Source organism: Legionella sp. D16C41 (genome assembly GCF_048541585.1).
In the GTDB taxonomy this organism is placed as follows: Bacteria; Pseudomonadota; Gammaproteobacteria; order Legionellales; family Legionellaceae; genus Legionella_C.
The window spans coordinates 2,400,826-2,458,496 of the sequence record NZ_CP183303.1 but is presented as its reverse complement, the minus strand read 5'-3'; the positions used below and the strand labels follow the sequence as shown (position 1 = coordinate 2,458,496).

Here is a 57,671-nt window from a genome sequence, read left to right as displayed (position 1 = left end):
GCTATGGAGCACCTTGCCAAAAGCCCGGAAATTGTAGCCAGTAGCTTTCGCGGGGAGTATCAGGCTATAGGGGCTGGCAGTTATAAGTGGTTTCTAGAAAAACAAGAAAAAAATGCTGCTTGGGGAACTTATATAGAAGCAGTAGCTTTGGCCGAAAAGTATAAGGTTCACTTAGTTGTTACACCGGTAAAACGAGGCGTACCTCAAAATCCTATTTGTCTATACCGTTCAGATGCTGCTCAGGCTAAAACGGCACATCTATACAATAGCGACAATACACACTGGTATTTTGATTCGGAGACAAAAGGAGACGGAAATTGTTTATATAATGCCTATGCACAAGCGCTTTTTAATTTAGATATTATTAATGCAGATAAAGCCCCTGTTATGGAGACAGTGGAGAGCTCACTAGTAGACTTAAGTATTTTTAGCAATAATTATCAAGCCGATATTAGAGCACGGCAAGAAGCAATTGAGGCAGCAATTAATGAAGCGCCTACTGTAGCAGAAAGACAACAGGACTTTGAACGAGAGAAGGAACGTATTAGCAAGCTTCCACCTAACGAGCAAAAACAGATTGCAGATGATCATGCCTATGCCTTGCGTTTAGCACAAGAAGAATGTTTTCAACCACCTGTTATGCACGCACACCCTAGCTTAAAGCTTACGCCTTAATCTATTTTATATAAGTTAAAAAAAGCAGCTGTAAGAAGTATTAATAGGTCTATAGTGCATAGTATTTAGTGGCTTCTATGATAAAAAATTATTTTTTGATCATCAAATATTAAGTCAACGCAGTAAGCCTATTGTTTAATCTTCCTGCTTTAATCTCTTAATTTAATTAGTTTTTAAAGATATTTTTTGTAATAAATATGTACTCTTTATTCTAAATTAAACCTTATTGTGCTAAAATAGAACAAATATTCTACAAGCTTTATTTAAGTTTTAAGGTTTATATGCAAGAAATCAAAATATTAGCTGATAGTATACCTTCTTTAAGGCAATTGAATAAGTTAATAGCAGAATATAATAATGCTGCTAACGAGACAAATGAGAAAACCAAAGATCGTAAAAAAATTAATGGCCCAATTTATCTTCTAACGTTATTAAAACGAATAGAAAGACAAGCAAAAGAAATTACTAATGATTATGAAAAAAATCCTGTAGTTGACAATGAAGACTGTCGAAATTTTTATATATGGTGGGGACAAAACCGAGATTTATTAACTAAGGAAATTAAAGAAATAACAGCAATTATTGAATCAAAAAATTTATTTAATGAAATTTCATCTCCTCCTATGGTTAGAAATTGGAAACAAAAAACTACATCTATGTTATTTCGTGATCGTTCCGCACAATATGAGCAAGTTGACGACTCACTTAAAAAAGTTAATCAAGCTAAAGCAAATGCTGCTAAAGAAAGCTACTTAAATAGTGAATTAAATTTCAACTTAAGGCAGCTACTCTTGCAATTAGAAGATCAGGTTCTTGTTACTTTAAATAATGAGGCTTTAGCTCATAAAGATAAGATGACTAAACGATTTTATAAACTTCTTTGTCAAATAGATGCTTCATTAAGTAGACTAAATTCTAAAATGAGTATTGATGATTTAGATTTAATTAGTGAGAAAATTCCAGAACCATTTATCTCCCCGTCTAGAGATAAGCCAGAAGAGTTTAATGAAGTATTAAAACATCTATATTTACCTCCTGATACTCCCCATCCAGACTACAATCATAATGGATTTAATCTTCATTTTCTGGGTGGGAATAATAATCAAAATTGGTCTGCGTCAAATATGGAGGGAGAACGCTATGTAGTGCGAATAGAAAAAGCTGATGCCCCTAACACAGAGTATTTACTAGTAGATATAGTTAAAAACAATGATCTTGCCAAACAATTTATTGCAGAAGACAGTCTTTATTATCCACACTGGATATATCGTCCCGATGATAATCCTGAGAATGCTAGGCCTATAAATTTCGCATTATCAGAATTTTTCCCTTGCGGAAATATTATGCAATATCGTAAGGATATTGATAAAGAAAGTTTAGAATTTGTTTCTTATGAAATTCTTGTAATAACTAAACAAATAGCGTCAATGGCTTTAGCTTTCACCCAAAGTAAAATTGCTTACATGGATATTAAAGCTGAGAATTTTCTAATTCGCGAAGACGGTAGTGTAGTTACAGCTGATTTAAAATCGTTGGCTTTAATAGAAGAGGGTATGGTACCTAATTACTTAATTACAGTTAGTCCTTATATTTCAGCGCCTGAACAAAGAATTCAAAAGTCAGCATTAATTGAGCCTAAGAAATTTATGGTTTATCAAATTGGGCTTTTATTGTATGACTTAGCAGCTAATCTTAATCCGGAAGATAAAAATAAATTAGTTGATGTCTTACTTGCGGATGAGGACAAAGCGGAAACAGTAAAACTTAATTTTTCAGCCCCTATTTTTCAAACTGATATCGGACAAGAAATAAAGCAATTAATTAACGATATGATTAATAAAGATCCTGAAGCGAGGTTAACCTTAGAAAATGTAATAGAAAGATGTAAAAATCTTAATTTAAATGTTGAAGAAGAAAAAGAGCGTTCTGAAACATCAGCCACTTCTAAGGCAACAGTTAAAGAGAATTTAGAAGGATCAAAGCAGGAAATCTCTTCCGGGCCTGGAGTACCTCTTAATTTTTAATGTTAAACTATAGGATAAGAATTGCCATGAATAAAACTTTACCTGTTAAATCCTGGGCCTCTTTATTAGAGCAACTAAACATTGATGAAGCTGAAAAAATTACTCAAGAACAACAAGAGGCTATAGCCGGGTGGTGTAGACAGTATATTAAAAGTGATTTTGAATTTGATTCATTGGCAGCTACAAAAGCTTTAGTGGAAGGGTGTATTAAGTTAGATAATGATTATTCCTCTTTATCTGCTGTGGTTGATAGCATTACAAACTGTACAGTGCTTCATAAAGCGGCTATGTTAGGATTAGATCAATTTTTAAAGGTTGCTTTAGAAGCTAATTCTTGTAATATAAATCTAATTAATAACAATTTAAATACAGCGCTTCACTATGCTGTGTACGGTGCACATTTTAAAACTGTAGAATTTTTATTTGAATATGGTGCTAATGCTAATGCTATTAATAAAGATAACAAATTACCCCTTAATTTGGTGACTAGAAATTACCTTTCCGAACCGCTGACTCAAAGAAAAAAAATTTTTTTGTATTTATTAGAACGTACCGATAAGAAATTATTGAACTTATCCGACACAGAATTAAAAAGGACTCTAATTTTAGACTTAGTCGCTTTAAATGATTTTGATTTTATTGACCCCGTTCTAAAAATAAACTCCAATCTTCGCTATGCGTTAGATAAGCGCGACCAAAATATTTTACATCTGGCCATTATAGAAGGCTCAAATAATATTGTTGAAAAATTTATGACCGATAAAAAACTATTAGGACAAAAAACTGACAATAATTCAACTGTCTTGCATTTAGCTGCTCGTTATAATCGAGTAATACTTCCAGCTCTTTTAAAGGAATTAGGTTCGATGACTACTAAATTAATAAATGTACAAGATGAGCGAGGCAATACAGCATTACACTACTTAACTGAAAATGATACAGCAATTGATGACAATCTTATTAAGCAGTTAATTGATGCGGGTGCTAAAGAAGATATTCCTAACCACGACGGTAGGTTGCCAATACAAAGTCAACATTCTTTTTTTATTTAGAGCAAGGTTGCTCGATATAAACAATTAAGATAGGCGTCTTTGAAATTTAAATAAAGCAATCTAGCTTTATCTAGAATGTCACAGCGTTATTATCTAAAGTAATTCATAATCTCTACTAAATAATAAGTTAGTGTAGGTTCAACTTGACAGTTTTGCTAAAATCATAGACTTTTCACCTCACATCAGTGCTGGTAGGAGTATTTGATTATGTCTAAACTCAATTTATCTAAATTAATTAGTTATGCTGAAAGCCAAAAAAATGCTAATAAGACAAAATTTAATTTAAGTAATAAGTTATTAAACTTTTTACAAGAACAAGATTGGTCTATTTCTATTTTGAAAGCCTCTTTACTAAAGGCCTATCATGAAAATAGCTTTATTGAAGAAAAAGCAGAGCAATTAACTTTGCAAGAGAAAAGATATTGGAGTTTAGGAAAGCTATGGCACTCTTCAATTGATAAGAATTTTTCTTTCACCATTGATACCATTAATGCATTTATAAGTGATGCTAACTATAAGAATCTTCTAGCCGATGGTATCCCCTCTTCATTGCTAAAAAAATCTTGGTATCAATCACAAACATTACACAATATTATTTACGATCTTTATCAACAAGCACTTGATTATGAAGAAAAGCTAAAAGTGGAAAATGATATATTTACTTCTTGGACATTAAGTCATACTAATTAGAGGCCTATTGAAAAATAGTTTTACAAAAAGTGTAGAATTGATTAATTATATTAAGCTGAAAATGTAGAAAACATTTAGTAAATCTAAAATTAAAGAGTAGGGTTTAAATCTTGTTTAACTATTATTGTTCTAAATTATGACAAACAAGGTGACTTATATTATAATTACTTTCTTTTAAAAATGATCCGTTGTATTTATGATTATTGCAGTTTTCTCCTTAGGACAATTTGTCTCTTCAAAACTTGATGTTTTAAAACTTGGTTTCCAAAACTGGTTTGCAGGGCAAAAGAAAGAAGTTTCAGGGGAAGATGTTTGGCAATGGATGGCGAGTAATCTTACTCCATTACGATTGGGTGATATAACAGTCAAACAATTTTGTGACCAATTTAATAAGCATTTTCAGGTAGAAATGTCTTTTATTGAATTTAACAAAATTTTTAACTCTATGTGTGAGCTTGATACAAACTCTTTAGAGCGGATAACTAAATTTAAACAATTTTTAGATACCCATGAAAATGTGCAATTTCTGCTCGTTTCCCATACAAATTTTTCGCATTTAAACTATATTTTATCGCAACTGCAAAATATCATGCCGGAATCTCAATCATTATTTATTAGTGATGAGGTAGAATGGTTAAAAGATGGAAAAATCTTATTTGCGCCTTCCATGACTTCAAAATGCACTGATCATATCGATACATTTAAATATGCAGCAAATAAACTTAACTTAAATGATAATGACTCTATTGTTTCTTTTTTAAATACTATCAAAAAGTTTGATCACCCTAATTTTAGTTATGTTGATCCTGGTAAAGATCTAGAAAAAGTACTAGAAACTATAGAGAGCTTAGCTGCTAAAAAAGAATTAACCTATTCAATCTAGGACATAGGCTAAATAACCGCATTCTCTTTTGCTGGCTGTTTTAAATTCGCTGCGCCAATATGTAAAGCTATTGCATCATTTGGCTGTATATCAGCTGTAAAACGGCCATTATTGTCTATGGTATATTGAAAATCAGGACAAATATTATCTTTTGTAACGGTTGTATGTAAAATATCACAATAAATTCCAGGAGGTAGCGCTGTTTGGAAGGTCATCTTTAAGCTTGTTGCTTCATGATTAATAACTATATAACCCTTACTGCCTCGCCCAAAAGCTATTGCTTGATAATCATTTGACCACCAGTAGGTTAAAGGTGTGCCAGCGACAAGATTATGAAAGGCGACCATATTGGCAATTTGGCGTCTTTTATGCAAGCAAGTCCAACCATCTTGAAAGCATTCAATAACCTTTCCATTATTAGGTGGACCACTATTAAAATCAGAAAATTCATAACCTGAGAAAATATTAGGAGAGCCGTAGGGATGCGCTAACATAAATATATTAGCGAGGATATAATTAGTGCTACTTTTATAATTTAATGTTGAGCCATTACGTTCAGTGTCCCAATTATCAGTAAATGTACGAGCTTTATCACTTGGCAAGTAACCCCACGCTTCACCAAAGTTACTGAGATAACTTAATCTTTCTTGCTCAAACATTCTTTTTAAATCGCGACCATAACGAAATTCATCTACTTGACCAAGGTGAATATATTCAATAGGGCTAATCGCTTCTCCATCACCATAAATAACTTCTTGAATCCAATGCTTGTCGGGATGGGTAAGTTTTAATTTAATTTGCTCTAAATCTTCTGCCGCAATGTGCTTGGCTGCATCAATACGAAAACCATCAGCACCATATGCAATTAATTTGTTTAGATACTCAGCAATTTTGGTTTGTACATACGGGTTTGCGGTATCTAAATCAGCAAGGCCACCTAGCTCACAGTTTTGAACATCATAGCGGTTAGTGTAATCCTTAATATCAGCATGACAGCTATGAAAATCTTGTATTTGATAATAGCCAGGATAATTATATTTATTAAATTTTGTACCACCGGTCCCCACACCTTCATTTAACATTGACATGTGATTGATAACAGTATCGACAATCACTTTAACGCCAGCCGCATGACACTGTTTAATCATTGCTTTAAATGAGGCTTCATTGCCTAGTCGACTGCTTAATTGATAGCTAACAGGCTGATAAGATGTCCACCACTGAGAACCTTGAATATGCTCTTGTGGCGGTGAAATTTCAACATAACCATAGCCTAGCGAACCTAAAGATTGACATTCTTTAGCAATAGAATCAAATGACCACTGAAAAAGTGTCACTGTTACTTCTTTCTCTTTAGTTATTGCTGCAGCAGGTGTTGCTAAAAGAATAATTATTAAGCATAAAAAGTGATTGAATTTTTTGCAAAGAATTGTAAATCCGTTTAAAGCATACTGCATGCAATCCACCAATTATATTGAGCTATTTATCAAGGGCTTAAGTTAAGTTAATAAATAATAAATAGAATTTATAAATGAACATACTATACTAATTTAAGACATATAAGGCTAATATTAATTTATACTTTAATTAAAAGTACCCAGTCTTACTCAGCCAGTTTTTTAATATCTTATAAGAAAAATACTCATATTGTCATATTTAACTTAAACCTATGGAAGAGTCCAGCTTAAAAGGAGCTTTTTATGGACATTAACTTAATAGATTTATTGCAGGAAAAGTCTTCTCCTCTTAATAAACAGTATTTTACTTGGCGTGAATTAGGCGGTATTCCTATCAGTAAACTTGATGATGATGCTTTTACCAGAATAAGAATCATTTTAATGAATGGAATAGAATTAGATGCATTACGCCTTAAACATTTTGGCGCCCGCTTTCATAAGGAACTACAATTACCACTTGCAGAAATACGTCGTGTTGAACAGCATCAAGCTACTATGATTAACTGGTTACTTTCTGCTGATCATTCGCCGCTTGAAACCACTATAGCTTATGAGCAGGTTGCTATTGAGGTGACTGCAGCTGTTGCACGCACCGAGCCTGACCCTTATCAAGCCCAGACTTATCGTTTTGGTTTATTGGAAGATTTTGACCATCTTTATCGTTATTCAGCGCTTCTAGATAGATTAGAAGGTAAGGATTCTAACAATATTTTACAAGGCTATACGGATATTGTACCTGGACGTCCAACCACCGAGCATCACCGTTCACCCAATAATGACTTACGTACATCATATGATAAGGATAAAGCGGCTTTAATCACTAAGCTTCATGCTACAATGATTACTGCTGCTGAGTATCAAACACATGATTATTATATGAACATAGGTCCAACGTTTGCTGATCCTATTGCTCGCCAGCTTTACGCCGAAATAGCTTCGGTAGAAGAGCAACATGTAACTCAGTATGGGTCTCTCATGGATACGCGTGAATCTTTTATAGAAAAATGGATTCTTCATGAAGCAGCTGAAATTTACAATTACATTTCTTGCGCTGAACAAGAAACAAATAGTCGCATAAAAAAAATATGGGAACGCTTCTTAGACTATGAAACCACTCATCTACAAATTGCATGTGATTTATTAAAAAAATATGAAAAGCGTGATCCGGCTGAAATCTTAAAAGATAAATTACCCAAAATGATTGAATTTAAAAGTCAGCGAGAATTTGTTCGTAAAGTTTTAGCTGAAGAAGTGAATTTACGTACAGATGGTGTCAATTATGTTAAACGAGATAAAGAGAATACAGATTCTTTAATCTATAGGAAACATTATAACGCAGACGGTGTTCCTGCTGAGATAGTATCGGCTGGTTATAATTGGCAGCCTGGAACTGAATTAAACCGTCAACATATCTAAGGAGTTCTTATGGCTAAAACAGTAAATATGGGTATGAATCATACCGGTACGCAGATGTCACCAATTGATACCAAAAGTTTATTAGATTATGTCAAAAAGCATCCGGCTGATATTAGAGGAGATGATGGACAATTAGCCAAAGCACGAGCCAATCTGACTGAAACAGATAATGCTTTAGGTACTATTCCACTGCCAGGAACGGCAAAAGGCGCTTTAAAAACTGGATTAGATAAATTATTAGGAAATCAACCTGAATTATTAATTGATAAACTAGGTGAGCGACTTGCCTATGAGCGTGGTGGAGTAAGACTATATGAGGCTGCAATTGCCAAAGCATCAGCCTTTAAAAAAACTAATTTAATCAAGCAATTAAAACATATTCGAGATGAAGAAGCAGAGCATATGTTTATGCTTATTGATGTTTTAAAACAGTTAGGCGCTGACCCAACTGTCATGACCCCTAGTGCAGATGTTGTTGGTGTGGTTGCGCAAGGAGCCATGCAAGTATTAACAGATCCCAGAACAAATATGGCGCACTGTTTAAATGCGTTACTAACTATTGAACTTGGCGATAATGTCGGCTGGGAGTTTCTAATAGACTTACTTAAAACTAGTAATAAAACAGATTTTGCTAAGAAATTTCAAAAAGCACTAACGCAAGAACAAGAGCATGTAAGAATTATAAAAAAATTCTATCAAGAGTTGCTTAGTTAATTAAAGTATTTATAAGCTCTTTTGCCTTATATCATTTTCAACCGCCTACATTCTGCGGTTTATCCGCCGAATTCAGAGTAAGTAGAGCGCTGGATCCCGCGAACAAGTCGCGGGACGTAGGGTATATGAGTTTTTATGTACTTAAGAGCAAACGTAGCCTGAGTGTAGGCCTACCGGGCCGAAACCCAGGTTTCACTCAGGCTACTTGCTTAGGTTGAGATGAACGGATAAGTAGAATAGGGGAGTCGCGAGAAGTAGAGTAGGTGAGTCGCGGGACGTAGAGCATATCCATCAGGCTAAGCAATTTTTGTAGCTGCATTTCAGTTTAACCTTTTTATGCTCAAAGCAGAGATACGTTTGAGCCCATTTTGGAACGTTGAAGGACTAAGGATGTCCAACATCGAGCCGCAAGGATGGTTTTGGCGTTTCCAAAAAGGGCTCAAATGTAACTCTGCCTGCCTCGATCTTATGGCTTGGTCCCTTAATCTTACGGCTATAGGGCATAGTTTAAAGGAGGCGTGAGATGAGCCTCTGCATATAGAACAAATGAATTTTGGAAGGTAGGATGGGAGTTGAGATGTTGGCGTTTTGCAGAAAGTCTTTAACACTTTTTTGATTTTGTCTGGCGACGAGAAGTATAACTCGCCTTCGCTAAAATTTAAGCCTACGATAAATAAAGAAAGGTAGGCGCATAATAACAAACATAATATAGCGCCAGAAACTTGGATGATAAATTAAAGACTTATCAGTATAAGTCGCTTGCCAACAGGCTTTTGCACATTTTTTCGGTGATGAAGCATAAAAAATACCTGGCTTGCCAAAGGTTTGAGCTGTATCAATAAAACCAAGACGCGCGATAGTAATATGGCGATTGTTATCAGTTGTTTGTTGTAATCCTTGTAGATAAACTTCGATAGCTGCTTTGGTTGCACCATAAAAACTATTTTTTGCTCTACCGCGACAGGCGGCGACAGAGCTTAAAAAAACTATTCGATGTTCTGATTGCTCTTTTTGTAAGTAGCTATAAATTAATTGCATCATACTGATAATATTAATAGATACTACTTTTTTTATCGCAGGAAATGTAAGTGATTGATTATCAGTCATATCACTGTAAGCGATAAATAAAGCTAAATCTTCTTTCTTTTGTAAAAGCTGTATAAGCGCTTCTATATCTTGGCTAAAGTCGAAAATAGTACAAGTACACTCAATGTGATAGCGAAGCGTTAAGTCAGCTGAAATAATTTCCAATTGTGCTTTATTTCTTCCTACAAGCCATAATGCATGATTATGTTGTGCTGCAATACGAGCAAACTCCTCAGCAATAATTGAAGTAGCGCCTAAAATAACCCAGGTTACCGGTTTCATAAGTTAAGTCCTAATCGATGCGATAAATTAGAGCTCATGTGTGGATTAAATTGACGTAAGATAGCTTGAAATGATTGATAATTAGGATATTGTAATTGAAACTGTTCTTGAGTAAGAAATAAGTCCTTTGCAAGATACACTCTACCTTCAACATCTGTTATTAATTGATTCATTTTTTTTATAGCACACTTTGCCTTATCGCTATTAATAAAATCAATAGCTATCGTAAATCCAGGTTTTGCAAAAGATAATAAGCCATTGCCTGGTTTTTTAAAATATTTTAATACAGCTAAGGTAGGTACAGCATGAGTAGCATTAATGATTTCTTGGAATTTCAGCAATAATTCGGGGGCTTCATCTGAACTAAAGACACTTTGAAATTGCAAAAGACCATTTTTGCCATAGAGCCGGTTCCAATGTTTAATAGAATCCAGAGGATTATTAAATTGAGCAAGCGATTGGGTAGTTATCTCTTCTCTAGCTTGATGAAAGTAATACTGATTATAAACTTTCATTCCTAAATGAGTTATCAAGCGCAAAGGTAAGGATGGAATTGTAAAATTTATAGATTTTTTCTTAAGAGTTTTTGCTTCAAGATGATGATTACCCAATATCAGTAGCGCCCGCTTATTATTATTTAGTAAATCTAACCAAGCAACCATATAATTATTCTGTTCGGCTTCTTGCTCCATAGCAATCAATAAGTTATCCCATTGATAATATTTTTTTTTCTCTACTTTAATAGCTTGATTAGCTTTAAGCATTTTAATAGCTACGCGTTTAATTATTCCTGTTAATCCTAATCCGCCAATTGTCGCTTGAAAAAGTAAAGGGTTTTCTTTAAGACTACAACAAATAGTTTGTGTGCCTATTTGTAATTCAAGCCATTGAATATGGTGACCTAATGTTCCTAAGTGAATATTGTTTTTACCATGTACATCATTAGCAATGCTACCCCCTAAGGTTGCATGTAATGTTCCTGGGATAACGGGTGGTATGTAATCGGGGTGGAAAGATAAAAGTTCTGCAAAGGTTATGGCTGGCTGGCAAACAAGGATGCCTGTTGCTTCATCAAAAGCTAGAAAATGATTAAAGCGTGATGTATCGACAATAATACCACCTTGATTAAGGCAGCAGTCACTATAGCTTAAGCCATTGCCTCTAGCAAGCAAGGTTTTATTTTTGTTTTGCATAGATTGAAAGAGAGCTAAGAGTTGATTTTCTTGCTCAGGCCGATAACATTCTGAACTTGCTTCTACTGCTTGACTAAAATTTGAAAAACGCATCTTCTTACTACGCATTATTCATCCTAGTAAAGGCTATAGCGTCTCTAACCGAATCATCTAAGCTTACAATGACGTTAAAGCTTTGGGTAGCGCTATAAATTATTTAACTTTTGCAGGTTAAACGATTCATCCTATGAAAGTAAAACGTTTATCCAATAAATTATCTATAATTAGAAAATAAAAGCTTGGAGGTATTTATGAAAGGATTAAATACAATAGTTTTTTCTCTTATAGTTTTTTCGCCGTTAGCCACCTTTGCTGCAAATATACCAACTATTGTACAAGGCACTCAACGGTTTAACATGGATATGTGTATTCAAAATAATAAAAATGACTGTGTAAATGCAAATTGTCTAACTTCAACTGATACAGATTGCATTCCTAAATGTGCAAATCAGGCCGTAGATAAATGTAAACTACAAGCATTACAAGAACAATAAACTGTTTTAAAAAAGGTTAGGTAGGCTATAAGGAGGTATATGGCTAGAAAAGGAATCTTATCGCAAGAAGAGATTGATGCATTATTAGGTATTGCAAAAATTAGTAATAGAGAGGCTGACTTAGGTAAAAAAAAGTCTTTGTTAAAAAGAGAGCAATCAACTTCTTTCACAGAGCCAGCCCTATCAACTACCTCTTTAATAGTTAGTGCGACATTAGTTAGAAAAACTATAACACTTGAAGAATATCTTAATTTACAAATTGGTGATTTTTTGCCGTTAAATTTAAATTCTACTATAGCTGTTGATATAGCAAATACACCTATTTTTACAGCAGTTATAGAACGATTTATTGATAAGCGTGCTTTACGATTGATAGATCAGCTAGATTATGAAAAAACGTAAACAGAAAGTTAATTGTTCTTCTGGAAAGAATAACTATAAAAAAGAAGAGCTTACACAGATGGCTAATTTGCCCATTACGATAAATGTTTTATATGGGAGTACTCAAATCAGCCTAGTCGATTTTATTAAACTTAAAAGTGGTAGCATTATTGAATTAGAACAATTTTTTGATGAACCTTTCGAATTATCTGTTAATGGAAAAACGATTGCTCAAGGAGAGTTAGAGAAATCTGAAAAAGGATGGAAGATTCGTATCACAGCTATTGACAGTAAATTAAAGCGCTTAAATTGCTTAAGTCATTAAACTTCTTCCAAACTATACTTGATGTTAATAACGATTTTGCAAGAAATCTATTAAGCTTACATAGGTTTTAGTTTCTGTATAAATAACTATTTATTTGTCAGCGCTAACGATTTTCAAAGAAATTAAATAAAGCGTTGCTATCTTTAAATTGACTTATTTTTATTGGCATGAATAGTGCATAAATTTCTTTATAGATTTAGGGATATTTAGCGTTACAGTTTTAAAGGGAGATAACATGAAAAGAAAGCAAGAAGTTGAAAATGATATCAGCTTTCATCACCTATCTAATTTTAAACCTGTAAAAGTTATCGCTGTTTCTGCTGGTAAAGGTGGCGTTGGTAAAAGTAGCGTATCTGTTAATTTAGCAGTAGCGTTAGCGCAAAAAAAGAAAAAGATTCTTCTTTTTGACGCTGATTTAGGTTTGGCAAATATCGATATTATGTTGGGACTTTCCGTAAAATATAATTTATCTCATGTAATACAAGGTAGCTGTCGTTTAAAAGATATTATCTTAACGGGTCCAGAAGATATTTCAGTTATCCCTGCTGCATCAGGTACAGAATATATGACACAACTAACTGCCGTACAGCATGCAGGCATCATTGATGCCTTTAATGAACTAACCGATGATTTCGATTATATGATTATTGATACAGCTGCAGGAATTTCAGATACAGTATTAAGTTTTGCTCGTTCTTCGCAAGAAGTTATCGTTATTGTTTGTGATGAACCAACAGCTTTAACAGATGCCTATGCCTTTATTAAAGTTATGAATAAACGCTTTAATTGGAGCCATTTTCGGATAGCCTCTAATATGGTACGTAATTTGCGAGAAGGACGAGAACTTTTTAATCGCTTATATCAAGTAGCTGAACAATTTTTAGATGTACGACTTGATTATTTAGGTGCTATTCCATTTGATGAAAAAATGCATGATGCTGTGAAAAAACAACAAGCATTGTTAATTGCATACCCTAATTCCAATGCTTCTAAAGCTTTTTATCAAATGGCAGTTACTATTGAAAGTTGGCCTTTTAAACAAGTCTTAGGAGGTAATACAAGCTTCTTTTTAGAACGCTTGGTGTCTAGAGAACATTAAAATTTATTATTTAAGTTTATGTAAAGGTAGGATGTTAATAAAAATAAAATAATAAGGAGACAGTCGTGGATGCGTTAGCAGCATACGGCAAGGCTACTCAATTAAACCAAGAAACTTTCGTTAAGGCTTATGCCTTATTAGTAAAACGTATTGCCCATCACCTTCAGGCTAAATTGCCACATTCTATTCAATTAGATGATTTAATCCAAGCTGGTATGATGGGTCTTTTAGAGGCAGCCAGGCACTACGATATTACAAAAGGCGCCTCTTTTGAAACTTATGCAGGGATTCGTATTCGCGGTCATATGTTAGATGAAGTACGGCGTAATGATTGGGTTCCACGATCAGTTTATCGTAATGCAAGGCTTATTGCCTTAGCTGTTAAAACGGTAGAAAATCGTTTAGGGCGAGAGGCAAAAGATAATGAAGTAGCTATAGAGTTAAATATTAGCTTAGATGAATATTACGACATGTTAAAAGATGCAGCTGGCAGTCAGTTATATGGCTTTGAGGATTTAGGAGTAACTGATGACATGCTTAAAGCCGATTACAGTTTAGCTGAGCCACATACTCATGTTATGCAAAGTGATTTAAAGCATCATTTAACCGAAATTATTAAAGGCCTACCTGAAAAGGAACGCTTAGTACTGTCTTTATATTATGAGCAAGATTTAAATTTAAAAGAGATTGGTGAGGTACTTGAAGTTAGCGAATCTCGAGTTTGCCAAATTCATACGCAAGCGATGTTGCGTATTCGAGCTCGGTTATCTAAGTAGTAAATCTTTAGTTATTTACTATCTCAAATCTACATCCCATAAATACGGGATGTAGGACTTCTTTTGAAACTGTTATTCAAGCGTTAATAGTTTTGAAAGAAGTCTATTGTTTTAATAGCGAAAGTTTAGGCTTCTAAATTATCTTTTGCCTCAGTAAATCCTGCTTTTCTAGCACAGTGTGCACAACAATAATAATCATTGTCTGCTGCAATACCATGCCCAATAATTTGACATTGGCAATGTTTGCAGTGTGGTGCAAGTTTATGGATGGCACACTCAAAACAATCAAAAGTATAGATTTTTCCATTCAGATGAATTTCAAAGGCATGCTGATAGGTATTACCACAAACGTCACAAGCATTCATAATAATTTCCTTATAAAATTTTGAATTATAATTATACTTTTATGCAGAAAGCGTTAACGTTTAACGATTTTCTCTACCCAAGCAGCAAAAGCATCCATAAAGTTCTTTAAAAATTTTTCTGTACTTTCTGCAGTTAAATTACTTTTCTCATCAAATAACTCGGTAACTTTGCCAATGTAGGCTTCGGGTTGCTGCATACAAAAAATATTTAAAAAAACAAAAGTTTGTCTTAAATGATGATTTGCACCAAAGGCGCCAGGGCCACCGGGGGAGACGCTAACTACAGCACCGGGTTTTCCATCCCAAGCATTTTGCCCGAAAGGTCGCGATGCAACATCGATGGCATTTTTTAAAACACCAGGAATCGATCGATTATATTCAGGAGTAACAAATAATACGCCATCAATTTCTTTAATTTTATTTTTAAATTCAACCGATGTTTTGGGTGGATCAAATTCTTCATCTTGATTAAACAATGATAACTGGCCTATTTCAATAAAATGTAAGCTGAGTGTGTCGGGTGCGAGTGATATAAGGACATTAGCAATTTTACGGCTCCAAGATTCTTTGCGTAAACTACCAACGATTACTCCAATTTTATAGGTTGTCATAACTATCCTTGTTTTAAGTTAAATTCTTCCTTCCAAACTGCCATTATAATTAGGCTCAAGCAAGAAAATGTTTTAAAATATAAATATAATTCAAACGCTTAGTTCTTTTTTATTCTGATCTTGACTAACCAGTTTTAAAAGAAGTTTCTTAAGATTAAATATCAATGATTTAAAGTGTAAGTTACCTATCTAATTTTAGCCACTTTCTGACCTAATTTTACCTGCAAATAACTTTTTATGTACTAAAATTAATATGACATTTATTAAACTTAAGTTACTAGAAATTATGGGAAAAAATAAAGTTTATCATCACGTTTTACCTAATAGTAAATTAGGATGGGATATTATTAAAGATGACGCTATTCGAGCTACTAGAAGACAGATTAAAACACAGGAATTAGCTGCTAAGATTGCTAAAAAAATTAGTAAAAATCAGGGAACTTCGCTGATTATTCATGGTAAAGATGGAAAAATTCGTACTAGAGATCATCACAATACACCCTAGATAGTTTTTCTCTTTGGTTTATGTAAATTCTGGTTAAAATTAATCTTTTTGCCTATATTTTATACTATACCATCGTAATTTATGAGGTATATTATGAATGTTAAGCCCTATCTTTTATCCTTATCATTAATTACCTTAGTTAATCCGGTTTTTGCTACTACGGATGAAGGTGAAGCAGCTTATAATCAACAACATTATGAAAAAGCTTACCTCCTTTTATCAGATGAGGCAGCAAAGGGTGACCCAAAAGCTCAGTACTTATTGGGTAAGATGTATTATAACGCCCAAGGGGTTTCTTATGACCCGCAAAAAACTGAGCAATGGTTACTTGCTTCTGCTAAGCAAGGGAACGTTGACGCACAATCATTATTAGCTAGTTTTTATTGGTATCAAAAGACACCAGAAGGTTATCAAAAAGCCCTTGATTGGTACAAAAAAGCCGCTGAAAAGAATGAACCACAGGCATTATACAGTTTAGGATATATGTATGAGCATGGAAATGGGGTACCCAAAGATTACAATACGGCAATTTCTTGGTATAAGAAAGCAGCCGAAGCAGGTAATCCGGAGGGCGCTTTAGCAATTGGGTATCTGTATGATATGGGTTTAGGTGTTAACAAGGATCCTACCCAAGCTATGCAATGGTATACTAAGGCTGCTGATAAAGGTAATGCTAATGCACAGTATAACCTCGGGCTATTGTATCAATATGGGGATGGTACACCTAAAGATGAGGCAAAAGCGTTTGATTTTTATCAAAAGGCAGCAGACCAAGGCCATGCAAAAGCACAATTACAATTAGGTTACTTTTATGACACAGGCAAAGTTGTGCCTACTAATTTAGAAAAGGCCTTCTTTTGGTATAAAAAAAGTGCCGATCAAGGTGACCCTAATGCTCAATTTAATGTAGCTGATATGTATTTATATGGAGATGGTGTCGGCAAGGATACTCAATTAGCTCTAACTTGGCTACGTAAATCGGCAGAGCAAGGTTATAATAAAGCGCAAAATAAATTAGGTATTTTTTATCGTGACGGTATTGGCATTTCGCCAGATCCTGTCGAGGCTTATGCTTGGTTTGCTACAGCTGCAACAAATAATTATGATGATGCTATTAAAAACAGGGATGACCAAGAAAAAAAATTAACACCTGAGCAATTACAGAAGGCAAAAGACCTAGCTAACAATTATATTGAACATTATAAAAAGGCAACTGAGTAAATAATTTAGACAAATTAATTTTAATACTCAAAATATTGTATTTAAATATTTATTTGCATTTATCTGTTCTGATTGTTTTGAAAGACGTCTGATAACATGCTAAATTGCATACAAAGGTAATAAGTTTTTCATGTTATAAAAAATTACTATTAAATTTTGTTATGTCTTGAGCTTGGCTTTTTTATTGAGTTACTTGTATAGTTAAAAGGTTATTTAAAAAATTATTAGACTTCTTAAACTCGCTGGAGCGCACCAAGTAAGATTGCGCCAGCGCCAATTGCAGTGTTAGTAAATAAAGATTTAAGTACTACTGCAACTTACCAACTGACTATTGCAGGAAAGTCTGGAAAGAAGTCTATTATAGAATATCAACAAGTCTTCATTAACTACATTAAGGATCGATGATGTTAAAAAAAATAACAACCTTGGCTTTTTTTTTAATTGCTTTGACTAGTTCTGCAAATGCACTTGCTGCATGTCCTGGAGCTACTTTACCTTCAAATCCGGGATTTTGCCCTTCTTTTAAAACTTCTGCTGAGTGTCACTGTACTAGTTCAGGATTACCAAGAGCTATTTGCAGTAATATGCAACAGCTATATCAGCGTATGCTTGCTTTATTTGGTACTTTAGAACGTGCTTGTGCTTATCAACATGAAACTTCTGTTCAAGTTTGTATTGACTCTTGGAACTGTTACCGATTAGGTGGTAAAGATTCAAAAGGCAAATTATGTAGTGGTACAGGAAGAGCCTGTAAATAGTTTACCTAATATGTTTAGTTTTATAGTGAATACAAATGTATAAAATCATTAATCTTTTTTTAGGGTGCTGTTTTTTTCTAACTTTGTCGCCATGTGTCGTAAAAGCGGAGATAGCTCCGCTCTCAAATATGTTATATTTTGGGTTAACAGCAGGCTATGGAGCAACAACTTGGGAGGGACTTGTTCCTGCTGAGGAAAATCAAAACAGCGCCCTTGCTATTTCCGCGCCTATTCGAGTGCATGAAGGCGGTTTCATGTGGGGTTTCTTTTCAGGATATGAATTTAGTCCATATTTTGCTGTGGAGTCTTATTATCGTCGTTACCCAACAGCTAATATAAAATTTGACAAAGATAGTTTATTTTCTTTTGATCATCGTAAAACTAGTTTTAGTAGTCATACAAAAACCATCGGTATTATAGGTAAAATTATGTTAATTATACCTAATACCACTATTAGAGTTTATTCAGGGGCAGGCCCTGCAGTAATTAGTCGTCAAGACCAAGTTAATACGGAGTGGCGAGTAACACCAAGTTTCGATATAGGGTTTAATGTAGAATTAAGCCGCCATTTTATGTTGGGTTTAAATGGTAATTATACAGCCGGATATGGTGAATCAGAAATTGATCCAGCTAAAGATTATTTTCCCTTTCTTTATTCAGTTTTTATGAGTTTAACTTATCGACTTTGAGTTAAAGAGGTTTTATAACCGTTTAGTTAAAGCCTTAAAAGAATAGGCTAACAGCACATTCATTTGTAATAATAAGCTTTCTTAAAAGAATTAGAATTACTTACCAGCCTTTACTAGTACATATTTGCTCATAGGCTTTAGTAATCTTTTGTGTTTTATCATTAGCTATTTTAATCATTTCTTCAGGTAAACCTTGAGCAATTAGCTTATCAGGATGATTTTTACTAATAAGACGACGATAAGCTCTTTTAACTTCTTGTTTAGTAGCTGATTGATTAATTTCAAGAAGTGCATAAGCTTGCGCGAGAGAATTTGGTGATGAGGAACTTTGATAATTATAATTACGCCGACCCTGATAAGATTGGCGCTGATTTGAAGAAGAGTAACCAGATGAAGAAGAGGACGACTGTGACTGAGTGCGTCGGAAATGGAAATCTTCATAAAATCGGTATTGTTGACGCAGAGGTGCAAATCCTAAAGATACAAAGATAGAATCGAGTACTTCAATTTTTCGGTCAGTTAATCCGTCTACTTGAGCTGAGCGATACTGAATATCCATAAATAATTTTAATAATTCTAAATTATCTCGACAGACATTTCTTAAAGTAGATAATATAGTAGTTAGATTAAAATTCTTTTCTTTGCCTTGTTGAAAATAACGTTTGGCTAATATTTGTTGCTCTTTCCCCAAACGCATTTCATCCATTAATTGTCTAGCCATCTGAATTTCATTTTCTGAAACACGGCCATCCGCTTTAGCAACATACCCCATAACGGTAAATGTTGCCTGAAAAAAGACTTTTTGCACGGATTTACGCTTTTCATCATGGTAAGACCAATGAGGTCTAGCAAAATGAGCAACTAAACCACGGTCAAAAAAATTACCAATTAGTATCCCAAATAAAGCACCAGCAGGGCCTGCTATTAAATAGCCAAAAAAACCCCCTAAAATTTTTCCCCACCAAGCATGGGTGGTAAAGAAATGACGAAAATTCACTATCATAGTTCCGCTATTGTTATACCTAAGTATAATTAACTAAGTCTTAAATTACTATTTACTCCAACTCTTTCTAAATGTCATAGATGGACTAATCTCTTTAGAAAAAAAAATTTCAAATGTTCAATTTCCTATATACAGTACCTTTTAAGCCCTTTTTCTAAAGCTTTTAATAGCTTAGAAAGAGGTCTATTGAATAAAATAGAAGGGCCCTAGTTAATTCTAGCCTTAATTTTGCCAGGTGTTTCGAAAAATTACGAGTTTTATTGAGTTTTAACAATTTTAAAGGTTGGTCTTAATGATTTTTGCTGGTATTTAAGCATTTATAACAGTTATACTGACTCATTTTATAATATTATTTTTATGCAGCGACTTTATTCCTTTCTTTTATACTGTTTAAGCCCTTATTTATTAGTTCGTTTGTGGTGGAAAGGGCGAAAATTGCCTGCTTATCGGCAACGTATTGCTGAGCGGTTCGGCTATGGTAGTCAAACAAAAGCTATTTATGATGTATGGCTACATGCTGTTTCGTTAGGTGAGGTAATTGCTGCAATCCCATTGATAGAAGGCCTGTTACAAACAAATAAGCAACTTTTAATCACAACCATGACCCCTACAGGTGCTGAAAAAGTAAAAGCTCACTTTAAAGATCGCGTTATTCATCGCTATCTTCCTTATGATTTACCCTCTGCTATGCGCCGTTTTTTTAAATTTAATAAACCTAAGCTTGGCATTATTATGGAAACGGAATTATGGCCAAATTTAATTACCAGCGCAGATGAGGTATCTATTCCTTTATTATTATTAAATGCTCGCCTATCTCAACGCTCTTATAAGGGCTATAGAAAAGTTAAGTGGTTATTCAAACCAATATTAAATAAATTTAGTTGTATTTTTGCACAGAGTATTGAAGACGCATTTTATTTTAAGCAATTAGGCGCAAAGGAAAATAAAGTGAAAGTAGGTGGTAATATAAAGTTTGATTTAGCAATACCACCATCAAACGCACAACTATTAAAATTTGATGATTATTTAGGACAGAAAACAGTAAGAGTAATCGTTGCTAGTACGCATGAGGGCGAGGAGCAACTTATTTTGACTCGTTTAAATAAATTAAAAGCTCATATACCTAACCTTCTATTATTAATTGCGCCTCGCCACCCCGAGCGCTTTCAAAAAGTTTATCAACTATCTTCTAAAATGGGGTTTAAAACTGGTTTACGTAGTCAGATAAATCAAGAAATAAGTAATAAAGATGTTATCATTTTAGATTCTATAGGTGAGCTATTAACTTTTTTTAAGCTTAGTCATTATGCGTTTATAGGAGGTAGTTTAATTCCTATTGGTGGTCATAATATACTGGAACCTATAGCTATGCAAACACCGGTTATCAGTGGTAAATATGTTCATAATTTTAAAGCAATTTGTAAGAGTTTAGAAAGTGCTCATGCAATGATATTAGTTGATAACGCTGATGAATTAATTGATAAAATTATTGAACTTTACGAAAACCAAGATAAACGGCAAGCTTTAATTGATAACGCAACCCAAATTTTAAATGAAAATAAAGGTACCGTAACACATTATCTGCAGCAAATTGATAAGCTATTAAAGCCGGTATCCAATTAAGATTGGGAGAGTTTTTATGTAGGTTGGGCCTTGGCCCAACATTGATATGGATATTGTTGGGCCAAGGCCCAACCTACAGTTTGTAAGTTTAACCGCCCTGATTCTGTCTTTCTTTTATTTCAGACAAGGTCTTACAATCAATACAAAGAGTAGCTGTAGGTCTAGCTTCTAAACGTCGCAAACCAATTTCAATGCCGCAAGCCTCACAGTAACCGAAGTCATCGTCACGTAAGCGTTCTAAGGCGTCTTCTATTTTTTTAATAAGCTTACGTTCACGATCACGAGTACGTAATTCTAAGCTAAATTCTTCTTCTTGGCTTGCTCGGTCAGATGGATCGGGAAAGTTAGCTGCTTCATCTTTCATATGGGATACAGTTCTATCCACCTCTTCCATAAGGGATTGACGCCAAGCTAACAATATTTTTTCAATATGTGCTAGCTGCTTTTCATTCATGTACTCTTCACCCTCTGCTTCTTCATAGAAGGGAATTCCCATGTTACCTGTAGCGTCACTTTTAAATTTCGTCTTAACTGATTGCGCTGGCATAATTGCCTCCCACGTTGGTACTTATCCACATACACGCCCTATTGTAGATCATAAATTCAATAAAGCCTGTTAGGCGCATATTGGTGAAAATAATTCTAAAATAATTACTATAGCTCATCTATAATAGATTATTTTGAATTAATTGCACTTAATTGCACTTAAATCTGACTTTTCTCAAGGTTTGCTACTTGCGATTAAGAATCAGATACAAACTTAAGGGCATGACAATTAAAGGCGCTTAGGTATACCAAAAATTAGCGTTGCCATCAACTATAATAGATCATCTCTCGCCTTTCATTAAGATTTAATCTAACTTACTTAAGCTATTACCCCTTAAATTATACGTCTTCCTACACTAACTCGGTCGTGTCCTTGTAAATCTTGCCAACATTGTACATCTTGATAGCCATACTTATTAAGCATAGACGCAACTGAGGATTTTTGATCAAAACCGTGCTCTATTAATAATAAACCTTCGTGTTTAAGCCTCGCAAAACTATGCTTGATAATGTGTTCTAAAGCTGCTAAACCATCCTGCCCACCAACTAAGGCAAGTTGTGGTTCAAAACGTAAGTCACCAGAAATTAAATGGGGATCATTAGCGGCAACATAGGGCGGATTTGATACAATAGCATGAAAAGTTTGCTGTTTATCTATTTGTGAAAACCAATCAGAATAGCAAAAATGAATGTTAGATAAATTTAAAAGATGAGCATTATTTTTAGCCGTTGCTAGTGCCCCTTGGCTACAATCACAAGCTGTGATCATCCAATCCGATCGTTCTTTTGCTAAAGCAAGTGCTATAGCACCGCTGCCAGTACCTAAGTCTAAAATATAGGCATTAGGACAGGCTTTTAATAATGTTAAAGCAATTTCTACTAATAACTCAGTTTCAGGGCGAGGAATGAGTGTTTCTTCATTAACTTTTAAAGGTAAAGACCAAAATTCTCGAGTTCCAATAATATAAGCAACCGGTACCCCTAAGGAACGACGAGCGACTAAACGTTGGAAACGGTTGAATTCTTCTTTAGTTAGTTCTTTTTCCGGATGAGTATAAATATATGTTCGCGTTTTACCCATCACATAAGCTAATAAAATTTCAGCATCATTACGTGCATCTTCTTGAATATATTCAGTCAGTTGCCTTGTTGCAAGCTCAAGTGAATATTTGATGTTATTCATGGCGTCCAAGCTCTGCAAGCAATTCAGCATGATGTTCACGCTTGAGCGCTTCAAGCACAGGTGAAATATCCCCCTCGATAATATCATTGAGTTGATAAAGAGTAAGGTTGATGCGGTGATCGGTTAAACGGCCTTGCGGAAAATTATAAGTTCGAATTCGTTCTGAGCGATCGCCAGAGCCGACTAAGAGTTTTCTTGTTTGAGCCTGTTCTTGTCGCTGTTTACTTTGTTCTGCATCAAGCAGACGAGTTTTTAATAAGGCCATGGCTTTAGAGCGATTTTTATGTTGAGACCGCTCATCTTGGCACTCTACTACAACCCCAGTAGGTAAATGGGTAATGCGAATAGCTGAGTCTGTTTTATTAACATGCTGTCCGCCTGCGCCAGAAGAACGATAAGTGTCGATACGTAATTCATCTGGATTAATGTCAATATCATCAATTTCTTCAACTTCAGGCAAAATGGCAACTGTACAAGTTGAAGTATGGACACGGCCTTGAGATTCGGTTGTTGGCACCCGTTGCACACGATGTGCGCCTGATTCAAATTTTAATTGTGAATAAACAGCATTACCTGAAATACGCGCAATAATTTCTTTATAGCCACCATGCTCGCCCGCATTAGCACTAACAACTTCAACATGCCAGCCTTGATTCTCAGCATAGCGGCTATACATACGAAATAAATCACCTGCAAAGATAGACGCTTCATCACCACCAGCACCTGCACGTACTTCTAAGTAAACATTACGTGAATCATCGGGGTCTTTAGGGACTAAATGCCATTGTAATTCATCTTCAAGTTTTTCCACTTCGCCTTTTGCTGTATCAATTTCTTCTGCAGCCATACTAGCTAAGTCTTCGTCAGCACCTGTAACAAGCTCTTCTAGGGATTTAAGATTAGTTTCAGCTTTTAAATAGTTATTATAGCAATTAGCTAGAGGCTCTAAGTGAGCATATTCTTTAGATAAATTTTTAAACTGATTTTGATCCGCAATGATAGAAGGCTCAGACAGCAACCGGCTTACTTCTTGAAAACGTTCTAATAATTGTTGTAATTTTAGCTCAAGCGATTTTTTCATATATTTACGGGATCATCTACGGTATTAAATAAATAGTGAGTTAAATCAAGTAGTTCTTGTCTACCATCCCAAGCAGCTTGTTTTAAGCCTGTCGTAGGATGATGAGTTAATTTATTAACGAGCCTGTCACAAAACTCACGTAGAACTAAATCTTGATTAAAGCCATTGGATAATTTAGTTTTGGCACGACGCAATTCTTCTTCAGCCAGCAATTGCATACGATGGCGATAATCACAAATGACCTCTTTGGCGCGCAATGAGCGATGCCAACGAATATAATTATCTAGCTCGCAATCTATCAATTGTTCTGCTTGCAAGGCTGCTGTTCGTCTTTCATTCATGCCTTGTTCAATCATGGTTTGTAAATCATCTATATTATATAGACTTACATTTTGTAGCTTGCCGACATCAGGTTCAATATCTCTTGGTACAGCTAAGTCTAAGAAAAACATAGGCGCATAGTTACGCTTTATAAGAGAATTTGCAACTAAGCTTTTATTAATAAAGGGCAGTGGACAAGCCGTAGCAGAAATAACCACATCAGCTTGTGCTAAGTATTCAGGGATATCGCCAATAGCAAGTGCCTCACCATTGAAATTAGCTGCTAATAATTCGGCATTTTCTCGAGTGCGACTTGCTACTTTAAAACGATGCAAGCCTTGTTTATGTAAATATTTTGCAACTAAAGTTGCTGTCTCACCTGAACCAATTAAAAAGACATCTAAATCTTTAGAACTAGAAAATAGTTTGCTAATCAATTGTACTGCAGCGTAAGCAACTGAAATTGGGTTTGTACCTATGCCGCTACGGTTTCTTACCCGTTTACTGGCTTTGAATACATACTCAAAAATAAAACGTAAATTAGTTTTAATTGTGCCTGCTTGGCAAGCTTGTTTATAAGCCTGCTTCATTTGGCCTAGAATCTGCGGTTCACCTAACATCATTGAGTCTAGCCCGCTAGCAACACGTAAGGTATGTCTTATACCTTCTTCGCCTGGATAGAGGTAAAAAAATGGTAATAATTCTTTCTTAATGAGGTGATGCTCTTCTGCTATCCAAGGAAGTAATTCTTTGGGATTATCAGTTTCGCAATAGATTTCTGTACGATTGCAGGTTGATAGTATAGCTGCTTCATTGACCGCAGGCTGAGCAATTAAATTTTGCAAAAAGCTATCTTGCCTCGCTGGAGGCAAAGCAATTTTCTCACGAACTTCTAGAGGAGCTGTTTTATAATTGAGCCCACAGGCAACAAACACCATATATCTACACGGTTACGCTATAATTATGAATTGTAAACCAAAACTATTTTCTTTTATAGACGTCATTAAAATTTAAAGCTTATTTTTATGTTTAAAGCTATTTTTTAAAGTAAATAATGCTAAGCCAGATAGGAGCCAGACTCAAGACATTCTAATTTATGCCGCTAATTAAATTGATTCCTTTTATAAGGAGTAGGAAATGGAAATTATCTTGCAGGGAAAACATACTAATGAAGAAGCTGCAGAAAGTTTATTAAGTGTACTACGTTTATTTAAAGAGCATTATCAAATTACCCAATTTCGTGAAATTCGTTTAACTGTAACCTTACTTGACGATCAAGGCGATGATGTCGAATTGGTAGATAGCGAAACAAATCAAGTTTACCGAACTTTTGAAGTCTACCGTAAGGGCTGTGAGTTAGAATCCGAACGCACGCGCCGCCCTGTACTGCAATTAGTTGTTGATAATACGCGTTAATTTAAATTTTTACCTCTGCCATTAAAGTGGCTGGTTTTTTTGTAACTTGATTTTGTGGCTAGGAAATTTTAAAAAGCAAAGAATAGGTAATTTATTACAAGTTTTTTAAAATTTTCTAGCAGCACGAAACTCTAAAAACCAGTCCTTTAAAGGTAGAGGTATACTTATGTTTATTGCGTTACTTGCTATTGTATTAACCCTTTTATTAGTTGTGGGTTTACATGAAGCAGGACATGCCTTAGCGGCAAAATTTTTTGGTGTAAAAATACAGCGTATTTCAATTGGCTTTGGTAAACCTATTTTTTGCTGGAAAGATAGAAAGGGACAGGAATGGGTATGGGCCATGTGGCCCCTAGGCGGTTATGTTAAGCTTCTAAATTCGCGTATTCAACAGGTTAAACCAGAGCAATATTCTGTCTGCTTTGATAAACGGCCAGCCTGGCAACGAATTATTATCCTGTTAGCAGGGGGAGTGGCAAATTTTTTTGTTGCTTTATTAGCGCTTACTATTTTCTATTTAGTAGGGCATCAACAGTTAACACCAGTAATTAAAGATGTCGTTCCTAATAGTATTGCGGCAAATGCAGGTTTAAAGCCTGCTGATCATTTTATAAGTATCGAAAACTGGCCGACTAATTCATGGCAGGAAGTAGGGAATATCTTAATCGTTAATTTAGGAAAGTCTGCGGTAACTGCTACTGTTACTGATGCTCAACAAATAGAGAGAAAAATTAATTTAAATTTAAATGCTAATTTTACCAAAAATACGAAAGGTTTAGCGGGTTTTTTAGGACTATCCATTGATAAATCTCCTCAATTTAAGCAACAGGTTGTTCCTAAATCGTTTCTAGCAGCTATTGTAGAATCCTTACGCACAATCTGGCGGATGTTCTTCTTTTTACTCTTAGCATTAAAGCAAGTTTTAATTGGCGCCATTCCTTTTTCGTTGCTACTTGGCCCTATTGGAATAATTTCAGTTTCAGTAAGCTCACTACACGAGGGTTTAATTACTTTTTTATATTTTATAGCTAATTTTAGTTTAGCAGTTGGGCTCGTTAATTTATTTCCTATTCCTGGCTTAGATGGTGGTTCAATTCTATTAACTATACTTGAAAAAATTCGTGGCAAACCTGTCTCAATTGCCTTAGAAGTATTACTTTACCAATTAGCTTTTATTGCATTTGTGGTATTTTTAGTTCAATTAATATCAAATGATCTGCAACGTTTAGTACATTAGGTTTAATGATTAAGTTATTAGACCTCTTTCCAAACTAATAGTAATGAGACAAAGTCAGTCGAAAAAAGGTTGAAAAAGTGCAGTGTATATGAAGTATGTACATAAGCATTTTGAAGACTTTTTCGGTTGAGATTGGCCATTACTACTAGTTTGGAAAGAGGTCTATTGTAGCTCTTGCTAAACACCATATATCAACACGTTGAATATTTTTATCTTTTAACGCCTTGGCAACTTCATTAGCAGTACTTCCTGTTGTTAATAAATCATCAATAATTGTTACATGCTGATAATGATTTGTGTGAACGGTAAAAGAGGAGTTTAAGTTACTATGTCGTTGTTTTCTTGATAAAGTAGCTTGTGGTTGCGTATTTCTTGTTTTGTGTAGCACTCTTAAATCAACTGGAATAGCAAGTTTTTTACCTAATGCTTGTGCTAAGATAACAGACTGATTAAAACCACGATTATAGAGCCGCTTAGGATGTAATGGGATAGGGATAAGGCAGTCTGAATAATAGGATTGATTGGGTAGAGCATCTAGCATGAGTTTAGTTAATAATGAATTTAGGTAAAGTGCTTGTTGGTATTTAAACTGATGAATTAACGTTCGTAATGGCTCTTCAAAAATATAAGCTGTTAATACTTGATCATAAATCGGTTTCTGTTTAATACAATATCCACATTGTAATATAGAGTCATCTGCTAATGGTAATTGGCAAATAACACAAGCATGCTCTAAGCGCCTTAGCAAGGCTAAGCAAGAATTACAAATAGCAAAATGCTCGCGATGGTATTGATTACATAAAGCGCATACTGCAGTCAAGCGCAGTAGTTGTGCTATACTGGCCAATTTTTTAAGCATAGTTGTTGGACTTCCTATTATTAAGCGCCTCATGATGAATCCTAAAACAGAAATTTGCAATGCCTTTAATCAACATGCTGTCCATTATCAACAGGCAGCAAAAGTTCAAACTGAAATAGGAAATCGCCTATTTGAACGATTGGATTATTTAAAAATTCAACCTCGTTTTATCCTTGATTTAGGTTGTGGACCGGCTATTTTTAGTCTTTTACTTAAAAAAAAGTATCCAAAGGCAGTGATTATTGGACTTGATATTGCTTATGAGATGTTATTGCAAGCTAGACAAAAACAAACTTTTTGGCGTAAATGGCTCCTGATAAATGCCGACATGATGACTCTACCTTTTGTTGACGGCGTATTTGATCTAATTTTTGCCAACCAAGTTATTCATTGGAATGCAACGTTAGCGCCACTATTTCGTGAATTAAATCGCGTGATGGCGCCAAATGGTTGTTTTATGTTTTCTACATTAGGCCCAGATACTTTTAAAGAATTAAAGCAGGCCTGGGCTTTAGTTAATAACTATGCGCATACCAATAATTTTATAGATATGCATGATATTGGTGATTGTTTATTAAATGAACGCTTTTTAGATCCCGTTGTTGATATGGAATATTTAACGGTTCATTATAATGATTTAGGAGAACTTACATCTAGCTTAAAAGCACAAGGTGTACGTAATATAAATCTTCATCGTAATCAAGGTTTAACGGCCAAAGGTCATTGGCAGGCTTTTGAGAAAAATTATCAAAAACTTCTTACCATAGACGGCAAATATCCGCTCACTTATGAAGTTATTTATGGTCATGCTTGGAAAGGTGAGCAACGTCGATTAGAGACAGGTATTGAAACCTTTATACCTATTTCTAAAATCGGTAAACGCACTTCTTGATTTCTGTTATAAATAGCTATAATTTAAGTCATATCGCCCTATAGATGACTTATTGTTTTTTATGTTGGCATTAGTGAAGTAATTTATTTAAAAAATGATGGTTAGGCTTTACAAAAACCTTAAATTAACATTAATTAGCTTAAGATTTGTATAAGCTTTAAGTCTTCCAAACAGATATGTGCTTTCTCATAGAGGTATAAATTATTTTATATAATCTAAATAACTATGAGTGCCAGGAGCTATTATGAAATTTGTTAGTCGATACGTCTCACATCAACCTAATGCACAAGGGCTTATTGAGTATTCAGAAGAAGAAGATCATATTTGGCAGCAACTTTATCAAAGACAAAAAGCTATTTTACCTAATCGTGCCTGTGATGAATTTTTAAAAGGGCTAGATATACTTAATTTATCACCTAATCATATTCCGCAGCTCCCTGAAATTAATGCGAGACTTATGTCACTAACGGGCTGGCAAGTTAAACCAGTTGCAGCTTTAATTTCAGCTCGAGAGTTTTTTGAATTATTAGCTGAACGTCATTTTCCAGCTGCCACCTTTATTCGTTGCCAAGAAGAGTTAAATTATGTAAAAGAGCCGGATATCTTTCACGAAATATTTGGCCATTGTCCCATGTTAACTGATCACATTTATGCTGATTTCTTGTGTAATTATGCACGTAAAGTACTAACTTTTCCGGAAAATAAATGGCCTTTATTGCAGCGCTTATTTTGGTTTACGGTTGAATTTGGGTTAATAAAAACTGCTAATGGTTTACGCGCCTACGGTGGTGGAATTTTATCATCTATTAGTGAAACTGCTTATAGTGTAGAAAGTGATGTGCCAATACGCGTCTTATTTGACCCCGTTGTTGTTTTTCGAACACCTTATCGTATTGACAGATTACAGCAAATTTACTTTGTTATTGACAATTATCAAGTTTTATATGATTTTGTTGGACAGGATTTAGAAAAATATATGCAAAGAGCTTGTGAATTGGGAGAATTTCCGCCTTTATTTGAGGTGGATAAGAACAATCCTAGTATACATATTCATGTTTGTTAAAGGCTTTGCTGTAAATTATGCCTAATAGAGTTTTACAAGGAGAAGCAAGATAAGATCAATATTCTATAATTAATAGAGGATCTTATAATTAATTCGACAAGTTAGCGAGATAGTAACTAATAAGATTTTAATTTTGTATAAGGTAAAAATTGAAAAATTATTTAAGTCTTTTTATGAAAGACCTATGTCCTGTGGATCAAGTTGCAGGACAGCGAAAAAATGTTAACGATGTTTTTCATTTTTGTCCTGTACAACTCGAGTTTATGCAAATTAAAGTATCTTTAATTGTAATGCCTAGTTAGTCTTGTTAATATCGTCGTAATTTTTGTATTGTGAGACCTCTTGCACATATGTAATTTTGCTTAGCACAATATTACAAGCGTTACTGCATTGTTTTATGAATCAGCATATTTTTATCCTGCTATCAGCAAATTACTTCAATTGTGTAAGAAGTTTATTGACTGACAGACTGTCAAGGAGCATCACTTGATCAAAATACTCATTGTCGATGACCATGCATTGGTTAGAATGGGTATTCGCCGACTTTTAGAAGATTTGCCTGATATGGATGTAGTTGCTGAGGCTGCAAGCGGCGAGGAAGCCCTATTGTTGGTGAAATCTCACAAACCTGATGTTCTTCTATTGGATATGAAAATGCCAGGTATTGATGGATGGGAAGTCACGCGGCGACTTAAAAAATCTAATCCTCATATCAGGATTATTGCTGTTACAGCAATTTGTGCTGATCCCTTACCCACTCGTGTTTTACAGTTAGGCGCTATGGGTTATCTCACTAAAGAATCTGGCGTGCAAGAAATGGCTGCAGCTATTCGCAAAGTAGCAAAGGGTGAGAAGTATTTAAGTGCTGAAATTGCTCAGAAGATGGCTATTAATAGTTTAATGGCTGTTCAAGGCTCACCATTTAATGCTTTATCAGAGCGAGAAATGCAGGTTATGTTAATGATTACTAGTGGGATGACAGTACAAGATATCGCTGATCGTCTATTTTTAAGCACTAAGACTATTAATGGTTATCGTTATCGAATTTTTGAGAAGTTAGGTATTAAAAATGATGTTGAATTAACCTATCTTGCTATGAAGCATGGTGTGATTGAAAAGCCATCTGACGCACTCCTAGATGATTAGGCTTAAATTAATAGGTTTCTTCGAAAACTCTAAGCGCTAAGCAATAGTAGTTTCTGCAGAAGTCAAATCTAATTTATGCTACAGTTAATGCAGCACTTAATGTTATTAATCTTAATTAGTTGTTATCAATATTAGCGTTTACCTTGAATTTATGAGTAAGCAACCACTATCAAATGAATTAAGTAATTTTCTTAACAATCTTACTATGGAGCCAGGCGTTTATCGTATGTTAGATGCCAAAGGTGATATTCTTTATATTGGCAAAGCTAGTAATTTAAAAAAGCGGGTGAGTAGTTATTTTTCTAAGCAAGCAACAGGTGCCAAAACTCGGTCATTGGTTAGTCAAATTACGGCCATTGAAGTAACTGTTACTAAAACTGAAACTGAAGCTTTACTTTTGGAAAGTAATTTAATTAAGGCATTGCGGCCTAAATATAATGTATTAATGCGTGATGATAAATCATATCCTTACATTCATTTAACAGAGCATGATTATCCCCGCTTAGAAATGTACAGAAGTAAAAGAAAGCCACAAAAAGGGACTTATTTTGGACCGTATCCTAGTGCTGGCATAGTCCGAGAAACCTTAGGCACAATTCAAAAAGTATTTAAAATACGTAATTGTAAAGATAGCTATTTTAATGCTCGTTCAAGGCCCTGTTTACAATATCAAATTAAGCGATGCACGGCTCCTTGTACACGCTATATTTCTCAAGAAGATTATCAACGCTCAGTTAATGATGCCACTCGATTTTTACAAGGTAGGTGTCAAGATGTTCTAAAAGAGCTAGAAGCGCGTATGGAATTGGCAGTACAACAGCTTGCTTATGAAGAAGCAGCTATTTTACGCGATCAGATTAAAAGTTTACGGCTGGTTCAAGAACAGCAAGGTGTGGTACAACTACGTGGTGATGCTGATGTTATTGCTATCCAAGCACGTCCTGGCTTTGCTTGTGTTCAATGTATCTCTATACGTGACGGACATGTTATCGCAAGCCAAAGTTTCTTTCCGCAAGTACCCTCCTTATCCATGCAAGAAAATGACTTACATAAGCAAGTATTTGAAGCCTTTTTATCTTTTTATTACGTTGAAGTTCCAGAAAGAATTCCGAAGCTATTAATTCTTGATGAACCCATTAAAGAGTTAGATCTTATGGCAGATATGCTTACAGAGTTACGTGGAAAAGAGTGCCGTATTCAAGTACGTCCACGAGGTATAAAAGCGCGTTGGTTGGAGTTTGCGCAAAATAACCTCCGTTTAGCAGTCGATGAACATGAAGCCTCGGCAGCAACCATGTCTAAGCGTTATACAGCGCTTGCTGATCTTCTTGAGCTTAAAAAAACTATTACTCGTATGGAATGTTTTGATATTAGTCATACCCAAGGTGAATTAACTGTGGCCTCTTGCGTTGTATTTGATTCAGAAGGCCCGCGCAAAAGCGATTATCGCCGATTTAATATTACAGGCATTACACCATCAGATGATTATGCAGCTATGTATCAGGTTTTATCTCGTCGCTATAAGCGCTTACTACAAGAGCAAAATTTACCTGATTTATTAATTATTGATGGGGGTAAAGGCCAAGTTGGTGTGGCAAAAAGAGTATTACAAGAGTTAGATATTCAAGGCATTACTTTACTGGGGATTGCTAAAGGTGTTGATCGCAAGGCCGGTTGGGAACGATTAATCCTTGTTGCACAAGACAAGGAAATAACGCTACCCAGTGATTCGCCAGCACTACATTTATTGCAACAAATACGCGATGAAGCTCATCGTTTTGCAATTATGGCTCATCGGAAAAAGCGTAATACGGCTGGTTTTGAGTCAACTCTAGAGACAATAGAGGGAGTAGGGCCGAAAAGAAGGCATGCTTTACTACAACGCTTTGGTGGGTTGCGTGAATTGGCTAAAGCACCTATTAATGAGATCGTAAAAGTAGAGGGAATCAATGCCGAACTGGCTACTCGTATTTATCAGCATTTTCATCCTTAAATCGTTTTAATTTTTAAAACTCATCTTTTCATTATTACTAGATAAGATTTCCTTAAATTTGGCCTACTTTTTGCACTAATAAATCGTCAGCTAACGTGTTTTTACAGGTGTTAGGATAATTTATGCATTAGCGTAATAAACGAACTAATTGAATTCTGTAAAACAGATAGTTGTAAGTAAATTAGGCAATGAAAATTAAATAAACGTACTAAACTTTTTAACTTATTAACCGACACAGAGTAAAGAAGGATTAAAAGCGCAATCCTTGAATAAAAGTGATAAGGGGATCACGTCATGAAAAGATTATTGGTGATGATTACTCTCTTGATGCCTGCTCTTGTGGTCAATGCTGCTGCCTATTATGGAACAGGGCTTTGTGCTTATCCTCAATATGAATGCATTAAAGTTGGTCGTGGGCAGACTTGGGAAAAGCTTTTTCCCAACGAACAGCAGCGTGATATTGTTCAACGTGTCAACCGTAGCTATAACTATTTATGGTATGGCAAGGAGATAGCAGTTCCACGCAATTTAGCAAACAAAACCATCCTTGATTTTTCACCTTTTCCTTTAGAAATAAAACCAGAAGGTGAGAAACAGGTGGTTGTAGATCAGGATAAGCTTGCCTGGGGTGCTTATGATGCTAACGGCAAATTAGTTAAATGGGGACCAATTTCTTCCGGTATTGATAAATGTCCTGACAGTAGCCATTCCTGCCGCACAATGACAGGTGTCTTTTATTTCTTCAGTAAAGAAAATGAAAAATGTCGCTCTAATGTTTATCCCATTGGTAAAGGTGGCGCAAAAATGCCTTATTGTATGTATTTTCATAAAGGCTTTGCTCTACATGGCTCAGATGATATTCCAGGTTATCGTGCCAGCCACGGATGTGTTAGATTGTTTACGCAAGATGCGCTTTGGTTAAACCACGAATTTGTAGCAACAAATAATGGAGATAATTTAGGTACAAAGGTTACTATTCGGCCTATTTTAACAACTACAAGTGGAAAAAGACAATGAACAAACGTAGCCAGAAATATTTAAAAATTTTATTTTCTTCGCTCTTATTAGTTTGTTGTACTAGCCTTTTTGCTGCAAAAAAAGAAAATATTAACAATCCAAAAGAAAGTATTAATAATCCGAAAGAAAATACTAATAATCCTATAGGTTGTTATAATGAAGGATACGCTTTTGATTTAAAAACACTTAAATTAGCTCCACGTGAATTTGGTGGTAGTCAATCTCTCTACATTATCTTTAATAAATCTAATCAAGCTATTAATTTATTTCAGATGCTACAAGAAGATAGCTCATACAGCATGTACTTAAATCATTCAATTGCAGGCAGGCAATGGTCTGTTTTAGCGACTAATGAACCGGTAGTAAAGTATATTTGCTCTGTGGCAGAAGGCAAGTCTCCCTATGGACGCGTTGTTGATTGCCAAGATCATTTACAAGTTTGTGAATATACGAATGTTAAATATGGTTTAAATAATCAAGGTAACTTTTGGCTTGTAAATAGTAATTCTAAAAATGAAGCAGTTAACGCTATAGTGCGATACGGTATTATTCCTTCAATTTAAAAATTGAATTTAAATATAGTTAAGGGTAATGGAATTAATTAATTAAAAGGAAACTTGCCATGAAATCATTGCTACCATGGTTTTGCTTAGTTGCTGGAGCTTCAAGCCAATTGGTCAATGCTGCTGATGGTTTAGAGGCTTATCGGCAAGGGGATTATACCCTTGCGGCAAAAACATTACCAAGCCTAGTTTCTAAAGATCCAGTGGCTAATTATTATCTTGGTTTAATGCGTCTTTATGGTTACGGGCAATTAAAAAACGATACCTTATCGTTACGTTATTTTACTGAGGCGGCTGATAGAGGTTATTTGCCTGCAGAGCGCTTACTAGCTAATTATGCGCTAAGTAAGGATGAACCTGAAGAAGCGTTTAAATGGTTTAAAAAAGCAGCTGACGCCAATGACAACGCTGCAAATATGTATTGTGCAGCAGCTTATTTGTATGGTTATGGGGTAAAAAGAAATTCAGAGACAGCTAAACATTACTACATTCAAGCAGCTAAACAAGGAAACGCAATTGCCCAATATACTTTGGCTGAAAGTTTTCTAGATAGTCGCCAAGCACAAAATAAAAAAATGGGAGTTATTTGGCTTATAAAAGCAGCAAGCCAAGGAAATCTCAAAGCACAAGTAAAATTAGCGGATTTGTATGTCAATGGTCAGGGCGTAAATCGAGATTTACTCAGAGCAAAAGCATTAGTTGAAAAACCTGCCGCGCAAAATTACCCTCCTGCTATGTATGTTTATGGTCAAATAGCTTATAAAGAAGGTAATGTGCCTAAGGCGCAAGAATGGCTCACTAAAGCAGCACAAGCACAAGATGTTAAAGCCCAAGTGACTCTGGCTGAACTTTATATGGATAAAAAAAGCCCAATTTATGATGAAAAAGCTGGCTTTAACTTTATGCTTAAAGCGGCACAGAATGGTTCAAAAGAGGCTCAAAAAGCAGTTGCTAAATTATATAAAGATGGCAAAGGTACAGAAGCTAATTTAGACTTAGCTCGCCAATGGGAACAAGAAGCGCAAAAGAAAGTAAAAGATACAAAACCTACCTTGGCCGCGAATATTGCTGCTGCTCAGTGGTTAAGTGATGATAAAAGTAAATCTTTTGGTAAAGAGTACCAACTAAGTGGTATTTATAATGCTTGGAGAAATCCATCTGCTTTAAAAGAAAATAATTATAATCCCGCCCCGCATATGAATAAATTAACTCGCCAAGAGTTATATCAACCTGAATTTAATATGGTAAACCCGCAAGATATTTCCATTAGTGATTATTTTGACATTATTGTACCCGATTTAACTTCTATTGGAGCTGTTAAATCATCGGCTTACCCTCGCTATCCATACTCATCTACCATAGAAAAAATCCTACGCGACCAATCATTAGTTTTACGACATGACTCTGATTCAGTTGTTAAGCTAAGTACAACTTATCCAGCCAGAAGCGAAATTAAACCATTTAATTATTTAGAAGAACAACTTGAAGGATGGCAGCAAAAAGCCAATTTACAAATGGCATTAAACGAATTGTATGGGCAAGCGATACTAGGAGACCCTTCAGCCCAATTTGAATTAGGGCAGCTTTATCAATATGGGATAGGTGTTGCTAAAAATATTCCGCAAGCTATTACCTATTTTCAGCTAGCTGCGGTGCAACAGGATTTGAGAGCTGAGTATAACTTAGGAATTATATACCTTGAAGGGCAAACAGAGCCTGTTAACTATCAAAAAGGGGTTCAGTGGATAACAGATGCCGCGTTTAAAGGCAATCCCTATGCACAGTATGTATTAGCTAATATTTTTGAACAGGGATTAGTTGCTCCTGATGGCACTTTAATTGTTAAACCTGATCATGAGCAAACATTAGCTATGCTTTCTATTGCGTCATCTAATAACTTTGGTCCTGCCGAGTACCAATTAGCTTCTTTTTTGAGTAAAGAAACCCACTCAGCGTTTACCATGAATGCAAAACGAGCTAGAACTGCGCTTATTAAACGTCTCTATCAGGGGGCAGCTGATGAGGGTATTGCTGATGCTAAACTGCCACTTGCCTTCTATAATGCCATGGATTCTAATCCGCTTAAGCAAAAGAAAGCACTCGATGTGGCAGAAGAGGAAGCACAAAGTGGTAATCCATTTGCTGCAATCTTACTTGGCCTTATGTATGAAAGAGGTATTGCGGTAAAAGCTGATCCTATTGAAGCAATGTATTGGTATAAACAAGCACCTGAAAATCCAGTTAATAATTTTATTTTAGGTACCTATTATAGTGAAGGTAATGGCCTTAGCAAGAACGTAGCTCAAGCAAAAGAATTATTACAAAAATCAGCAGCATCTGGCTTTTCTTACGCTAACTTTAATTTAGCAGTATTACGTTATCATTTAGGTGAAGACTTTTTACCTGAACTGGATAAGGCTAGACAATTAGGTAATAGTAGAGCCGGTTTACTAATAGCTGATTATTACATGTCGGTAGCTAATAATCCTGATAATATGAAACAGGCACAAAGTATTTATCAAGATTTTGCTAATAAGGGTGATAAAGATGCAGCACTTAAATTAGCCTTTCTTTATGATAAAGGGCTAACAGGTAAAGAAAATAAAGAGTTAGCTATTAATTGGTATCAATTAGCAGCTGAACAAAATCAACCTATGGCGCAATATCTGTTAGCGCAACTTTATCAGTTAGGTGAGGTAGATAAACAGCCTAATTATGACATGGCTAAGAAATGGTATAGTAAAGCGCAAAATGATTATACGCCAGCTGCAGTCGCTTTAGGATTTATCTATGAAACTGTAGATAATGATTATAATAATGCTTTTAATAGTTACTCTTTTGCTGCGAACAAACAAGATAAAATTGGAGAGTATAATTTAGGCTTAATGTATGAAATGGGTAAAGATAGAAATGTTAATTATCAAAAGGCTCTAGAAGCCTATTCTCAAGCTGCTGAGCGAGGTTATGCGAAAGCGATGACTCAGTTAGCAGGTATCTATTTTCGTGGTGATTTAGGGGCACGTGATGATCAGCAGGCCCTAAGTTGGTATAAAAAAGCTGCAAAATTAGGTGATAATAGTGCACTTTATGAGCTTGGACTATTATCAGAAACGGGTGTAGCTACTAAAATTGATTTTAAACAAGCCTTAGATTATTACCAACAAGCAGCTAATTTAGGTAATGAAAAAGCTAAACTAGCTTTAGCAAGGATGTATCAGTATGGCCTAGGGGTAAATAAAGACGCGCAACATGCAGCCTCCCTTTATAAAGAATTAGCTGATAACAATAATGCTTATGCTCAATATCAATTAGCGATGCTTTATTTAGATGGCTCTTTAGGTGAGCGGCAGCCAGCGCAAGGTCAGGCCTTATTAAAACTAGCTAGCGACAATGGCAATGCACAGGCTCGTAAAATGATTCATTGGATGGGCGCTCTAAAAGAGCAACGTTTTAGCTACATTGAGCCAGTTAACCTAAGTCAAGAGCCAGTACTTGCTGGTCAAGCGGCAGATTTAATGTATATGGATGCTATTAATGAATGGAATCGTGGAGATGAAATCTCATCAAGAATGATTCTTAATCAATTAATCAAACAATTTCCACAATATACGCCAGCAAAACGAATTTATGAGCAACTTAATCAACAAGCAAGTGCAGAAAATATTTTTGGGTAATCAGTAATAGCTGTCTTTTACGAGTAAATTACAAAGTAATAGATTAGTCATTCCCGCTCAGGCGGGAATCTATTTTTAGACAGGCACCGTGCCAGTATGAAGATAGATTTCCGCCTACGCGGAAATGACAGGATTCTTCGAAAATGATAGGATTCTTTGGAAATGACAGAGTTTTTAAAGCGTACCCATATTAAGGCATTTTTTCATGCTGTCATTCCCGCGCAGGCGGGAATCTATGGCTATTTAGGCACTATGCAAGTATGAAGATAGATTTCCGCCTACGCGGAAATGACAAGATTCTTCGGAAATGACAGGATTCTTTGGAAATGATAGGATTCTTTGGAAATGACAGGATTCTTTGGAAATGACAGAGTTCTTAAAGCGTACCCATATTAAGGCAGTTTTTCATGCTGTCATTCCCGCGCAGGCGGGAATCTATGGCTATTTAGGCACTATGCAAGTATGAAGATAGATTTCCGCCTACGCGGAAATGACAAGGTTCTTCGAAAATGATAGGATTCTTTGGAAGGGACGGAGTTTTTAAAGCGTACCCATATTAAGGCATTTTTCTATGCTGTCATTCCCGCGCAGGCGGGAATCTATGGCTATTTAGGCACCATGCAAGTATGAAGCTAGATTTCCGCCTCCGCGGAAATGACAAGGTTCTTCGAAAATGACAAGGTTCTTCGAAAATGATAGGATTCTTTGGAAGGGACGGAGTTTTTAAAGCGTACCCATATTAAGGCATTTTTCCATGTTGTCATTCCCGCGCAGGCGGGAATCTATGGCCATTTAGGCACCATGCAAGTATGAAGCTAGATTTCCGCCTAAGCGGAAATGACAAGGTTCTTAAGCAGAAATGGTAGCATTTTTAGGTTGACACTATTTGCTGATGTATTAGGCAAAAAAACCCGAACGAAGGTTCGGGTATTCTTATAGAGCGATGGAATAAATCGTTTAAATTAAGATAGTTAATAAGCAGTAAATTAAGCAGCCATTGCTTTAACACGTGCATTTAAGCGACTTTTAATTCTTGCCGCTTTATTTTTATGAATCAATCCTTTACCGGCAGCTTTGTCGATAATAGGTTGAGCTTTAGCATAAGCTGCTCGTGCTGCTTCTTGATCACCAGCTTCAACGGCTTTAAGAACGTTTTTTACATAAGTACGATACATAGAACGTGCACTAGCATTATGCTTGCGAAGTTTCACATTCTGACGAGCACGTTTGATTGCTGACTTAATATTTGCCACTTAAAAATCTCCACTCATTTGCGTGTCACAAAAATGCCAATCATGCCCAATCATGCGTTTTTTGTCAATATCTATACACTAAAATAGCAGGATTTACCTAGGAAAAGTGCCGGCTCACTACTATAAATTAGTACAATGGTGTCTCGAATTGATAGCGACAGATGCTCAGATAATTGGTTGCGTCTCAGTACAACTTATTTCGTTACATTATAGAGTTTCTCAGAGCTTAAAACTTAGTGACTTACTTATTGCTATTCCTATCTATAGAAAATCACATTAACATTATAAGCTATTTATTTTATAATTACTGAAATTATGTCCACTATTGAAACAATAATTCCTAAAAGGCAGAGTCTACTTCGTTCAAGCACGCTTGTTTCTTTAATGACTTTTCTATCTCGCATGACAGGTTTTGTGCGTGACATGGTACTTGCTCATTTGTTTGGTGCAGAAGCAGGTATGGATGCGTTTTTAGTTGCCTTTCGAATTCCTAATTTTATGCGTCGTTTATTTGCTGAAGGCGCTTTCTCACAGGCATTTGTACCTGTATTAGCTGAATATCAGCAGACTCAATCACATGAAGATGTAAGAACATTTATTGCACGTGTTGCTGGCCGATTAAGTACGGTATTATCTTTATTTACTTTAATAGGAATCCTTGCAACACCGGTAATTATTTTTATTTTTGCTCCGGGTTTTGGAGAACATAGTAGCCGGACAATATTAGCAACTGAAATGCTAAGGATAACATTCCCTTATCTAATGTTAGTTTCTCTAACTGCTATGGCTGGCGCTGTTTTAAATACTTACGGCCATTTTGTTGTACCAGCTATTACCCCAGTTTTATTAAATTTATCGCTAATTTTAGCAGCCTTTTTTCTAGTATCTTACTGTAACCCGCCGATTGTCGCCTTAGCGTGGGGTGTTTTATTTGCCGGGATTGCTCAGTTTCTATTTCAATTACCTTTCCTGCGCCAAAAACAACTATTAATTAAGCCAAGAAGTGCAAAAGGTGATGAAGGGGTTAGGCGTGTTATGAAGCTAATGGTCCCGGCCTTATTTGGCGTTTCTATTGCGCAGTTAAATTTAGTCGTTGACTCTATATTTGCTTCATTTTTAAAAGTAGGTAGTGTTTCCTGGTTATATTACACTGATCGTTTAACCGATTTCCCCCTAGGTGTTTTTGGGGTGGCGATTGCTACCGTTATTTTACCGCATTTATCACGTCGCCATGCTTCTCAAGATAACAGTCATTTTTCTTTTGCCCTTGATTGGGGGCTAAGAACAATTCTGCTTCTTGGTATCCCTGCAAGTGTAGGCCTTATCTTTTTTTCAATGCCACTTATTGCTTGTTGTTTTGCTTATGGAAAATTTAGTACTTTTGATTTAATTCAAACGCAAAAAAGTTTAATTGCTTTGTCGGCTGGAATCCCAGCTTTTATGATGGTTAAGGTGCTAGCTTCAGGCTTTTATGCTACCCAAAATATAAAAACGCCAGTTAAAATAGGTGCTATTGCTATGATTGTTAATAGTATTTTGTGTGCTGTATTAATTTGGCCGCTGGCTCATGCGGGTTTAGCTTTAGCATCGGCATTAGCTGGTTATGTTAATAGTGGCATTTTATTATTTTTGTTACGGCGACGAAAAATATATCAGCCTAGAAAAGGTTGGCTATTTTTTATTTTACAATTAGTAATTGCCAACAGCATAATTGCTTTATATTTATATTTTATGGCAGGTACAATACCTGATTGGTTGAGCTTGTCACCTGTAGCCAGAATGGGCAAACTTTTTTTTCATGTCAGCGTCAGTATAGTTATTTATTTAATGGTTTTATATTTTTCTGGTATGCGAGTGGCACATTTTCGTGGGTTTAATAAGGAGTAGTAATGAATATTGAATTATTTTACCAAACGGTTGCCAAACAAAATTATCCTTTAATTTTAATTTCGCAGGATAAATGGAAGAAAGGTTTAATTGATTTAACTGACTATGAACAAAATGTTTTAAATTTACAACAATTTACTGGTAAATTAGGCGATATATGTTTAATAAATAATCAAGACGGCACTCTAGCCAAAATATATATAGGCTCAGGTACAGAAAGTGATGCTTTAGCAATAGCTTATGCGGTAACGCGCTTACCGCCTGGATCTTATTATTCAGAAGAAGCACTCTCGCAAACTGCTTTAATCAACTGGGCTTTAGCTCAATATCAGTTTGTTAATTATAGGCAGACTACCGATTTATCCGCTAGGAGCTTGCTGGTTTCGGAAAAAATTTTAGATCAAATTAAAAATCAGGTACAAGCTATTTTTTTAGTTCGTGACCTGATTAATAAACCAACCAATGATTTAGGTCCGAAAGAACTGGCAATTGTTGTGCAAGAAATTGCCGAACAGTATCAAGCTGTTTTCACACAATGGGTTGATAATGAATTAATAGAGAGTAACTTTCCAGCAATTTATACAGTAGGTAAAGCTTCTGCCAATAGGCCGAGATTATTATCTTTAACATGGGGTTCCCCTAGTCATCCTGCTATCTGTATTGTGGGCAAAGGGGTTTGTTTTGATAGTGGTGGGCTTGATATTAAACCATCTTCAGGTATGCGTTTAATGAAAAAAGATATGGGCGGCGCGGCTCACGCTTTAGGTTTGGCACAGTGGATTATGGCATGCCAATTACCAGTCTATCTACAAGTGTTAATTCCTGCTGTCGAAAATTCAATTGGGCCTGAAGCATTTAGGCCGGGTGACATTATCACTATGCGCAATGGTTTAACTGTAGAAGTAGATAACACGGATGCTGAAGGACGATTAATTCTTGCAGATGCTTTAGTAAAGTCAAGTGAGTTTAATCCAGAGCTTATTATTGATTTTGCTACGTTAACAGGCGCAGCTAGGGTCGCAGTAGGTACGGAAATTGCAGCGATGTTTGCTAATGATGATAAATTAGCACAGGAATTAATTTCCTCTGCCAAAGAAGTTAGTGATCCAATTTGGCAGTTACCTTTATTTGAGAGCTATACTTCATTACTGGATTCAAGTATTGCGGATTTAGCTAATTGTGGAAGCACTCCCTATGCTGGAGCAATTACTGCTGCTTTATTTTTGAAACATTTTGTCCCAAAAAACACTAATTGGGTGCATTTTGATATTATGGCTTGGAACCTAAGTAGTAAACCTGGAAAACCCGAAGGGGGAGAAGCGATGGCTATACGGGCTGTGGCTCATTATTTACAAAAAAAATATGGTTCAACACTAGGTTAATCATTATTATCGGCGCGAAGGAAATCAAATGGATCAAAAAGTTTTTGTAAATCGTATTTTAAATATGAAAAGAATTAAGCTTATTGGCTTAGATATGGACCACACCCTAATTCGTTATAATACTAAAAACTTTGAAACCTTAGTTTATCAAATCGTTACTGAAAAACTTATTGCCGATAAGCATTATCCAGCAAGTATTCGTGAATTTAAATTTAATTTTGATGATGCAATTCGTGGTTTAATTGTCGATAGTCGTAATGGTAACATTTTAAAATTAAGCCGCTATGGGGCCATTCGCCTAAGTTATCACGGCACTAAACTGATTAGTTACCGTGAACAAAAAAAAATCTATCGGAGTATTTACGTTGATTTAAAAGATCCTAACTACATGGCAATTGATACTTCATTTTCGATTGCCTTTTGTGTTTTATACAGTCAGTTGATTGATTATAAAGATCAATACCCGCAAGAACTTCCAAATTATAATGAAATAGCCTTAGATGTATTAAGTAGTGTTGATAAAGCACATGCTGATGGCAGTATAAAGAATTTTATTAGCGAACATCTTGATGATTATGTTCATAAAGAAAAAGCAGTGGTTGAAGGTTTAAAGCGCTTAAAGCGTTATGGTAAAAAGATATTTATTCTTACTAATTCTGAATATTATTATACTAAACTGCTTTTAGAATATGCTATTAATCCTTTTTTAGAGCCAGGAGAAGAGTGGCATAATTTATTTGAATATGTAATTACCCTAGCAGGTAAGCCTCGTTTCTTTTATGATAATCCGCGTTTTTTAGCTGTAAATCCAATAGATGGTACTATGACTAATTTTCATGGCGCAATTAAACCAGGCATTTATCAAGGTGGATGCGCTCGTAAGTTTACGGAGGATTTACGTGTAAGAGGCGATGAAATTTTATATATTGGTGATCATATTTATGGCGATATTTTACGCTTAAAGAAAGATTGTAATTGGCGGACCGCACTAGTAGTTGAAGAGTTAAGTGAAGAGATAGCTTCGCAGAGGCGAGCTTTGCCAGTTGAAAAACAAATAATTGCCGCTATGGAAACTAAAAAAGAGTTAGAGCAAAACTATATTGATTTATACACAAAAAGTATTGATGAAAATACGCAAGCTTATCAAGAAGAAATTAATAGTTGGCAACAACAAATTAGTGAAATTGATGCGCATATAACAAACCTCCTTCAAGAACAGCAAAAATTTTATAATTTGCGTTGGGGTCGGGTTTTTAGGGCAGGTGCTGAAGAAAGTTATTTTGCTTATCAAGTTGACCGGTTTGCCTGTATTTATATGGAAAAACTATCCGACTTGTTAGCACATTCACCCCTAACTTACTTTAGAGCAAACCGGCGAAGGCTTGCTCATGATGTAGAAATTTAGCTTCTTATGATTAAAAATTTTTAAAAATTAATGAAGTTGAGTGATTTCTAACTAGTTATTTTTATAAAGATTAAATTACTGTTTAAAATTTAAACAAAATGATTTATTTGCTATCACCTATAAATTAAGCTATTTTTAATATTAAAGATGGTATTTTCTGCTCAGCTAACACCATTGTAGTAGGAAGTCGGATTGTAAACGGGGTGTGAAACCTTACTAAAAGTAAGTTTCCTAAAACGTTTCTGAAGACATCCAATAGTAACTAAAGAACTGTAGCCAGAAATGCCATCTAACTTTAAAATCTTCTTTGAAATAATTAAATTTTTCTTATCTATTTTTAGTCTTTTCCAAGCTTATTTAGTCATAGTAATTAATTCTACTAATTTTTTCTCTGATACTAATTAAATACTAAAAATAAAATTTCAGCTATACTTAAACCAATGTTCTACCTCATAACTTTAAATATAATTTGTAGAACGTTACCTGGTAGGATTCTTATAGGTTCATTTCATGGAGCGAATTATGATGAAAAAATTAAAAAATATTATATCATTAATTATTTTAGGCATTAGTTTTTCTGCTTTTGCTGCTGATAGAATAGTTATCACAGGTGAGCCTGTGGTGCTACAGCAATCTGGTTCAGGAAATGCTGTTGTATATACTTTACCAGCTGATACGGCAAGCACTGCGACAACCACCACAGCAACTAATTATCACTATGTGACTGTTAATGGTACCAATCGTGTTTGTTATGCTAGTACACAACCAAACTTAGCAAATGTTGATATGGTAACAATTAATGTAACAACTAATGGCACTACCTCACCTTGGTATTGCTATGCTGCTGATACTACTGTTTTTGACGTTCAACCAGTAGCTACTACTAGTAGCACAACTACTACCACTACTGCTCCATAGATCTTAAAGGTGCTCAATTAATCTAAATTAGTTGAGCACTGCATTAAACACTTTGCCTAATAACTTACATACTTTATTTAGCATTATAACTGCCTCTATGGTGCTTATTTATCTATAAGCTTCGCTTCTTGCAATACTTAATCTTTTTCACTCAAACAAAAGTCACAAGATAGGCTAGATCTTGATTAATAGGATAAATAGTTATCGATAGCTAATTTTGTTTCTTTAATAACCTCAAATAATTGTATACACAGTTTATTAGTGAGTTTTGAGTTATCGGATTTTAAATAATTCTCAATATATTTACAGGCAACGTGTAATTTAATTGCACCACAATAAATTGCGCTACTTCGCATTTTATGCGCTAAAGCGGTGACTTGTGACCAATTATTATTTTCATAAGCTTTCTGGATAAGTGTTTCTTCCTCTGGCAACTCTTCTTCAAGAAACATGGTAAGTAAATCTCTAAAAAGTACCTCACTTCCAGTATTATTAATTCCAGCTAAGGGATCTAAGATAGAAAAGGCTGTTAAGTCAAATAAATGATGCTCTTGTTGAGATAGTTCTTGATAGGATAAAGGTGATAAACCTTGTGTTATATCATTTGTTGTTGGTAAAAATTTGGTAAGGATAGATTGAATAGTTTTTAAGCTAAGAGGCTTAAGTAAGACTTCATTTATACCTGCCTGAAAACAAGTTTCTTGCTCTTTAGCAGATTCATGACTTGTTAGGCCAATAATAGGAATGTTTTTACTTTGCTGGCTATATTGTAAGTTGCGGATTTGCTTAGATATTTTTGTACCTGCAAGATCAGGTGAAGTAATATCAATAAAAATTAAATCGAATTTAATAGTATTAATTAATTCTAAGGCCTGTTTTTTATTAGTAGCAGAAGTTAATTGACAGCCAGTTTTATTAATTATGATTTCTGCTAAGCGCAATGCTATATGATTATCTTCAATTAATAAGAGGTGAGGGGGCTTTAATATGACTTTTTCATTAAAGTTATCAATATTATTGGCAGTTGATTTAGAGCTAGAATTTTTAATGCTATGATTGATAGGTTTTTTTTCTGATAAATAGATTTTATTGTTATAAATAGTTTTGGAAAATGAGTAGGTTGACCTATAATTTTTTGTCATAAAGCCTAGACGTTGATTCATAAATTATCATTCCTTGTTCAATAAACAACAGGCTTTGCAATTTTTGTTTTATAGAGAATAATAAATAGATTTAAATCGTATGTATTTAATGTTATAGCGTTATGCTTTAAGCATTACAAGGATTTTGCTTAATAAAAGCTTTTAAATGCAAATGCCAAGTAAAGGTCGCCTAAAAGCTTCATTCAGGCAAATTTATTTAAGTAGTGCGAATAAACAGTTGCGTATAATAAATCTTTCCTTCCTTATCATAAGCAATACCTATACCGGTAAGATTATAATTGCCCATAATATTTTTTCTATGTCCAGGGCTTTTTATCCATCCATCAGTTACAATTTTGGCTGTTTTGTAATTATAAGCGACATTCTCAGCCCCAGCGCGTGCGCCTTTAATTACGCTATATAGATGTTTTATACGGGTAGAAAATCCTTGATGGCCAAAAGGCACACGATGAGCTGCCATATTTTGACTATGAAGAGTTGCTTCTTTTGAAATAGATTCATCTAGCTGAAGTGGCGATAGACTATGCTTACTACGATATTGATTAATATAGCGAAGAATATCTTTTTGCATTTGCGTATTTGAAGCTATAGGAGAGATAGTCTGTGCATGTGCTTGTGCCTGGCAGCAGGAAACTAGAATTAGAAAAATTAAACTATGGATGAATATGAGACGCTCTTTCATGACTTTGATACCCAACAGCTACTAGATTTCTTGCTAAACTCTAGCGCAAGGCTCATTATCACTTAAGCTCTCTACAGCGAGTTTGCAAGAAACCTATTACAAAAGACTATATTATACAAATTTATTTTCTTTTTGAGAAATTAATTTTTAATTTGGTTTTTATATATACAATTTATAAAAAATCATTAAGAAAATAGGCAGACTCTTTAAGTCTTTGAAAAAACTAGTTTAATCTTTTATAAAAATCATGGCCAATAAAGCGGGCACCAGGACCCTCATGCGTAATATCAGTTGCTTGCTTATTTAATATAGAAATAGTATCTAAGGTTTGTTCACTTTTATTAAAGTTACCACTAATACTAAGTACGGACTCACACATCGGGTAGACAACACTAAATGTTATTGTATTACCAACATAATAACCTGTAATAGGTCTTTTTACATTAATTGCTTGCGGACAGCTTTTAGAAGCAACTGCTGTTGTAAAGTAACCTTTAATTCTATTATCTGCTAATTTAATTACTTTTAACACTGAACCACGTTCATTTTTGAGAGAAATAACTTGTTGTGCTAATGCTGATTGACAACCTAAGGAAAAAAGAATTGCTAATAAGCCGAAAGCGCTTAATTTCATGGTGAATACTACTTATTACTAATTAAGGAGGCTTATTTTAACAGTTAAAGGAAGTTCTTCAATAATTTAATGAAGTTAATCAATTGTATAAATTAAGTATTATAAGAAAAATATACTTGTACCAAAATAGTTTTGATCTTGTTTTTAAGCATATATCGGCCTGTTTATATTCTTTAATTTATGCTATAAGAAAATTAACTTTAATTAATAAATTCAATTATGAATGAACTTGATATTTTAAGATTATTTTATGAAGAAATGAAAGTTCGCGGCGAAACCCGAGATAATGTTTTTTTAAGTATAAATCAAACTGCAGCTGATATACTTTCAGATAAATTAGGTTATTCTGTCTCTTTAGAGGAAGCTCAACGCTTTACAGATATTTGTATTGCTAATGAATGGTTAGAAAGAACTACGATTGATCCGGGCTATAATTTTTTGTCCTTAACAGCTGCAGGACTACAGATTGTGTTAGCTAATCAATACATTTAAATTTTTGCTAACCTTATCCATCATCGATAGGACATTACCGAAAAAAGCTAGTTCTGGTATACCTTTTCAATTTAATTATTTTTCAATAGCTTTAGTAGAGCAGCTTGATTTTATCATCATTATCTAAATGCCGCGAACAAGTTGCAGCTTAAGTTGAACAAAAATACGGCATTTGCGCACTATAACTACTAGTATAAATGTTATTCAATAGTGTGCGTTTGCAAGTTATACTGCTTGCTGCGATATAGACGATAATGATCTCTACTAAGTTCTTTCGCTTGTTCACTATTTAATACGATTTCAATAATTCTAGAGAAGCGTAAATGAAAAGGTGGTACATCATCTGAAAGATTAAGTAAAATATCATTAAAACCTTTAGGCTCTTCATACCCAATTTGAATAGGTGGTGGAGGTTTAAGACCTTCACCCTGTAAATGATGCGGAATAAAGCTATCGTCTTTAAATGTCCAAAGTAGCTCATCTATATGTTCAGCATCTTCTTTATTTTTGCAATAAACAAAGACATTATGCTGACGTAAATAAGCTTTCTCTACTAATCGACAAGCTAGTAGCCAGTGTGCTTTTATATCAGCACTGGTCATTAAATAAAAATCAACGCGTATTTGCTGCATGGCGTAATAACTGTACTAATAAAGGAACGGGACGACCGGTGGCTTGCCGTTTTTTACCTGATATCCAAGCTGTTCCAGCAATATCCAAATGTGCCCAACGATATTTTTTAGTAAAACGTGATAAAAAACAAGCTGCTGTAATAGCCCCAGCTGTTCTGTCAAAGCCTGCATTGATCATATCAGCAAGTGGACTATCAAGTGCTTCTTGGTAATCGTCTTCAAGGGGCATCCGCCAGCATCTATCACCACTTTCAAGTCCTGCTGATAAAAGTTGGTCTGCAAGCTCGTCATCTTGAGTCATAAAGCCAGTATTAACGGCGCCTAATGCTACTACCATAGCCCCTGTTAAAGTAGCTATATCAATAACAAATTCAGGCTCAAACCGTTCAGCATAGGTTAACGCATCAGCAAGGGCAAGTCGTCCTTCGGCATCAGTATTTAAAATTTCAATAGTTTGTCCTGAAAGACTTGTGACAATATCGCCTGGCTTTACGGCCGAGCCACTGGGTAAATTTTCAGCACTAGCAATAAGTCCTATTACATTGATAGGTAGTTTAAGTAGGGCGCAAGCTTTTAGTACACCTAAAACACTGGCGGCACCTGTCATATCATATTTCATTTCATCCATAGCATTAGCAGGCTTAATAGATAAGCCACCAGAATCAAAAGTAATTCCTTTGCCTACTAGAACAATTGGTTTGCTATTATTTCCACAATTATATTTTATTTCTATAAAGCATGGTGGTTCAATTGAGCCCTGACTAACCGCTAATAAAGCATTCATGCCTAGAGTAGTAATCTCTTGCTTTGTAAAGGCTTTAGCTTCTATACACTCGTGAACCTTCGCAAGCTCTAAAGCCTGTTGACCTAAAAGACTTGGAGTACAATGATTTGCCGGTAAATCAGCTAAAGTTTTACTAAGTTTTATACCTTCAGCTACTGCTATACCTGTGTTAATTGCGGCTTCATCACTATTTTCATTATAAAATTGAACAAAATTAAGACTATTTTCTTTCTTATTTACTGTTTTAAAAGTATTTAGTTGATAATTTTGCCCGTCAACTTGTAAAATCATTTGTATAATTTGCCAATTGGCATCATATTTATTAACTTGTGGTAGAGAGATTGTTGCAGATTGTATACGCTGCTTTAACAATATGGACGTAATCTCATTAAGGCGCTTGCGTAAATTAGCTGCATTAAATGTCTCTTGTTTTCCACAATGAATTAACAGTATGCTAGGGTTATTTACATTTGTATGCCATACCCAGTCGCCGCTTTCTTGAAGTTTTTGTGCTAATTGGGGCAATAAATCTGAATAAGGTTGGGATTGTTTAGGGAGTGCCAGTTGGTCATTATTCTCACATAAACCAATAACAAGGCATTCTGTGGTAATTGCATCTAACGATTTGATTAAACCATATCGCATGATTATGCTTCCTATCATCCATAAAACTTGCTAGTTTACAGAAAGTTAATGGCTATGCAAGAGGTTGTCGTTCTTAATTAATTTAAGAATTAAATTTATAATAAGTTTAAATATTGATAATTTTGAGAGCTAAGCAGTGCTAATTTTTCGTTATTTAGCAAAAGAAGTATTTATAACGTTAACTTCGCTTACTACCATATTGGTACTTATTTTTATGAGTAACCAATTCGTACGTTATTTAAATAGAGCTGCCAGTGGTCAAATTCCATTAGCAATCATTATGAAATTAATGATGCTTGAGTTGCCTAATTTAATGGGCTTACTACTACCATTAGGTTTTTATGTGGCTTTATTAATTGCGTATGGCCGACTATATGCTGAAAGTGAGATGACAGTTCTACAAGCTTGCGGCTATGGGCCTTCTCAGCTACTTAAACATAGTTATGTCTTAGCTATCATTGTAAGCGTGCTTGTTATGATTATCATGCTTTGGGCAAGTCCTCTTATTGCTGTAGAGCGGACTAAGTTATTACGCACCACCGGTATTCAAACCGTTATTCAGACAATTATTCCCGGACGTTTTCGAGCTGTATCACAAGGAAAAGAAATATTTTATATTGAATCTACAAGTCGAAATCATCAAAAAGCTAAAAATATTTTTTTAGCAAGGCTAGCTCTTAAAGATAAACAACCTTATTGGAATATTTTATGGGCTAATCAAGCTTTTGCAGAAACAGATGAAAAGTCTAAAGAGGAATACTTGATTTTAAATAAGGGCCATGAATATGAAGGTTTGCCAGGTCAAGCTGATTATCGTGTAGTTAGCTTTGACCAATATAAAGCCCGCTTGCCACATCCAACGCTAGAAACAAAGAGCGATGTTCGTACCATAAAAACAAGAGATTTATGGCCATTATTTAATCCTGATAAGCATAAGGCAGCTGAATTACAGTGGCGTTTTTCTATTCCCTTAATGGTGCTTACCTTAACATTAGTTGCGGTGCCATTAAGTCGAGTTAACCCACGTTCAGGAAAGTTTGCTAAGCTTTTGCCTGCCATTATTTTATATATTATTTATGCTAATTTTATGTTTGTCGCTCGTGATTGGATGATAGATGGTAAAATTTCTACTGTAGTAGGGATGTGGTGGATTCATGCTGTTGTTTTGAGTATTGGCTTGTTTCTTATTTGGCGTAACTGGTCAAAATTGGGATAACTATAGTATGAAGTTAATTGATCGCTACATAGCTAAAAATATTTTAGCGTCCACCGGTTTGGTAACGCTAATGTTGGCAGGTTTGCAACTCTTTATTCTTTTTGTTAATCAATTAGATGATCTAGGCCGTGCTGATTTTGGTTTTATGCAGGTAGCATTGTTTGTACTCTTACAAATGCCATATCAGGTCTATCTATTTTTTCCTATGGCAAGTTTACTAGGCTGTTTAATTGGCCTGGGGATTATGGCAAATAACCGTGAACTTATTGTTATGCGAGCGGCCGGGCTTTCCATTGGTCAAATTACTATCTCTGTGCTTAAAGTTGCTTTAATTTTAATTGCTATCGTTACTTTAGCGGGTGAGTTATTAATCCCACGTTTAGCTCACTTTGCTAGTGGACAAAAATTACAAGCTATAAGTGGTGGTCAAACATTAAATACGGCTCAAGGTGCGTGGTTGCGTAGTCATAATGATTTTATTACCATTAGTGGTGTTTTACCAAATCATACCTTATTAAATGTTTATCAATTTCGCTTTAACGAAAATCACCAATTAGTCTTAGCGCGCCAAATGGCCTATGTTACGTTAGTTAACAATCAATGGCAGGCGTTTAATATTAAAGAAACGACAATTAATGACAATCAAACACAAACCCATGAAATTAATAATATGGTGTGGGATGTTTCAGTCAAACCTATGGTATTAAATTTACTTAAAAGTGAGCCAGATGAAATGACGTTACATGAAATTAGGCAATTTTTAGCCATTCAAAAACGTAGTCATCAAACAGCTCTTAATTATCAGTTAGTCTATTGGCAACGAATTATACAACCATTAACTACAGTTGTAATGATGATACTCGCCATTCCATTTATTTTTGGTCCATTACGTTCTTCACCCATCGGTTCAAAATTACTTGCAGGGGCTATTGTAGGGTTTGGTTTTCATATTTTAAATCGCTTTTTTGGTCCAATCAGCCAAGTTTTACAGTGGCCGGCAGTAATAGCGGCGCTTGGACCTACATTTTTATTTGCTCTTTTAGGTATTTATCTAATGCGACGAGTTAGATAATGTTTGCAGTTAGGCATTTACTTGAAACAATGCTAAACCCACTTTTTATTGTTTTATTTCTACTTGCTTTTACTTTGGTTGTTTTTTATAGAAAAAAAACCGAACGTCCTATTTTCTTTAGTTTTTTAATCATCTTTATTTTGTTACTTTTAATGAGTACAGGTTGGCTGCCAAGGCTAGTTACTTCAGCTTTAGAAAGCCAATATGATATTGTTTATCAGCCAGATCCAAAGGTTAAATGGATTGTCGTCTTAAGTGGCGGACAATCGCCTTACTTAGATAAGCCACCTAATATGTTGCTTTATAGTGCCAGCTTAAAACGTTTAATTGAAGGAGTTCGTTTATATCATGCTCTACCTCAGGCGAAAATAGTATTATCGGGAGGTGGTTTTAATATGGATATTGCTGAAGCGCAACGTATGGCAAGTGTTATGAGGCTTTTAGGTATACCTGCTGATAAAATCATTTTAGAAACACAATCTATTAATACAGCAGCACAGGCAAAGTTATTAAAGGAATATGTCAATGAGGCTCCCTTTTATTTAGTAACTTCTGCAGCACATATGCCCCGAGCTTTTTATTTATGTCTGCAGGAGGGATTAAAACCTATAGCAGCACCTACTGATTTTACTATCTATTGGGATAATGAATATTTACGCAAAGTTTATTTACCTAGCGCTCAAAATTTATTTTATCTCACAGTAGCTTGGCATGAAATTTTAGGATTAGCATGGGCAAAAGCTACGTAGGGTGGGCCAAGGCACAACATTCACAGAGCTATTGTTGGGCCAAGGCCCAACCTACATATAATTAGGTTTAATCATATCAACAATTTATTCTAATTAAACAATAATTATTTAACAATTAAAATCATGGGGAAAGACTACTGAAATGGTACTGTTTTCAGAACCAAGAACAACAGGTCCTGCTTTTAAAGTACATTCGCCAATAGGAGTATTGTTGAATAATTGATTAGAGCCTGAGGTGTAAAGTGTAGCGCTAATAGTATATGGTACGTCTGAGCAAGGTAGTTCTGTAATTAGGTAAGGTGCACTACCACCTTTTAGCGTGATTGATTTAATTATACCTTGATAGTTAGTGGCATTAAAAGCAACTCGCTGATCCATGGCAACAGGTGGGGTAGCTACAGCAACTTCAATTTGACAGGAATTTATGTTTTCAGCATAGCTAGATAAGCTAAATAATAAAGCTGTTCCGGTAAAGATTAATTTAGATAACATATTTTGCATCCTTAATAAAAGAATTAACAAATCTCAGTTAAACTAACTTAAGGCAATAAAAATTAAAAAATTTTAAGTTTTAGCCAATTTTGCTTATAATTTAGTAAGTTTAACATCGTCATAGCCAGAGTATCTTAAAGATGATCTATTTTTCAATAAAAAGGGTATAAATTTTGCTCTAAAGTTTGTAAAATAGCGTAATTTGTTTTTTTAGTAGTAATCATGCCAAAACGTACTGATATAAAATCTATCTTAATCCTTGGGGCAGGACCTATTGTAATTGGTCAAGCATGTGAATTCGATTATTCAGGCACGCAAGCAATTCGTGCTTTAAAAGAAGAAGGGTATCGAATTATTCTAGTTAATTCTAATCCTGCGACTATCATGACTGACCCTGAACTTGCTGATGCTACATATGTAGAGCCTGTTCAGTGGGTAGAAGTGGCTAAAATCATTGAAAAAGAGCGCCCAGATGCGCTATTGCCTACTATGGGTGGCCAAACAGCGCTTAATTGCGCCCTCGATTTAGTGCGAGAAGGCGTGCTAACTAAATATAATGTCGAAATGATTGGTGCAACTCAAGAGGCAATTGATAGGGCTGAAGACCGTGATCGTTTTCGCAAATTAATGAAAAAAATTGGCCTAGAAATGCCGCGCTCAGCTATTGCTCACAGTTTGGAAGAAGCCTTTCAAGTACAAGCGCAACTTGGTTTTCCAGCGATCATTAGACCCTCTTTTACAATGGGCGGTAGTGGAGGTGGAATAGCCTATAATCGTGAAGAATTTGAAGAAATTTGTACCCGCGGTTTAGATTTATCACCTACTCGTGAATTATTAATTGATGAGTCTGTTTTAGGCTGGAAAGAATATGAAATGGAAGTAGTACGTGATAAAAATGATAATTGTATTATCGTTTGTACTATTGAAAATTTCGATCCTATGGGTGTACATACTGGCGATTCTATTACCGTGGCTCCGGCGCAAACATTAACTGATAAAGAATATCAGCGTATGCGCGATGCAGCGATTAAAGTTTTACGAGCTGTTGGCGTGGATACAGGTGGATCAAATGTCCAGTTTGCAGTAGACCCGAATTCTGGTCGATTACTAGTAGTAGAAATGAATCCTAGAGTGTCACGTAGTTCAGCTCTTGCTTCAAAAGCAACAGGCTTTCCAATTGCAAAAGTTGCAGCCAAACTTGCGGTTGGTTATACCTTAGATGAGTTAAAAAATGAAATCACAGGCGGTAAAACACCTGCTTCTTTTGAACCTAGTATTGACTATGTAGTTACTAAGATACCTCGTTTTAATTTTGATAAGTTTCCAGAGACTTCTACAACCTTGACTACACAAATGAAGTCAGTAGGTGAGGTTATGGCAATTGGCGCTAACTTCCAAGAATCGTTACAAAAAGCCATTCGTGGTTTAGAGATTGGACGTAGTGGCTTACACCCTTTATTAGCAGAGGAAGAGGATTTAGCTCGATTACGTGGCTATTTACGTGAACCAACCCCAAATAGATTATGGTATATAGCTGATGCTTTTAGACAAGATTTACCTTTAGAAGAAATTTATAATGAAAGTAAAGTGGATCCCTGGTTCTTAATGCAAATTCAGGAATTAATAATGATGGAACGCACTATTGTCGGTAAGACAGTAGAAGAACTTGATAAGTTTACCTTAAGACAATTGAAGAAACGGGGCTTTTCAGATGCTTATCTGGCACGTTTACTTTATTGTAGTGAGGATATTGTACGGGCTCATCGTTTAAAGTTAGGAGTAACGCCTGTCTATAAGCGTATTGATTCATGTGCTGGTGAATTTCCTAGTGATACAGCTTATATGTACTCTTGTTATGAGAGCACTTGCGAAGCAAGGCCTGAGGAAAATAAGCAAAAGATTATGATTTTAGGTGGCGGGCCAAATCGAATTGGTCAGGGAATTGAATTTGATTATTGCTGTGTGCATGCTGCAATGGCGCTACGAGAAGCAGGTTATCAAACCATTATGGTTAATTGCAATCCTGAAACAGTCTCAACCGATTTTGATATTTCCGATAGGCTCTATTTTGAACCGGTAACCTTAGAAGATGTTTTATCTATTGCCGCTATTGAAAAGCCTATGGGGGTTATTGTTCAATATGGTGGGCAAACCCCATTAAAACTTGCCCGCGCTTTAGAAGAAAATGGTGTTCCTATTTTAGGTACTTCTCCTGACGCAATTGATATGGCCGAAGATAGGGAACGTTTTCAGCAGCTGGTTAGTGAATTAAAATTACATCAACCGCCAAATGGAACAGTTAGAAGCTTAGATGAGGCAATTAAAGTGGCCAAGCGTATTGGCTATCCATTAGTGGTTAGACCGTCTTATGTATTGGGCGGTCGAGGTATGGAAATTGTTTATCATGAAGAGAACTTACGTCATTATCTAGAACATGCCGTTGCTGTCTCTAATGACTCACCAGTATTACTTGATAAATTTTTAAATGACGCTATTGAAGTGGATATTGATGCGGTTTGTGATGGTAAAGATGTATTAGTCGGTGCTATCATGGAGCACATTGAGCAGGCTGGTGTACATTCAGGTGATTCTGCTTGTACCTTGCCACCTTTTAGCTTAAGTGTGGTTGTGCAGCAAGATTTAATCGAGCAGTTACGACAAATGGCGTTAAAATTAGGTGTAGTTGGCTTAATTAACGCACAGTTTGCGATTCAAGCTGATGATATTTATGTCCTTGAGGTTAATCCGCGTGCATCAAGAACAGTTCCTTTTGTTTCTAAAGCGACTGGATTATTAATGGCAAAAATTGCTGCTCGTTGTAAAATTGGGCAAACTTTAAAGCAACAGGGTTTAAGTCAACATTACCCTATGCCGCCATTTTACTCGATTAAAATGCCCGTTTTTCCTTTTATTAAATTTCCTGATGTTGACTCTATCTTAGGGCCTGAAATGAAATCAACAGGTGAGGTAATGGGCATTGCCAGACGCTTTGGACAAGCTTATGCTAAGGCTCAATTAGGCGCAGGCTCAAATATTGTTAAAAGACGTCGAGCTTTTGTTTCTGTTCGAGATGCAGATAAAGCACGAGTTGGTGAAATTGCTAAGCGTTTAATTCAACTAGGATTTGAAATTATTGCCACCCGTGGGACGGCATTAGTATTGCAGGCAGCTGGTATTGATTGTCGACGGGTGTTTAAAGTAGCTGAAGGGCGACCACACGTAGTTGATCTTATTAAAAACCATGAAATAGACTTTATTGTTAATACAACAGATGGTAAACAGGCAATTGCTGATTCATTTGCAATTCGTCGTAATGCTTTGCAGCATAAAGTAAGTTATACAACGACATTATCTGGCGCTGAAGCTGCGTGTTTAGCTATGAAATATGAAGATCGAGAGACGGTAACTCGATTACAGGATTTACATTAGAGGTAGTTATGCAAAAACATCCCATGACAGTTCAAGGAGCAGAAGCTCTTCAAAAGGAATTACACCGTTTAAAGTTTGTAGAGCGTCCGCGAATTGTGGATGCAATCGCAACAGCACGTGCGCATGGTGATTTAAAAGAGAATGCTGAATATCATGCAGCTAGAGAACAACAAAGCTTTAATGAAGGGCGGGTTTTAGAGCTGGAAGCTAAGCTCGCTAATGCTCAGATTGTAGATATTACCAAGCTTCCTAACAATGGTAGAGTTGTTTTTGGCGCAACGGTAAAGGTTTATCACGTTCAAAATGATGCAGAGATGACTTTTCAAATTGTTGGTGAAGATGAAGCTGATATTAAAGTAAATAAAATTTCCTACAGCTCACCCATTGCTAGAGCGTTGATTGCTAAGCAGGAAGGTGATTCAGTTACTGTCGAAACACCTGGTGGTTTAGTAGAGTACGAAATTATTGAAGTAGAATATATTTA

General features: G+C 35.3%; 55 protein-coding genes (2 of these 55 only partly in view). 37 read left to right on the top strand and 18 right to left on the bottom strand.

Features of this window, described 5'->3' with window-relative positions:
• From ACNVED_RS10655 to ACNVED_RS10635, 5 genes are all read left to right on the top strand, one after another.
• Positions 1-675, top strand: partial view of an OTU domain-containing protein gene (locus ACNVED_RS10655; protein ID WP_419419001.1) — the 3' portion only. Its footprint begins 57 nt before the window's first position; only the last 675 of its 732 coding nucleotides appear in the window; the start codon falls outside the window, past its left edge; it ends in the stop codon at positions 673-675.
• A 281-nt stretch (positions 676-956) separates the two neighbouring features.
• Positions 957-2,699, top strand: a complete 1,743-nt coding sequence (locus ACNVED_RS10650) for a protein kinase domain-containing protein (RefSeq protein WP_419419000.1) — start codon at positions 957-959, stop codon at positions 2,697-2,699.
• 26 nt (positions 2,700-2,725) lie between these two features.
• Positions 2,726-3,751, top strand: coding sequence for an ankyrin repeat domain-containing protein (locus ACNVED_RS10645; RefSeq protein WP_419418999.1), 1,026 nt, complete (start codon positions 2,726-2,728; stop codon positions 3,749-3,751).
• A 207-nt stretch (positions 3,752-3,958) separates the two neighbouring features.
• Positions 3,959-4,441: a hypothetical protein gene (locus ACNVED_RS10640; protein ID WP_419418998.1), complete on the top strand. Its 483-nt coding sequence runs from the start codon at positions 3,959-3,961 to the stop codon at positions 4,439-4,441.
• Between the two features lie 196 nt (positions 4,442-4,637).
• On the top strand, positions 4,638-5,324 hold the full coding sequence (locus ACNVED_RS10635) for a hypothetical protein (RefSeq protein ID WP_419418997.1): 687 nt from the start codon (positions 4,638-4,640) through the stop codon (positions 5,322-5,324).
• A gap of 8 nt (positions 5,325-5,332) precedes the next feature.
• Here ACNVED_RS10635 and ACNVED_RS10630 read toward each other — a convergent pair whose 3' ends face one another.
• Positions 5,333-6,781 carry an alpha-amylase gene (locus tag ACNVED_RS10630; protein ID WP_419418996.1) on the bottom strand — a complete coding sequence of 483 codons (1,449 nt, stop codon included), beginning with the start codon at positions 6,779-6,781 and terminating at the stop codon, positions 5,333-5,335.
• 243 nt (positions 6,782-7,024) lie between these two features.
• Between ACNVED_RS10630 and ACNVED_RS10625 the strand changes: the two genes are divergently transcribed.
• Both ACNVED_RS10625 and ACNVED_RS10620 read left to right on the top strand, forming a co-directional pair.
• Complete coding sequence (locus ACNVED_RS10625; protein WP_419418995.1) at positions 7,025-8,197, top strand: hypothetical protein; 1,173 nt, start codon at positions 7,025-7,027, stop codon at positions 8,195-8,197.
• A 9-nt stretch (positions 8,198-8,206) separates the two neighbouring features.
• Positions 8,207-8,911 (top strand): demethoxyubiquinone hydroxylase family protein, encoded by a 705-nt coding sequence (locus tag ACNVED_RS10620; RefSeq protein WP_419418994.1) that lies wholly within the window; start codon positions 8,207-8,209, stop codon positions 8,909-8,911.
• A gap of 651 nt (positions 8,912-9,562) precedes the next feature.
• Here the strand turns inward: ACNVED_RS10620 and ACNVED_RS10615 are convergent.
• Both ACNVED_RS10615 and ACNVED_RS10610 read right to left on the bottom strand, forming a co-directional pair.
• Positions 9,563-10,279, bottom strand: a complete 717-nt coding sequence (locus ACNVED_RS10615; protein WP_419418993.1) for an SDR family NAD(P)-dependent oxidoreductase — start codon at positions 10,277-10,279, stop codon at positions 9,563-9,565.
• Positions 10,276-11,580 carry an FAD-binding oxidoreductase gene (locus ACNVED_RS10610; RefSeq protein ID WP_419418992.1) on the bottom strand — a complete coding sequence of 435 codons (1,305 nt, stop codon included), beginning with the start codon at positions 11,578-11,580 and terminating at the stop codon, positions 10,276-10,278. The genes ACNVED_RS10615 and ACNVED_RS10610 overlap by 4 nt, the downstream gene beginning before the upstream one ends.
• Positions 11,581-11,762: 182 nt before the next feature.
• Here ACNVED_RS10610 and ACNVED_RS10605 point away from each other — a divergent pair, with 182 nt between their 5' ends.
• The 5 genes from ACNVED_RS10605 to ACNVED_RS10585 all read left to right on the top strand — a co-directional run bounded on the left by ACNVED_RS10605 (position 11,763) and on the right by ACNVED_RS10585 (position 14,586).
• Entirely contained in the window at positions 11,763-12,005 is a 243-nt protein-coding gene (locus ACNVED_RS10605) for a hypothetical protein (RefSeq protein WP_419418991.1), read from the top strand.
• A 39-nt stretch (positions 12,006-12,044) separates the two neighbouring features.
• Positions 12,045-12,407, top strand: a complete 363-nt coding sequence (locus ACNVED_RS10600) for a FliM/FliN family flagellar motor switch protein (RefSeq protein WP_419418990.1) — start codon at positions 12,045-12,047, stop codon at positions 12,405-12,407.
• Positions 12,394-12,711: a FliM/FliN family flagellar motor switch protein gene (locus tag ACNVED_RS10595; protein WP_419418989.1), complete on the top strand. Its 318-nt coding sequence runs from the start codon at positions 12,394-12,396 to the stop codon at positions 12,709-12,711. The genes ACNVED_RS10600 and ACNVED_RS10595 overlap by 14 nt, the downstream gene beginning before the upstream one ends.
• A 235-nt stretch (positions 12,712-12,946) precedes the next feature.
• Positions 12,947-13,810, top strand: coding sequence for a MinD/ParA family protein (locus ACNVED_RS10590; protein WP_419418988.1), 864 nt, complete (start codon positions 12,947-12,949; stop codon positions 13,808-13,810).
• A 65-nt stretch (positions 13,811-13,875) separates the two neighbouring features.
• Complete coding sequence (locus tag ACNVED_RS10585; RefSeq protein ID WP_419418987.1) at positions 13,876-14,586, top strand: RNA polymerase sigma factor FliA; 711 nt, start codon at positions 13,876-13,878, stop codon at positions 14,584-14,586.
• A gap of 125 nt (positions 14,587-14,711) precedes the next feature.
• Here the strand turns inward: ACNVED_RS10585 and ACNVED_RS10580 are convergent, their stop codons facing one another.
• A complete protein-coding gene (locus tag ACNVED_RS10580; RefSeq protein WP_419418986.1) occupies positions 14,712-14,951 on the bottom strand; it encodes a hypothetical protein in 240 nt (79 codons plus the stop codon).
• A gap of 53 nt (positions 14,952-15,004) precedes the next feature.
• Positions 15,005-15,562: an NADPH-dependent FMN reductase gene (locus ACNVED_RS10575; RefSeq protein WP_419418985.1), complete on the bottom strand. Its 558-nt coding sequence runs from the start codon at positions 15,560-15,562 to the stop codon at positions 15,005-15,007.
• Between the two features lie 253 nt (positions 15,563-15,815).
• On the opposite strand from ACNVED_RS10575, the gene ACNVED_RS10570 reads away from it, so the two are divergent.
• The 4 genes from ACNVED_RS10570 (at position 15,816) to ACNVED_RS10555 (ending at position 18,735) form a co-directional block, all read left to right on the top strand.
• A complete protein-coding gene (locus tag ACNVED_RS10570) occupies positions 15,816-16,067 on the top strand; it encodes a DUF2188 domain-containing protein (RefSeq protein WP_419418984.1) in 252 nt (83 codons plus the stop codon).
• A gap of 93 nt (positions 16,068-16,160) precedes the next feature.
• Positions 16,161-17,288, top strand: coding sequence for a sel1 repeat family protein (locus tag ACNVED_RS10565; RefSeq protein ID WP_419418983.1), 1,128 nt, complete (start codon positions 16,161-16,163; stop codon positions 17,286-17,288).
• A 404-nt stretch (positions 17,289-17,692) separates the two neighbouring features.
• Positions 17,693-18,046: a hypothetical protein gene (locus ACNVED_RS10560; RefSeq protein WP_419418982.1), complete on the top strand. Its 354-nt coding sequence runs from the start codon at positions 17,693-17,695 to the stop codon at positions 18,044-18,046.
• A gap of 35 nt (positions 18,047-18,081) precedes the next feature.
• Positions 18,082-18,735, top strand: coding sequence for an outer membrane beta-barrel protein (locus ACNVED_RS10555; RefSeq protein WP_419418981.1), 654 nt, complete (start codon positions 18,082-18,084; stop codon positions 18,733-18,735).
• Between the two features lie 100 nt (positions 18,736-18,835).
• On the opposite strand, the gene djlA is transcribed toward ACNVED_RS10555, so the two are convergent.
• Complete coding sequence (djlA, locus tag ACNVED_RS10550; RefSeq protein ID WP_419418980.1) at positions 18,836-19,732, bottom strand: co-chaperone DjlA; 897 nt, start codon at positions 19,730-19,732, stop codon at positions 18,836-18,838.
• Positions 19,733-20,095: 363 nt separating this feature from the next.
• Between djlA and waaA the strand changes: the two genes are divergently transcribed.
• Entirely contained in the window at positions 20,096-21,361 is a 1,266-nt protein-coding gene (waaA, locus tag ACNVED_RS10545; RefSeq protein WP_419418979.1) for a lipid IV(A) 3-deoxy-D-manno-octulosonic acid transferase, read from the top strand.
• Between the two features lie 88 nt (positions 21,362-21,449).
• Here the strand turns inward: waaA and dksA are convergent, their stop codons facing one another.
• The 4 genes from dksA to hemA all read right to left on the bottom strand — a co-directional run bounded on the left by dksA (position 21,450) and on the right by hemA (position 25,430).
• Positions 21,450-21,908 carry an RNA polymerase-binding protein DksA gene (dksA, locus tag ACNVED_RS10540; protein WP_419418978.1) on the bottom strand — a complete coding sequence of 153 codons (459 nt, stop codon included), beginning with the start codon at positions 21,906-21,908 and terminating at the stop codon, positions 21,450-21,452.
• A 333-nt stretch (positions 21,909-22,241) separates the two neighbouring features.
• On the bottom strand, positions 22,242-23,090 hold the full coding sequence (prmC, locus tag ACNVED_RS10535) for a peptide chain release factor N(5)-glutamine methyltransferase (protein WP_419418977.1): 849 nt from the start codon (positions 23,088-23,090) through the stop codon (positions 22,242-22,244).
• Positions 23,083-24,171: a peptide chain release factor 1 gene (prfA, locus tag ACNVED_RS10530; RefSeq protein WP_419418976.1), complete on the bottom strand. Its 1,089-nt coding sequence runs from the start codon at positions 24,169-24,171 to the stop codon at positions 23,083-23,085. The genes prmC and prfA overlap by 8 nt, the downstream gene beginning before the upstream one ends.
• Positions 24,168-25,430 carry a glutamyl-tRNA reductase gene (hemA, locus tag ACNVED_RS10525; protein ID WP_419418975.1) on the bottom strand — a complete coding sequence of 421 codons (1,263 nt, stop codon included), beginning with the start codon at positions 25,428-25,430 and terminating at the stop codon, positions 24,168-24,170. The genes prfA and hemA overlap by 4 nt, the downstream gene beginning before the upstream one ends.
• A 199-nt stretch (positions 25,431-25,629) precedes the next feature.
• On the opposite strand from hemA, the gene ACNVED_RS10520 reads away from it, so the two are divergent.
• Together ACNVED_RS10520 and ACNVED_RS10515 are read left to right on the top strand one after the other, a co-directional pair.
• Entirely contained in the window at positions 25,630-25,908 is a 279-nt protein-coding gene (locus tag ACNVED_RS10520) for a hypothetical protein (RefSeq protein WP_419418974.1), read from the top strand.
• A gap of 166 nt (positions 25,909-26,074) precedes the next feature.
• The gene (locus tag ACNVED_RS10515) at positions 26,075-27,145 is read left to right on the top strand and encodes a M50 family metallopeptidase (RefSeq protein ID WP_419418973.1); all 1,071 of its coding nucleotides are present in this window, start codon (positions 26,075-26,077) and stop codon (positions 27,143-27,145) included.
• Positions 27,146-27,290: 145 nt separating this feature from the next.
• On the opposite strand, the gene ACNVED_RS10510 is transcribed toward ACNVED_RS10515, so the two are convergent.
• Complete coding sequence (locus tag ACNVED_RS10510; protein ID WP_419418972.1) at positions 27,291-28,037, bottom strand: ComF family protein; 747 nt, start codon at positions 28,035-28,037, stop codon at positions 27,291-27,293.
• A 1-nt stretch (position 28,038) separates the two neighbouring features.
• Between ACNVED_RS10510 and bioC the strand changes: the two genes are divergently transcribed.
• The 8 genes from bioC (at position 28,039) to ACNVED_RS10470 (ending at position 38,352) form a co-directional block, all read left to right on the top strand.
• A complete protein-coding gene (gene bioC, locus ACNVED_RS10505; protein WP_419421175.1) occupies positions 28,039-28,896 on the top strand; it encodes a malonyl-ACP O-methyltransferase BioC in 858 nt (285 codons plus the stop codon).
• Positions 28,897-29,140: 244 nt separating this feature from the next.
• Positions 29,141-29,959, top strand: coding sequence for a phenylalanine 4-monooxygenase (gene phhA / locus ACNVED_RS10500; RefSeq protein WP_419418971.1), 819 nt, complete (start codon positions 29,141-29,143; stop codon positions 29,957-29,959).
• 173 nt (positions 29,960-30,132) lie between these two features.
• Positions 30,133-30,261 (top strand): hypothetical protein, encoded by a 129-nt coding sequence (locus tag ACNVED_RS10495; RefSeq protein WP_419418970.1) that lies wholly within the window; start codon positions 30,133-30,135, stop codon positions 30,259-30,261.
• Between the two features lie 184 nt (positions 30,262-30,445).
• A complete protein-coding gene (letA, locus tag ACNVED_RS10490) occupies positions 30,446-31,105 on the top strand; it encodes a two-component system response regulator LetA (RefSeq protein WP_419418969.1) in 660 nt (219 codons plus the stop codon).
• A 151-nt stretch (positions 31,106-31,256) separates the two neighbouring features.
• Complete coding sequence (gene uvrC / locus ACNVED_RS10485; RefSeq protein ID WP_419418968.1) at positions 31,257-33,098, top strand: excinuclease ABC subunit UvrC; 1,842 nt, start codon at positions 31,257-31,259, stop codon at positions 33,096-33,098.
• A gap of 294 nt (positions 33,099-33,392) precedes the next feature.
• Positions 33,393-34,115 (top strand): L,D-transpeptidase, encoded by a 723-nt coding sequence (locus tag ACNVED_RS10480; protein WP_419418967.1) that lies wholly within the window; start codon positions 33,393-33,395, stop codon positions 34,113-34,115.
• Complete coding sequence (locus tag ACNVED_RS10475; RefSeq protein ID WP_419418966.1) at positions 34,112-34,678, top strand: endopeptidase IV; 567 nt, start codon at positions 34,112-34,114, stop codon at positions 34,676-34,678. The genes ACNVED_RS10480 and ACNVED_RS10475 overlap by 4 nt, the downstream gene beginning before the upstream one ends.
• A gap of 59 nt (positions 34,679-34,737) precedes the next feature.
• Positions 34,738-38,352 (top strand): tetratricopeptide repeat protein, encoded by a 3,615-nt coding sequence (locus ACNVED_RS10470; protein ID WP_419418965.1) that lies wholly within the window; start codon positions 34,738-34,740, stop codon positions 38,350-38,352.
• Positions 38,353-39,338: 986 nt separating this feature from the next.
• Here ACNVED_RS10470 and rpsT read toward each other — a convergent pair.
• A complete protein-coding gene (rpsT, locus tag ACNVED_RS10465; RefSeq protein WP_419418964.1) occupies positions 39,339-39,605 on the bottom strand; it encodes a 30S ribosomal protein S20 in 267 nt (88 codons plus the stop codon).
• A gap of 315 nt (positions 39,606-39,920) precedes the next feature.
• Between rpsT and murJ the strand changes: the two genes are divergently transcribed.
• The 4 genes from murJ to ACNVED_RS10445 all read left to right on the top strand — a co-directional run bounded on the left by murJ (position 39,921) and on the right by ACNVED_RS10445 (position 45,197).
• Positions 39,921-41,492: a murein biosynthesis integral membrane protein MurJ gene (murJ, locus tag ACNVED_RS10460; protein WP_419418963.1), complete on the top strand. Its 1,572-nt coding sequence runs from the start codon at positions 39,921-39,923 to the stop codon at positions 41,490-41,492.
• Positions 41,493-41,494: 2 nt separating this feature from the next.
• Entirely contained in the window at positions 41,495-42,874 is a 1,380-nt protein-coding gene (locus tag ACNVED_RS10455) for a leucyl aminopeptidase family protein (protein WP_419418962.1), read from the top strand.
• A 28-nt stretch (positions 42,875-42,902) separates the two neighbouring features.
• The gene (locus ACNVED_RS10450; protein ID WP_419418961.1) at positions 42,903-44,279 is read left to right on the top strand and encodes an HAD-IG family 5'-nucleotidase; all 1,377 of its coding nucleotides are present in this window, start codon (positions 42,903-42,905) and stop codon (positions 44,277-44,279) included.
• Positions 44,280-44,801: 522 nt separating this feature from the next.
• Complete coding sequence (locus ACNVED_RS10445) at positions 44,802-45,197, top strand: hypothetical protein (RefSeq protein ID WP_419418960.1); 396 nt, start codon at positions 44,802-44,804, stop codon at positions 45,195-45,197.
• Between the two features lie 185 nt (positions 45,198-45,382).
• Here ACNVED_RS10445 and ACNVED_RS10440 read toward each other — a convergent pair whose 3' ends face one another.
• From ACNVED_RS10440 to ACNVED_RS10430, 3 genes are all read right to left on the bottom strand, one after another.
• Positions 45,383-46,360 carry a response regulator gene (locus ACNVED_RS10440; protein WP_419418959.1) on the bottom strand — a complete coding sequence of 326 codons (978 nt, stop codon included), beginning with the start codon at positions 46,358-46,360 and terminating at the stop codon, positions 45,383-45,385.
• A 196-nt stretch (positions 46,361-46,556) separates the two neighbouring features.
• Positions 46,557-47,042 carry a CAP domain-containing protein gene (locus tag ACNVED_RS10435; RefSeq protein ID WP_419418958.1) on the bottom strand — a complete coding sequence of 162 codons (486 nt, stop codon included), beginning with the start codon at positions 47,040-47,042 and terminating at the stop codon, positions 46,557-46,559.
• Between the two features lie 223 nt (positions 47,043-47,265).
• Positions 47,266-47,676 carry an avidin/streptavidin family protein gene (locus ACNVED_RS10430; protein WP_419418957.1) on the bottom strand — a complete coding sequence of 137 codons (411 nt, stop codon included), beginning with the start codon at positions 47,674-47,676 and terminating at the stop codon, positions 47,266-47,268.
• Positions 47,677-47,895: 219 nt separating this feature from the next.
• Here ACNVED_RS10430 and ACNVED_RS10425 point away from each other — a divergent pair, with 219 nt between their 5' ends.
• Positions 47,896-48,168, top strand: a complete 273-nt coding sequence (locus ACNVED_RS10425; protein ID WP_419418956.1) for a hypothetical protein — start codon at positions 47,896-47,898, stop codon at positions 48,166-48,168.
• Positions 48,169-48,368: 200 nt separating this feature from the next.
• Here ACNVED_RS10425 and ACNVED_RS10420 read toward each other — a convergent pair whose 3' ends face one another.
• Together ACNVED_RS10420 and ACNVED_RS10415 are read right to left on the bottom strand one after the other, a co-directional pair.
• Positions 48,369-48,800 carry a DNA polymerase III subunit chi gene (locus ACNVED_RS10420; RefSeq protein ID WP_419418955.1) on the bottom strand — a complete coding sequence of 144 codons (432 nt, stop codon included), beginning with the start codon at positions 48,798-48,800 and terminating at the stop codon, positions 48,369-48,371.
• Positions 48,781-50,229 carry a leucyl aminopeptidase gene (locus ACNVED_RS10415; protein ID WP_419418954.1) on the bottom strand — a complete coding sequence of 483 codons (1,449 nt, stop codon included), beginning with the start codon at positions 50,227-50,229 and terminating at the stop codon, positions 48,781-48,783. Before ACNVED_RS10415 ends, ACNVED_RS10420 begins: the two co-directional genes overlap by 20 nt.
• A 136-nt stretch (positions 50,230-50,365) precedes the next feature.
• Here ACNVED_RS10415 and lptF point away from each other — a divergent pair, with 136 nt between their 5' ends.
• Genes lptF through ACNVED_RS10400 form a run of 3 tightly spaced genes read left to right on the top strand, consistent with a single transcriptional unit; the run spans position 50,366 to position 53,266 of the window.
• A complete protein-coding gene (lptF, locus tag ACNVED_RS10410; protein ID WP_419418953.1) occupies positions 50,366-51,445 on the top strand; it encodes an LPS export ABC transporter permease LptF in 1,080 nt (359 codons plus the stop codon).
• A gap of 7 nt (positions 51,446-51,452) precedes the next feature.
• Positions 51,453-52,517: an LPS export ABC transporter permease LptG gene (gene lptG / locus ACNVED_RS10405; protein WP_419418952.1), complete on the top strand. Its 1,065-nt coding sequence runs from the start codon at positions 51,453-51,455 to the stop codon at positions 52,515-52,517.
• Positions 52,517-53,266, top strand: a complete 750-nt coding sequence (locus ACNVED_RS10400; RefSeq protein WP_419418951.1) for a YdcF family protein — start codon at positions 52,517-52,519, stop codon at positions 53,264-53,266. Before lptG ends, ACNVED_RS10400 begins: the two co-directional genes overlap by 1 nt.
• A 108-nt stretch (positions 53,267-53,374) precedes the next feature.
• Here ACNVED_RS10400 and ACNVED_RS10395 read toward each other — a convergent pair whose 3' ends face one another.
• Positions 53,375-53,758 carry a hypothetical protein gene (locus ACNVED_RS10395; protein WP_419418950.1) on the bottom strand — a complete coding sequence of 128 codons (384 nt, stop codon included), beginning with the start codon at positions 53,756-53,758 and terminating at the stop codon, positions 53,375-53,377.
• A gap of 222 nt (positions 53,759-53,980) precedes the next feature.
• On the opposite strand from ACNVED_RS10395, the gene carB reads away from it, so the two are divergent.
• Together carB and greA are read left to right on the top strand one after the other, a co-directional pair.
• A complete protein-coding gene (gene carB, locus ACNVED_RS10390; protein WP_419418949.1) occupies positions 53,981-57,187 on the top strand; it encodes a carbamoyl-phosphate synthase large subunit in 3,207 nt (1,068 codons plus the stop codon).
• An 8-nt stretch (positions 57,188-57,195) separates the two neighbouring features.
• Positions 57,196-57,671, top strand: partial view of a transcription elongation factor GreA gene (gene greA, locus ACNVED_RS10385; protein ID WP_419418948.1) — the 5' portion only. It continues 1 nt past the right edge of the window; only the first 476 of its 477 coding nucleotides appear in the window; it begins with the start codon at positions 57,196-57,198; its stop codon straddles the right edge of the window (only 2 of its three bases are visible, at positions 57,670-57,671).

Bases quoted from the DNA above. Each gene is read 5' to 3' on its own strand.
- ACNVED_RS10650 (WP_419419000.1), top strand. From the start codon at position 957: ATGCAAGAAATCAAAATATTAGCTGATAGTATACCTTCTTTAAGGCAA.
- ACNVED_RS10645 (WP_419418999.1), top strand. From the start codon at position 2,726: ATGAATAAAACTTTACCTGTTAAATCCTGGGCCTCTTTATTAGAGCAA.
- ACNVED_RS10640 (WP_419418998.1), top strand. From the start codon at position 3,959: ATGTCTAAACTCAATTTATCTAAATTAATTAGTTATGCTGAAAGCCAA.
- ACNVED_RS10635 (WP_419418997.1), top strand. From the start codon at position 4,638: ATGATTATTGCAGTTTTCTCCTTAGGACAATTTGTCTCTTCAAAACTT.
- ACNVED_RS10630 (WP_419418996.1), bottom strand. From the start codon at position 6,781: ATGCAGTATGCTTTAAACGGATTTACAATTCTTTGCAAAAAATTCAAT.
- ACNVED_RS10625 (WP_419418995.1), top strand. From the start codon at position 7,025: ATGGACATTAACTTAATAGATTTATTGCAGGAAAAGTCTTCTCCTCTT.
- ACNVED_RS10620 (WP_419418994.1), top strand. From the start codon at position 8,207: ATGGCTAAAACAGTAAATATGGGTATGAATCATACCGGTACGCAGATG.
- ACNVED_RS10615 (WP_419418993.1), bottom strand. From the start codon at position 10,279: ATGAAACCGGTAACCTGGGTTATTTTAGGCGCTACTTCAATTATTGCT.
- ACNVED_RS10610 (WP_419418992.1), bottom strand. From the start codon at position 11,580: ATGCGTAGTAAGAAGATGCGTTTTTCAAATTTTAGTCAAGCAGTAGAA.
- ACNVED_RS10605 (WP_419418991.1), top strand. From the start codon at position 11,763: ATGAAAGGATTAAATACAATAGTTTTTTCTCTTATAGTTTTTTCGCCG.
- ACNVED_RS10600 (WP_419418990.1), top strand. From the start codon at position 12,045: ATGGCTAGAAAAGGAATCTTATCGCAAGAAGAGATTGATGCATTATTA.
- ACNVED_RS10595 (WP_419418989.1), top strand. From the start codon at position 12,394: ATGAAAAAACGTAAACAGAAAGTTAATTGTTCTTCTGGAAAGAATAAC.
- ACNVED_RS10590 (WP_419418988.1), top strand. From the start codon at position 12,947: ATGAAAAGAAAGCAAGAAGTTGAAAATGATATCAGCTTTCATCACCTA.
- ACNVED_RS10580 (WP_419418986.1), bottom strand. From the start codon at position 14,951: ATGAATGCTTGTGACGTTTGTGGTAATACCTATCAGCATGCCTTTGAA.
- ACNVED_RS10575 (WP_419418985.1), bottom strand. From the start codon at position 15,562: ATGACAACCTATAAAATTGGAGTAATCGTTGGTAGTTTACGCAAAGAA.
- ACNVED_RS10570 (WP_419418984.1), top strand. From the start codon at position 15,816: ATGACATTTATTAAACTTAAGTTACTAGAAATTATGGGAAAAAATAAA.
- ACNVED_RS10565 (WP_419418983.1), top strand. From the start codon at position 16,161: ATGAATGTTAAGCCCTATCTTTTATCCTTATCATTAATTACCTTAGTT.
- ACNVED_RS10560 (WP_419418982.1), top strand. From the start codon at position 17,693: ATGTTAAAAAAAATAACAACCTTGGCTTTTTTTTTAATTGCTTTGACT.
- ACNVED_RS10555 (WP_419418981.1), top strand. From the start codon at position 18,082: ATGTATAAAATCATTAATCTTTTTTTAGGGTGCTGTTTTTTTCTAACT.
- waaA (WP_419418979.1), top strand. From the start codon at position 20,096: ATGCAGCGACTTTATTCCTTTCTTTTATACTGTTTAAGCCCTTATTTA.
- dksA (WP_419418978.1), bottom strand. From the start codon at position 21,908: ATGCCAGCGCAATCAGTTAAGACGAAATTTAAAAGTGACGCTACAGGT.
- prmC (WP_419418977.1), bottom strand. From the start codon at position 23,090: ATGAATAACATCAAATATTCACTTGAGCTTGCAACAAGGCAACTGACT.
- prfA (WP_419418976.1), bottom strand. From the start codon at position 24,171: ATGAAAAAATCGCTTGAGCTAAAATTACAACAATTATTAGAACGTTTT.
- hemA (WP_419418975.1), bottom strand. From the start codon at position 25,430: ATGGTGTTTGTTGCCTGTGGGCTCAATTATAAAACAGCTCCTCTAGAA.
- ACNVED_RS10520 (WP_419418974.1), top strand. From the start codon at position 25,630: ATGGAAATTATCTTGCAGGGAAAACATACTAATGAAGAAGCTGCAGAA.
- ACNVED_RS10515 (WP_419418973.1), top strand. From the start codon at position 26,075: ATGTTTATTGCGTTACTTGCTATTGTATTAACCCTTTTATTAGTTGTG.
- ACNVED_RS10510 (WP_419418972.1), bottom strand. From the start codon at position 28,037: ATGAGGCGCTTAATAATAGGAAGTCCAACAACTATGCTTAAAAAATTG.
- bioC (WP_419421175.1), top strand. From the start codon at position 28,039: ATGAATCCTAAAACAGAAATTTGCAATGCCTTTAATCAACATGCTGTC.
- phhA (WP_419418971.1), top strand. From the start codon at position 29,141: ATGAAATTTGTTAGTCGATACGTCTCACATCAACCTAATGCACAAGGG.
- ACNVED_RS10495 (WP_419418970.1), top strand. From the start codon at position 30,133: ATGAAAGACCTATGTCCTGTGGATCAAGTTGCAGGACAGCGAAAAAAT.
- uvrC (WP_419418968.1), top strand. From the start codon at position 31,257: ATGAGTAAGCAACCACTATCAAATGAATTAAGTAATTTTCTTAACAAT.
- ACNVED_RS10480 (WP_419418967.1), top strand. From the start codon at position 33,393: ATGAAAAGATTATTGGTGATGATTACTCTCTTGATGCCTGCTCTTGTG.
- ACNVED_RS10475 (WP_419418966.1), top strand. From the start codon at position 34,112: ATGAACAAACGTAGCCAGAAATATTTAAAAATTTTATTTTCTTCGCTC.
- ACNVED_RS10470 (WP_419418965.1), top strand. From the start codon at position 34,738: ATGAAATCATTGCTACCATGGTTTTGCTTAGTTGCTGGAGCTTCAAGC.
- murJ (WP_419418963.1), top strand. From the start codon at position 39,921: ATGTCCACTATTGAAACAATAATTCCTAAAAGGCAGAGTCTACTTCGT.
- ACNVED_RS10455 (WP_419418962.1), top strand. From the start codon at position 41,495: ATGAATATTGAATTATTTTACCAAACGGTTGCCAAACAAAATTATCCT.
- ACNVED_RS10450 (WP_419418961.1), top strand. From the start codon at position 42,903: ATGGATCAAAAAGTTTTTGTAAATCGTATTTTAAATATGAAAAGAATT.
- ACNVED_RS10445 (WP_419418960.1), top strand. From the start codon at position 44,802: ATGATGAAAAAATTAAAAAATATTATATCATTAATTATTTTAGGCATT.
- ACNVED_RS10440 (WP_419418959.1), bottom strand. From the start codon at position 46,360: ATGAATCAACGTCTAGGCTTTATGACAAAAAATTATAGGTCAACCTAC.
- ACNVED_RS10435 (WP_419418958.1), bottom strand. From the start codon at position 47,042: ATGAAAGAGCGTCTCATATTCATCCATAGTTTAATTTTTCTAATTCTA.
- ACNVED_RS10430 (WP_419418957.1), bottom strand. From the start codon at position 47,676: ATGAAATTAAGCGCTTTCGGCTTATTAGCAATTCTTTTTTCCTTAGGT.
- ACNVED_RS10425 (WP_419418956.1), top strand. From the start codon at position 47,896: ATGAATGAACTTGATATTTTAAGATTATTTTATGAAGAAATGAAAGTT.
- ACNVED_RS10420 (WP_419418955.1), bottom strand. From the start codon at position 48,800: ATGCAGCAAATACGCGTTGATTTTTATTTAATGACCAGTGCTGATATA.
- ACNVED_RS10415 (WP_419418954.1), bottom strand. From the start codon at position 50,229: ATGCGATATGGTTTAATCAAATCGTTAGATGCAATTACCACAGAATGC.
- lptG (WP_419418952.1), top strand. From the start codon at position 51,453: ATGAAGTTAATTGATCGCTACATAGCTAAAAATATTTTAGCGTCCACC.
- ACNVED_RS10400 (WP_419418951.1), top strand. From the start codon at position 52,517: ATGTTTGCAGTTAGGCATTTACTTGAAACAATGCTAAACCCACTTTTT.
- ACNVED_RS10395 (WP_419418950.1), bottom strand. From the start codon at position 53,758: ATGTTATCTAAATTAATCTTTACCGGAACAGCTTTATTATTTAGCTTA.
- carB (WP_419418949.1), top strand. From the start codon at position 53,981: ATGCCAAAACGTACTGATATAAAATCTATCTTAATCCTTGGGGCAGGA.